Source organism: Nocardia alba NBRC 108234, assembly GCF_001612665.1.
Taxonomy (GTDB): Bacteria; Actinomycetota; Actinomycetes; order Mycobacteriales; family Mycobacteriaceae; genus Nocardia; species Nocardia alba.
The window spans coordinates 1-55,887 of sequence record NZ_BDAX01000037.1; the positions used below are offsets into that span (position 1 = coordinate 1).

The 55,887-nt window shown below is 68.7% G+C and carries 46 protein-coding genes; 24 read left to right on the forward strand and 22 right to left on the reverse strand.

Translation table 11 applies throughout. From position 1 onward, the window contains the following. Positions 1 to 195: 195 nt before the first annotated feature. From bioD to NA12_RS30100, 3 genes are read right to left on the reverse strand one after another with little or no spacing between them, the layout of a single operon-like run. Positions 196 to 876, reverse strand: a complete 681-nt coding sequence (bioD, locus tag NA12_RS30090) for a dethiobiotin synthase (protein WP_067459164.1) — start codon at positions 874 to 876, stop codon at positions 196 to 198. Further along, positions 873 to 2,027 (reverse strand): 8-amino-7-oxononanoate synthase, encoded by a 1,155-nt coding sequence (locus NA12_RS30095; protein ID WP_067459167.1) that lies wholly within the window; start codon positions 2,025 to 2,027, stop codon positions 873 to 875. The genes bioD and NA12_RS30095 overlap by 4 nt, the downstream gene beginning before the upstream one ends. Before the next feature lie 26 nt (positions 2,028 to 2,053). Continuing rightward, positions 2,054 to 3,346 (reverse strand): adenosylmethionine--8-amino-7-oxononanoate transaminase, encoded by a 1,293-nt coding sequence (locus NA12_RS30100; protein ID WP_067459170.1) that lies wholly within the window; start codon positions 3,344 to 3,346, stop codon positions 2,054 to 2,056. A 251-nt stretch (positions 3,347 to 3,597) separates the two neighbouring features. Between NA12_RS30100 and glgX the strand changes: the two genes are divergently transcribed. Then, positions 3,598 to 5,700, forward strand: a complete 2,103-nt coding sequence (gene glgX / locus NA12_RS30105; RefSeq protein WP_067459173.1) for a glycogen debranching protein GlgX — start codon at positions 3,598 to 3,600, stop codon at positions 5,698 to 5,700. A 15-nt stretch (positions 5,701 to 5,715) separates the two neighbouring features. Further along, on the forward strand, positions 5,716 to 8,136 hold the full coding sequence (treY, locus tag NA12_RS30110) for a malto-oligosyltrehalose synthase (protein ID WP_243655128.1): 2,421 nt from the start codon (positions 5,716 to 5,718) through the stop codon (positions 8,134 to 8,136). A gap of 71 nt (positions 8,137 to 8,207) precedes the next feature. Here treY and NA12_RS30115 read toward each other — a convergent pair whose 3' ends face one another. Both NA12_RS30115 and NA12_RS30120 read right to left on the reverse strand, forming a co-directional pair. Continuing rightward, complete coding sequence (locus tag NA12_RS30115; RefSeq protein ID WP_067459175.1) at positions 8,208 to 8,627, reverse strand: hypothetical protein; 420 nt, start codon at positions 8,625 to 8,627, stop codon at positions 8,208 to 8,210. A 26-nt stretch (positions 8,628 to 8,653) separates the two neighbouring features. Further along, entirely contained in the window at positions 8,654 to 9,010 is a 357-nt protein-coding gene (locus NA12_RS30120; RefSeq protein WP_084473225.1) for a nuclear transport factor 2 family protein, read from the reverse strand. Between the two features lie 158 nt (positions 9,011 to 9,168). Here NA12_RS30120 and NA12_RS30125 point away from each other — a divergent pair, with 158 nt between their 5' ends. Continuing rightward, positions 9,169 to 11,928: an ATP-binding protein gene (locus NA12_RS30125; protein WP_067459181.1), complete on the forward strand. Its 2,760-nt coding sequence runs from the start codon at positions 9,169 to 9,171 to the stop codon at positions 11,926 to 11,928. A gap of 12 nt (positions 11,929 to 11,940) precedes the next feature. On the opposite strand, the gene NA12_RS30130 is transcribed toward NA12_RS30125, so the two are convergent. Then, positions 11,941 to 12,156, reverse strand: a complete 216-nt coding sequence (locus NA12_RS30130) for a hypothetical protein (RefSeq protein ID WP_067459184.1) — start codon at positions 12,154 to 12,156, stop codon at positions 11,941 to 11,943. Positions 12,157 to 12,252: 96 nt separating this feature from the next. Between NA12_RS30130 and NA12_RS30135 the strand changes: the two genes are divergently transcribed. Further along, positions 12,253 to 12,687: a nitroreductase family deazaflavin-dependent oxidoreductase gene (locus NA12_RS30135; protein ID WP_067459187.1), complete on the forward strand. Its 435-nt coding sequence runs from the start codon at positions 12,253 to 12,255 to the stop codon at positions 12,685 to 12,687. Positions 12,688 to 12,775: 88 nt separating this feature from the next. Beyond that, a complete protein-coding gene (ilvA, locus tag NA12_RS30140) occupies positions 12,776 to 14,128 on the forward strand; it encodes a threonine ammonia-lyase IlvA (protein WP_067459269.1) in 1,353 nt (450 codons plus the stop codon). Positions 14,129 to 14,144: 16 nt separating this feature from the next. Here ilvA and NA12_RS30145 read toward each other — a convergent pair whose 3' ends face one another. From NA12_RS30145 to NA12_RS30155, 3 genes are all read right to left on the reverse strand, one after another. Beyond that, positions 14,145 to 15,395, reverse strand: coding sequence for a serine hydrolase domain-containing protein (locus NA12_RS30145; protein WP_067459272.1), 1,251 nt, complete (start codon positions 15,393 to 15,395; stop codon positions 14,145 to 14,147). Positions 15,396 to 15,470: 75 nt separating this feature from the next. Further along, positions 15,471 to 17,222 carry a malto-oligosyltrehalose trehalohydrolase gene (gene treZ, locus NA12_RS30150; protein ID WP_067459189.1) on the reverse strand — a complete coding sequence of 584 codons (1,752 nt, stop codon included), beginning with the start codon at positions 17,220 to 17,222 and terminating at the stop codon, positions 15,471 to 15,473. Positions 17,223 to 17,267: 45 nt separating this feature from the next. After that, the gene (locus NA12_RS30155) at positions 17,268 to 19,190 is read right to left on the reverse strand and encodes a hypothetical protein (protein ID WP_243655129.1); all 1,923 of its coding nucleotides are present in this window, start codon (positions 19,188 to 19,190) and stop codon (positions 17,268 to 17,270) included. Between the two features lie 123 nt (positions 19,191 to 19,313). Between NA12_RS30155 and NA12_RS30160 the strand changes: the two genes are divergently transcribed. After that, positions 19,314 to 19,886, forward strand: coding sequence for a TetR/AcrR family transcriptional regulator (locus tag NA12_RS30160; RefSeq protein WP_067459278.1), 573 nt, complete (start codon positions 19,314 to 19,316; stop codon positions 19,884 to 19,886). 82 nt (positions 19,887 to 19,968) lie between these two features. Then, positions 19,969 to 21,165, forward strand: a complete 1,197-nt coding sequence (locus NA12_RS30165) for a Cmx/CmrA family chloramphenicol efflux MFS transporter (RefSeq protein WP_067459192.1) — start codon at positions 19,969 to 19,971, stop codon at positions 21,163 to 21,165. 51 nt (positions 21,166 to 21,216) lie between these two features. On the opposite strand, the gene dnaE is transcribed toward NA12_RS30165, so the two are convergent. Continuing rightward, positions 21,217 to 24,762, reverse strand: a complete 3,546-nt coding sequence (gene dnaE, locus NA12_RS30170; RefSeq protein WP_371856036.1) for a DNA polymerase III subunit alpha — start codon at positions 24,760 to 24,762, stop codon at positions 21,217 to 21,219. A 120-nt stretch (positions 24,763 to 24,882) separates the two neighbouring features. On the opposite strand from dnaE, the gene NA12_RS30175 reads away from it, so the two are divergent. From NA12_RS30175 to NA12_RS30210, 8 genes are all read left to right on the forward strand, one after another. Then, entirely contained in the window at positions 24,883 to 26,061 is a 1,179-nt protein-coding gene (locus tag NA12_RS30175) for a sensor histidine kinase (protein ID WP_067459198.1), read from the forward strand. 59 nt (positions 26,062 to 26,120) lie between these two features. Continuing rightward, positions 26,121 to 26,918: a LytR/AlgR family response regulator transcription factor gene (locus NA12_RS30180; protein WP_067459201.1), complete on the forward strand. Its 798-nt coding sequence runs from the start codon at positions 26,121 to 26,123 to the stop codon at positions 26,916 to 26,918. Further along, a complete protein-coding gene (locus NA12_RS30185; RefSeq protein ID WP_067459204.1) occupies positions 26,915 to 27,280 on the forward strand; it encodes a hypothetical protein in 366 nt (121 codons plus the stop codon). The genes NA12_RS30180 and NA12_RS30185 overlap by 4 nt, the downstream gene beginning before the upstream one ends. Positions 27,281 to 27,348: 68 nt before the next feature. Then, complete coding sequence (locus NA12_RS30190; RefSeq protein WP_067459207.1) at positions 27,349 to 29,103, forward strand: sodium/solute symporter; 1,755 nt, start codon at positions 27,349 to 27,351, stop codon at positions 29,101 to 29,103. A gap of 152 nt (positions 29,104 to 29,255) precedes the next feature. Next, positions 29,256 to 29,609 (forward strand): DUF485 domain-containing protein, encoded by a 354-nt coding sequence (locus NA12_RS30195; RefSeq protein ID WP_067459210.1) that lies wholly within the window; start codon positions 29,256 to 29,258, stop codon positions 29,607 to 29,609. After that, entirely contained in the window at positions 29,606 to 31,243 is a 1,638-nt protein-coding gene (locus NA12_RS30200; RefSeq protein WP_067459213.1) for a monocarboxylic acid transporter, read from the forward strand. The genes NA12_RS30195 and NA12_RS30200 overlap by 4 nt, the downstream gene beginning before the upstream one ends. Positions 31,244 to 31,316: 73 nt before the next feature. Continuing rightward, on the forward strand, positions 31,317 to 33,221 hold the full coding sequence (acs, locus tag NA12_RS30205) for an acetate--CoA ligase (RefSeq protein WP_243655130.1): 1,905 nt from the start codon (positions 31,317 to 31,319) through the stop codon (positions 33,219 to 33,221). A gap of 59 nt (positions 33,222 to 33,280) precedes the next feature. Further along, positions 33,281 to 33,901, forward strand: a complete 621-nt coding sequence (locus NA12_RS30210; protein ID WP_067459216.1) for an LON peptidase substrate-binding domain-containing protein — start codon at positions 33,281 to 33,283, stop codon at positions 33,899 to 33,901. A 2-nt stretch (positions 33,902 to 33,903) separates the two neighbouring features. Here the strand turns inward: NA12_RS30210 and NA12_RS30215 are convergent, their stop codons facing one another. Continuing rightward, positions 33,904 to 34,887 carry an NAD(P)-dependent alcohol dehydrogenase gene (locus NA12_RS30215; RefSeq protein ID WP_067459219.1) on the reverse strand — a complete coding sequence of 328 codons (984 nt, stop codon included), beginning with the start codon at positions 34,885 to 34,887 and terminating at the stop codon, positions 33,904 to 33,906. A gap of 208 nt (positions 34,888 to 35,095) precedes the next feature. On the opposite strand from NA12_RS30215, the gene NA12_RS30220 reads away from it, so the two are divergent. Beyond that, positions 35,096 to 35,518: a QcrA and Rieske domain-containing protein gene (locus tag NA12_RS30220; RefSeq protein WP_067459223.1), complete on the forward strand. Its 423-nt coding sequence runs from the start codon at positions 35,096 to 35,098 to the stop codon at positions 35,516 to 35,518. A gap of 56 nt (positions 35,519 to 35,574) precedes the next feature. Here the strand turns inward: NA12_RS30220 and NA12_RS30225 are convergent, their stop codons facing one another. Then, entirely contained in the window at positions 35,575 to 36,042 is a 468-nt protein-coding gene (locus NA12_RS30225) for a VOC family protein (protein ID WP_067459226.1), read from the reverse strand. 185 nt (positions 36,043 to 36,227) lie between these two features. On the opposite strand from NA12_RS30225, the gene NA12_RS30230 reads away from it, so the two are divergent. Continuing rightward, positions 36,228 to 37,076: a TIGR03619 family F420-dependent LLM class oxidoreductase gene (locus NA12_RS30230; protein ID WP_067459229.1), complete on the forward strand. Its 849-nt coding sequence runs from the start codon at positions 36,228 to 36,230 to the stop codon at positions 37,074 to 37,076. Positions 37,077 to 37,083: 7 nt separating this feature from the next. Here NA12_RS30230 and NA12_RS30235 read toward each other — a convergent pair whose 3' ends face one another. Together NA12_RS30235 and NA12_RS30240 are read right to left on the reverse strand one after the other, a co-directional pair. Next, entirely contained in the window at positions 37,084 to 37,800 is a 717-nt protein-coding gene (locus NA12_RS30235) for a sensor domain-containing protein (protein WP_132370294.1), read from the reverse strand. Then, a complete protein-coding gene (locus NA12_RS30240; RefSeq protein WP_243655131.1) occupies positions 37,797 to 38,750 on the reverse strand; it encodes a hypothetical protein in 954 nt (317 codons plus the stop codon). The genes NA12_RS30235 and NA12_RS30240 overlap by 4 nt, the downstream gene beginning before the upstream one ends. 85 nt (positions 38,751 to 38,835) lie before the next feature. Between NA12_RS30240 and lspA the strand changes: the two genes are divergently transcribed. From lspA to NA12_RS30255, 3 genes are all read left to right on the forward strand, one after another. Next, complete coding sequence (gene lspA / locus NA12_RS30245; protein ID WP_067459235.1) at positions 38,836 to 39,453, forward strand: signal peptidase II; 618 nt, start codon at positions 38,836 to 38,838, stop codon at positions 39,451 to 39,453. Positions 39,454 to 39,603: 150 nt separating this feature from the next. Further along, the gene (locus NA12_RS30250) at positions 39,604 to 40,530 is read left to right on the forward strand and encodes an RluA family pseudouridine synthase (RefSeq protein WP_067459238.1); all 927 of its coding nucleotides are present in this window, start codon (positions 39,604 to 39,606) and stop codon (positions 40,528 to 40,530) included. Positions 40,531 to 40,696: 166 nt separating this feature from the next. Then, positions 40,697 to 41,380: a hypothetical protein gene (locus tag NA12_RS30255; RefSeq protein WP_067459287.1), complete on the forward strand. Its 684-nt coding sequence runs from the start codon at positions 40,697 to 40,699 to the stop codon at positions 41,378 to 41,380. A gap of 34 nt (positions 41,381 to 41,414) precedes the next feature. On the opposite strand, the gene NA12_RS33955 is transcribed toward NA12_RS30255, so the two are convergent. Both NA12_RS33955 and NA12_RS30260 read right to left on the reverse strand, forming a co-directional pair. After that, the gene (locus NA12_RS33955; protein ID WP_157106422.1) at positions 41,415 to 41,588 is read right to left on the reverse strand and encodes a hypothetical protein; all 174 of its coding nucleotides are present in this window, start codon (positions 41,586 to 41,588) and stop codon (positions 41,415 to 41,417) included. A 125-nt stretch (positions 41,589 to 41,713) separates the two neighbouring features. Beyond that, positions 41,714 to 44,137 (reverse strand): HAD-IC family P-type ATPase, encoded by a 2,424-nt coding sequence (locus NA12_RS30260; protein WP_067459241.1) that lies wholly within the window; start codon positions 44,135 to 44,137, stop codon positions 41,714 to 41,716. A gap of 34 nt (positions 44,138 to 44,171) precedes the next feature. Between NA12_RS30260 and rarD the strand changes: the two genes are divergently transcribed. Together rarD and NA12_RS30270 are read left to right on the forward strand one after the other, a co-directional pair. Further along, positions 44,172 to 45,086, forward strand: coding sequence for an EamA family transporter RarD (rarD, locus tag NA12_RS30265; RefSeq protein WP_067459244.1), 915 nt, complete (start codon positions 44,172 to 44,174; stop codon positions 45,084 to 45,086). 124 nt (positions 45,087 to 45,210) lie between these two features. Then, the gene (locus tag NA12_RS30270) at positions 45,211 to 46,140 is read left to right on the forward strand and encodes an ADP-ribosylglycohydrolase family protein (RefSeq protein WP_084473228.1); all 930 of its coding nucleotides are present in this window, start codon (positions 45,211 to 45,213) and stop codon (positions 46,138 to 46,140) included. A gap of 16 nt (positions 46,141 to 46,156) precedes the next feature. Here the strand turns inward: NA12_RS30270 and NA12_RS30275 are convergent, their stop codons facing one another. The 3 genes from NA12_RS30275 to NA12_RS30285 all read right to left on the reverse strand — a co-directional run bounded on the left by NA12_RS30275 (position 46,157) and on the right by NA12_RS30285 (position 51,439). After that, complete coding sequence (locus NA12_RS30275; RefSeq protein WP_165914876.1) at positions 46,157 to 49,420, reverse strand: arabinosyltransferase domain-containing protein; 3,264 nt, start codon at positions 49,418 to 49,420, stop codon at positions 46,157 to 46,159. An 81-nt stretch (positions 49,421 to 49,501) separates the two neighbouring features. After that, positions 49,502 to 49,999: a WKL family lipoprotein gene (locus tag NA12_RS30280; RefSeq protein ID WP_067459247.1), complete on the reverse strand. Its 498-nt coding sequence runs from the start codon at positions 49,997 to 49,999 to the stop codon at positions 49,502 to 49,504. Positions 50,000 to 50,056: 57 nt separating this feature from the next. Beyond that, the gene (locus tag NA12_RS30285) at positions 50,057 to 51,439 is read right to left on the reverse strand and encodes a DNA polymerase IV (protein WP_084473231.1); all 1,383 of its coding nucleotides are present in this window, start codon (positions 51,437 to 51,439) and stop codon (positions 50,057 to 50,059) included. Positions 51,440 to 51,533: 94 nt separating this feature from the next. Between NA12_RS30285 and NA12_RS30290 the strand changes: the two genes are divergently transcribed. Beyond that, entirely contained in the window at positions 51,534 to 52,409 is an 876-nt protein-coding gene (locus NA12_RS30290) for a UTP--glucose-1-phosphate uridylyltransferase (protein ID WP_067459250.1), read from the forward strand. Positions 52,410 to 52,422: 13 nt separating this feature from the next. Here the strand turns inward: NA12_RS30290 and NA12_RS30295 are convergent, their stop codons facing one another. Further along, entirely contained in the window at positions 52,423 to 52,938 is a 516-nt protein-coding gene (locus NA12_RS30295) for an NlpC/P60 family protein (RefSeq protein WP_067459253.1), read from the reverse strand. 272 nt (positions 52,939 to 53,210) lie between these two features. Further along, positions 53,211 to 53,744 (reverse strand): TetR/AcrR family transcriptional regulator, encoded by a 534-nt coding sequence (locus NA12_RS34905; RefSeq protein ID WP_067459256.1) that lies wholly within the window; start codon positions 53,742 to 53,744, stop codon positions 53,211 to 53,213. Between the two features lie 109 nt (positions 53,745 to 53,853). On the opposite strand from NA12_RS34905, the gene NA12_RS30305 reads away from it, so the two are divergent. Beyond that, positions 53,854 to 54,267, forward strand: coding sequence for an organic hydroperoxide resistance protein (locus NA12_RS30305; RefSeq protein WP_067459263.1), 414 nt, complete (start codon positions 53,854 to 53,856; stop codon positions 54,265 to 54,267). A 61-nt stretch (positions 54,268 to 54,328) separates the two neighbouring features. On the opposite strand, the gene NA12_RS30310 is transcribed toward NA12_RS30305, so the two are convergent. Then, the coding region (locus NA12_RS30310) for a class I tRNA ligase family protein (RefSeq protein WP_157106423.1) at positions 54,329 to 55,887 on the reverse strand (1,559 nt) is incomplete at its 5' end.

Here is a 55,887-nt window from a genome sequence, read left to right on the forward strand (position 1 = left end):
ATTCAGTGAGGCAAGGGTTCAAACTTAGCTCAGGCAACCGGTCGGAAGCAAATCCGTACCGAGTTCCTCCGAACACGCAGTCAGTCAGGCGCTCATCGTCCTACCTCGTGTCTCAACCAGGGGCTGAGTCGGTGTCCGTGTCGCTCTGACTCGAATAAAGTTACGTGCCGACCAACACTAAGTCAAATCGACTGGTCAAGGGCGGTTTCCAAGCAACGGGCCGGTGGTGAACCAGCTCGGTGCGGCCGCGGTGAAACGGTGCCGGTCCCACTGCCCCGCGCCTGCCGGGATCACGCCGACCACGGGGGTCTCGGTGACGCGCGGAAGGTCATCGCGATTGCACCGGGAAGCGAGGTCGGGATCGGTCGGCCAGGAGCCGATGACCAGGCCGGCGCAGGGGACGCCCGCCGCGGCGAGGGTGCGGGTGGTGAGCTCGCTGTGGTTGAGGGTGCCCAGTCCCGCCGCGGCGACGACCAGCACCGGTGCGCCGATCTTCTGGGCGAGGTCGAGGAGGGTGAATTCGCCGATCCGCACCAGCAGTCCGCCCGCGCCTTCGACCAGCACCAGGTCGGCATCGGCGAGCGATTCGACGGCGGCGATGGTGTCGCCCAGGGTCAGCAGTGGCATGTCCGCGCGGCGTGCGGCGGTGTCGGGGGCCAGCGGCTCGGGGTAGCGGACGAGCTCGAGGGTGCGGGTCACCCCGGTCAGGCGCGTGATCTCGGCGAGGTCGCCGGGTTCGCCGGGGGCGATGCCGGTCTGGGCGGGTTTGCAGACGGCGACGGTGCGGCCCGCGGCCCGCGCGGCGGCGGCCAGGGCCGCGGTGACCACGGTCTTGCCGACATCGGTCGACGTACCACTGATCAGCAGGATGGTCATGCCGTCACCGATTCCTTGCCGCGAGCCGTCGCGAGAACGTCACCGAGGACCTCGGCGATCGTTTCGAGTTCGGTCGCGGTGAGGTCGGCGCGCGCGGTGAGACGCAGCCGTGAAGTACCCGCGGGGACCGAGGGCGGGCGGAAGCAGCCGACGTCGAGGCCACGGGCACGGCACGCTTGGGCGGCATCGAACGCCACTTGGGCTTCACCGAGGACGACGGAGACCACCGCGGAATCCGGTTCGGCGACCCCGGCGATCCGGGCGATGTCGGCGGCCCGGTCGAGGACGCGGGCGGCCATCGACGGGTCGCGACGCAGCAGCGACAGGGCGGCACGGGCCGCACCGACCGCGGCGGGCGCGAGGCCGGTGTCGAAGATGAAGGTGCGCGCGGCATCGATCAGATGCGCGCGGATTCTGGCATCGCCCAGGACAACGCCGCCTTGGGCGGCGAAGGCCTTCGACAGGGTCGCGGTGATCACGAGGTCCGGCTCGCCGGCCAAGCCGAGTTCGTGCACGAGCCCGCGTCCACCTTCGCCGCGGACCCCGAGTCCGTGAGCTTCGTCGACGATCAGGACGGCGCCGTTCGCGCGGGTGACGCGATGCAGCTCGGCCAGCGGCGCGAGATCGCCGTCGGCGCTGAACACCGAATCGGTCAGCACCACCGCGCGCTCTTCGGCGCGTTCGGCGAGCAGTCGTTCGATCGCGGCGACATCGCGGTGCGCCGCGATGGCGACCCTGGCGCGCGAGAGCCTGCACGCGTCGACCAGGGAGGCGTGCGAGCCCGCGTCGGAGACCACGAGGGTGCCGCGTCCGGCCAGCGCGGTGACCACGCCGAGGTTGGCGGCATACCCGGTGGCGAAGACCAATCCTGTTTCGGCGCCGACGAATTCGGCCAATTCGAGTTCCAGGAGCGCGTGCTCGGTGGTCGTTCCGGTGACCAGGCGCGAGCCCGTGGAGCCCGTCCCCCAGCGACGCACCGCGTCGATCGCGCCCTCGACGACCTCAGGGTGCCGGTGCAGGCCCAGGTAGTCGTTGGAGGCGAGGTCGATCGCGGACGACTCGGACACTCGCTCGCGCAGCTGCCTGCGTAGCCCGGCGTCGACCCGTTCGGCCGCACGCTCGTCCAACCAGCTCAACGGATCCGTACTCACAGTTGAGCAGCATACTTGAACACCGTTCAGGATGGTCGGCCTCCCGCGATCGAGGCCTTCACCGCCGCGCCCACAGCCTCGGTGATGGTGGCGATGTCGGCGCTGGTGCTGATGAACGGGGGCATCGTGTAGACGAGGTTGCGGAATGGGCGCAACCAGGCGCCCGCGTCGACGGCGGCATCGGTGGCGGCGCGCATATCGACGGGCGCTTCGAGTTCGACGACGCCGATCGCGCCGAGCACCCGGACGTCGGCGACGCCGGGCAGCGCGGCCAACGGTGTGAGGCCGGCCCGCAACTGCGACTCGATCCTGGCCACCTCGCCTCGCCAGTCCCGCGAGCGGAGCAATTCGATCGAGGCGACCGCGACGGCGCAGGCCAGTGGATTGCCCATGAAGGTCGGCCCGTGCATCAGCCCACCGTGCGCCGCGCTGATGGTCTCGGCGATCCGCGTGGTGCACAACGCCGCGGCCAAGGTGAGATAGCCGCCGGTCAGCGCTTTGCCGACACACATCACGTCCGGCGCGACGCCCGCGTGGTCGGCCGCGAACAGCTCGCCGGTGCGGCCGAATCCGGTGGCGATCTCGTCGAAGACGAGCAGGACCTCGTTGTCGTCGCAGATCCGGCGCAGTTCGGTGAGGTAGCGCGGATCATGCCAGCGCATGCCGCCCGCACCCTGCACGACCGGCTCGACGATCACCGCGGCCAATTCGTCGCGATGGGCGGCCACCGCGCGTTCGAGTTCGGCGACGTAATCGAGTTCGAACTCTCGCGGCGGCGCGGGGACGAATACCTGCTCGGTGAGAACGTCGGTCCACAGCGAATGCATGCCGCCGTCGGGGTCGCACACGCTCATCGGGGTGAAGGTGTCGCCGTGGTATCCCCCACGCCAGGTGAGCAACCGGTTCTTCGCCGGGCGCCCGACGCCGCGCCAGTACTGCAGGCACATCTTGGTCGCGACCTCGACCGATACCGAGCCGGAGTCACACAGGAAGACCTTGTCGAGACCGTCGGGCGTGAGTTCGACCAGCAATCGGGTCAGCCGGGCGGCCGGTTCGTGGGTGAGCCCGCCGAACATCACGTGACTCATACGCTGGGATTGCGCGAGCAGAGCGGCGTCGAGGACTGGATGGCGATAGCCGTGGACGGCCGCCCACCACGAGCTCATCCCGTCGACGAGTTCACGACCGTCCGCGAGAGCGAGTCGCGTTCCCGCCGCACTCGCCACGACCAGCGGCCGCGTGGTCGCGGGGAATCCGCCGTAGGGATGCCAGACGTGTTCGGCATCGAGGGCGGTGATCTGCTCAGGGGTCAGGTCCACGGGTTTCCTCAGTCATCGCCAGGGGCCGCCGACGAGACAGCCTTGAACGCTGTTCAAGTTATCACTTGACGTCGGCTACGCCACCCGGTCCGCCCGCATTTCCACGGCGGCGGATCTTCGCCGGATGGGCCGGGCTCGCGAAGCCCACGACCGCACGACGGTTGCTCGCGACCACATCGTGCTGAGCGGGGTCGGCGAGCGGCCGGTCACATCGTGCGCGGCGGAGCCCGGGGTTCCATTACTGTCGTAGCATGTCGAGCCCGAACGACCGACCCGAGGTATGGCCGGGCACCGCGTACCCGCTCGGCGCGACCTACGATGGCGCGGGCACCAACTTCTCGGTGTTCTCCGAAGTCGCCACCGCGGTCGAGCTGTGCCTGATCGCCAAGGACGGCTCCGAGACCCGCGTCGACCTCGACGAGGTCGACGGATATGTCTGGCACGCCTATCTACCCTCGATCACGCCGGGGCAGCGCTACGGCTTTCGCATCCACGGACCGTACGATCCGGAACTCGGATTACGTTGCGATCCCAGCAAACTGCTGCTCGACCCGTACGGGAAGGCGTTCGACGGCGAGTTCGTCAACGATCCCTCGCTCTACACCTACGGGCTGGATTCGCTGGGCAACACGATGACCGGTGTGGTGATCAACCCGTTCTTCGACTGGGGGCCCGACCGGCCGCCGAACCGGCCCTACCACGAGACGGTGATCTACGAAGCGCACGTCAAGGGTCTGACGATGACGCACCCCGATATTCCCGAGGACCTGCGCGGCACCTACGCGGGTTTGGCGCATCCGGCGATCCTCGGCCATCTGAAGTCGTTGGGCGTCACCGCGATCGAGCTCATGCCGGTGCACCAGTTCTTCCACGACCACGTGCTCACCGATCAGGGATTGCGAAACTACTGGGGCTACAACAGCATCGGCTATCTCGCGCCGCACAACCAGTATTCGGCCCGACCACGCGGCGACGGCGCGGTCGCGGAGTTCAAGGCGATGGTGCGCGCGATGCACGCCGAGGGCATCGAGGTGATTCTCGACGTCGTCTACAACCACACCGGCGAAGGCAACCACAACGGACCGATACTGAGCCTGCGCGGGATCGACAACGCCGCCTACTACCGGCTCGACGAGACCACCCCCGAGCACTACCGCGACTACACCGGCACCGGCAACAGCCTCAATGTCCGGCATCCGCACACCCTGCAACTGATCATGGATTCGCTGCGGTACTGGATTCTGGATATGCACGTCGACGGCTTCCGGTTCGACCTCGCGGCGACGCTGGCACGCGAATTGCACGATGTGGACCGGCTTTCCGCGTTCTTCGATCTGGTGCACCAGGATCCGGTGGTGAGCCAGGTCAAGCTCATCGCCGAACCGTGGGACGTCGGCGAAGGCGGCTACCAGGTCGGTAATTTCCCCAGCCTGTGGACCGAATGGAACGGCAAATACCGCGATACCGTCCGGGACTACTGGCGTGGGGAGCCCGCGACGCTGGGTGAGTTCGCCTCCCGGCTCACCGGGTCGTCGGATCTGTACGAGTCGACGGGGCGTCGGCCCGGCGCCAGCATCAACTTCGTCACCGCGCACGACGGTTTCACGCTGCGAGACCTGGTGTCCTACAACGAGAAACGCAACGATGCCAACGGCGAGGGCAATCGGGACGGCGAAAGCCACAACCGGTCGTGGAACTGTGGGGTCGAGGGCGAGACCGACGATCCTCGGGTGCTCGCGCTGCGGGCCCGTCAGCAACGCAATCTGCTGGCCACGCTGATCCTGAGTCAGGGCACGCCGATGCTCGCCCATGGCGACGAGATCGGGCGCACGCAGCTGGGCAACAACAATGTGTACTGCCAGGATTCGCCACTGGCATGGATGGACTGGTCACTGGCGCGGGCCAATGCCGACCTGCTCGAATTCACCCGGACGGTGATCGCCTTGCGCACCGCGCATCCGATCTTCCGGCGCAGGCGTTTCCTCGCCGCCGGTCCGAGCGACGATCAGGGGCACCGCCGCGAGATCGCCTGGTTCACACCCGCCGGCGGCGAGATGACCAACGACGACTGGGACAGTGGCTTCGGCAAGTCACTGGCCGTACTCCTCGACGGCGACGGCATCGCCGAACCCGGCCCACGAGGTGAGCGCATCACCGACGACTCGTTCCTGCTGTGCTTCAACGCGCACGACGAAGCGATCGATTTCGTCCTGCCCGGACCGGAGTTCGGTGCGCGATGGGCGCTCGCCCTCGATTGTTCGACCCCGACCGGCGCGGCCGACGCGGAGCACGCCGCGGCGGCGACGCTGCCGGTAGCCGGTCGCTGCCTGCTCGTATTGCGCCGAACCGCCTAGCCGCCGAGCGAGACGATGACCGAGACCTATGTGACCGACCCACAGACCCTGCTGCATCGCGCGCCCGTCCGGGTGAGCACGGTGCGCAGCACCTACCGGTTGCAGTTGCGCCCCGACGCGCTCACCTTCGCCGATGCCCGCGCCATCGCCGAATACCTGCAGCAGCTGGGCATCTCACACCTGTATCTGTCGCCGATCCTGACCGCGACGCACGGATCGACGCACGGGTACGACGTCACCGACCCCACCACCGTCTCGACCGCGCTCGGCGGGCCGAGTGGCCTCAAAGCGCTCTCGGACGAAGTGCGAAGCCGGGGAATGGGATTGATCGTCGACCTGGTGCCCAATCATGTCGGTGTCGCCGATCCACGGCAGAATCGCTGGTGGTGGGATGTGCTGCGCAACGGCCAGAAGTCCCAGTACGCCAAGTACTTCGACATCGACTGGAGCTCGGGCAACGGCGCGGGCGGGCGGCTGGCGCTGCCCGTCCTGCAGAACGAGAACGACCCGGCGGCGCTGACCGTCGACCGGTCCGGCGCGGAACCGATGCTGGCCCTGCACGATCTGCGATTCCCGATCGCGGCGGGCACCGACGGCGACAACGCGCTGCGCATCCACGACCGCCAGCACTACCGGTTGGTGAGCTGGAAAGCCGGCGTGTGCACGTATCGACGATTCTTCGCCGTGAACAGTCTGGCCGCGATCCGGCAGGAAGACCCGGAGGTGTTCGAGGCGACGCACCGGGAGCTGGCGGCCTGGTGCGAACACGATCTGATCGACGGTGTGCGCGTCGACCATCCCGACGGTTTGTCCTATCCGAGCGCGTATCTGACCCGGCTGCGCAGGCTGATCGGACCCCAGCGGCTCCTGCTCGTCGAGAAGATCCTCGCCAATCGCGAGCCGTTGGACGCGACGCTGCCGGTCGACGGCACCACCGGCTACGACGCGCTGGCCGATCTCGGCGGGGTGCTGATCGATCCGGCGGGCGAGACGACGCTGACCGAACTGTCCCAGCATGTCGCAGGGCACGGCAGCGACCGTGCCTGGTTCGGCGAGACCGAGCATCGGATCAAGCGGGCCGTCGCCGAAACCATTCTGGCGCCGGAGATCCGGCGATTGGTCGCCGCGATCAAACGCGACGGCAACGCGGGGAGTTTCGACACTCTCGCGGTGAGCAACGCGACCATCGAGGTGCTGGCTTTCATGCCGGTGTACCGGGTGGACTACGCGCCGCTGGCCGGGATGACGGCCGCGGTCGTGGCGGAGGTGGAGAAGCGCAACGCCGAACTGACGGCGCCGCTGTCGGTCCTGGTGACCGCGCTGTCGGTGGGTGGCGAAGCGGCGACCCGGTTCTCGCAGGTGTGCGGGGCGATCACCGCCAAGTCGGTCGAGGACACCATGTTCTATCAGGGCGCGCGCCTGGTATCGCTCCAGGAGGTGGGCGGTAATCCCGCGCGATTCGGCCACTCCGTCAACGACTTCCACCTGTCCAACAGTGAGCGCGCGCAGCGCTGGCCCGCGACCATGACGACGATCTCGACCCACGACACCAAGCGCGGGGAGGATGTGCGCGCCCGGATCGGCGTGCTGTCGCAGGTCGCCGATGTCTGGTCGCAGCGGGTTCGCGGCTGGCTGGAGACGACCCCGGCGCCCGACGGTGCCACCGCGTTGTTCCTGTTGCAGAACATGTTCGGGGTGTGGCCCGCCGACGGCCGACCGGCGTCGTCGGTGCCGGGACTGCGGGATCGACTGCACATGTTCGCGGAGAAGTCGATTCGCGAGGCAGGCACGAAGACGTCGTGGGAGGAGCCCGACGCGTCGTTCGAAGCGGCGGTGCACGGCTGGCTCGACGCGGTGATCGACGGCCCGGTCGGTACCGGTATCGGCGATCTGGCCCATGAGCTCGCGCCCCACGCGTGGTCGGATGCGGTGGCGCAGAAGCTCTTGCAGCTGGGCGCGCCCGGGATTCCCGATATCTATCAGGGCACCGAGCTGTGGGAGGACTCCCTCGTCGACCCCGACAACCGGCGGCCGGTGAACTTCGCAACCCGGGTGGGGATGCTCCAGTCACTCACCGACACACCAACTTTGGATACCACCGGGGCGGCGAAGATGTGGGTGGTCGCCTACGCGCTGTGGCTGCGCCGGGAGCGACCGGAGTGCTTCGTCGGTGGGATGTACCGTCCGCTCTATGCCATCGGCGAGCACGCGCATCGGTTCATCGCCTATGGGCGGGGACCCGCGGGAGAGGCGCCGGAGGTGATCGTGGCGGCGACCCGGTATTCGGTCGGGCTCGGCTCGACGGGCTGGCTCGACACCACGTTGCCACTGCCGCAGGGCAATTGGACCGATCGACTCACCGGAAACACGTTCGCCGGTAATGCGCGAGTGGACAAACTGTTCGCCCGGCTCCCTGTCGCGCTGCTGGTGCGCTGACAGCACACACCCCGCGGGGTGGGCCACCGGCGAGGGACCGACATTGTGCGCGGCGGTCCCTCGTGTCCGGCTCAGCGACTACGCCGCAGTCCCAGATACTGCAGCGCGGCGAATCCACCGACGGTCACCGACTGCATCACCGCCCATACCGCGCCCACCGTCGTGAGACCGAGTGCACCGGTGCACAGTGCCACGAGACTGGCTACCACCCATGCGGTGTTGCCCACCGCCACCGCCGATGCCGCAGTCCGGTTGATCGGCGCGGATCGGGCGACGACCGCGACGGCCAGTCCGTAGACGGTGAGGAAAGCCCCGATGACGAGGCCGACGCCGGTGTCGAGACCGAGCAGCCGTTCGAGTGGTCGCGCCAACGCGAGGTATGCCAGGCCGTTGACGGTGGTGACGACCGCGTCGAGGCGTAGCGACAGCCGCAGCAGGTCCTCGCCGGTGGCGAACAACGCGGACAGGCGGGACGGGACGGTGGTGGTCATGGTGAATCTCCTTGGCTGCGACAGGGTTAGGTGGTGGCGGGGACCTGGTCGAGGAAGCCGTAGACGCTGTCGATGCGGCCGTCGGTGAGCACGGCGACGTCGAAGCCGATCACGACGGCGGGGGCGTCGGCGGGGCCGAGACCCCAGGTGAACCGGACCTGGTCGTGGTGGGCGTCGACGGGGCCGGCCAGAGAGAATGTCCAGTCGGGGAACTGGGCCTGGACACCGGCGATGGCGGCCTCGAGTTCGGCGTGGCCGGTGACCGCGACCAGTGGGTCGACGTAGCGGGCACCCGGGGTGAACAGACGGGCGACGGCGGAGCGACGGGCGGCGGGCTCGCGGGTGTTCCACGCTTCCAGGTACTGTGCGACGACGGTGTTCATTTCGACCTCCGAAATAGGCTGTGAGCTGGCGTTTCGCGGGTTGTTCCTGCGATGACTCCAACGTTATGGCGCGAGCGGGGTCGGTCGAATCAGTCATCTATAGGTACTTTGCCCCTGGCGACTACTGGCGATGTCGGCACGGCGATACGGTGGAGCCCATGCTGCGCGGACGCGAAACCGAACAGGCCAGGATCGACGACCTGCTCAGTGGGGCGCGCGCGGGCCGCAGCGGTGCCCTGGTACTGCGCGGCGAGGCCGGGATCGGGAAAACCGCGCTGCTGGATTACGCGGCGGCGCAAGGTATTCCGACGGTGCGCAGTGCCGGAATCGAGTCCGAGGCCGAATTGCCCTTCGCGGCACTCCATCTGCTGGTCCGGCCCGGCATGGCGTTGGTACAGCACCTGCCCTCGCGCCAGCGTGACGCACTGGAGGCCGCGTTCGGACTGGGCGACGGCGTGGCCGACGACCGGATGTTGATCGGTCTCGCGGTGCTGACCCTGCTCGCGGAGGAGGCGGCGCGGGGACCGCTGCTGTGCCTGATCGATGACGCGCACTGGCTCGACCGAGCCACCGGCGAAGCGCTGCTGTTCGCGGCCCGTAGGCTCGATGCCGAGGGGGTGGTGATGCTGTTCGCGACCCGTTCCGGTCCGCGGGACTTTCCCGCGCCGGGGCTGGCGGAACTCGCGCTGCCGGGGTTGGGTCCCGAGGCGGCGGCGGCCCTGCTCGACGCCGGTACGACCCGGTTGACACCGGCGACACGCTATCGCCTGCTCGCCGAGTCGCGCGGCAATCCCCTTGCCCTGCTGGAACTTCCGGCCGCAGTCGGCGAGAACGGCGCCGACGACGCGAATCCGCTGCCGTTGACGCAGCGGTTGCAGGTGGCCTTCCACGGCCGGGTCACCCGCCTGCCCGCGCCGACGCGGACCGCGCTCCTGGTCGCGGCGGCGGCCGGTACAGCGGACCTGGCGCCGATACTGCGGGCCGCGGCGCTTCTCGACGCGTCGCTGCGGGATCTGCAACCCGCGCAGGACGCGGGCATGATCGGCACCGACGGCCGGGTGCTGACCTGGCGCCATCCGCTGATGCGGTCCGCGGTGTACCAGGGCGCCGCGCTCACCGACCGCCTCGCGGCTCATCACGCCCTCGCCGAGGCGCTGACCGGTGCCGACTCCGCCGACCTGCGCGCCTGGCATCGCGCCAGTGCCGCAACAGGTCCCGACGAAGACATCGCGACCGAACTGGAACGAACGGCCGACCGTGCCCGGCACCGCCACGGCCTCCACGCCGCCGTGGCAGCCTACGAACGCTCGGCGGCGCTGAGCATCCACGCAACTGCCGGCATTCACGCAACCGCCGACATCCACACGAACGCCGGCGTCGACACGAACGCCCGAGCGCGCAGACTCGTCCTCGCCGCCGAGACCGCGATCGAAGCGGGCCTCACCGACCGAGCGGAACAGCTCGCCGAGCGAGCCGCGGCCCTGATCGGTGATATCCGACTCCGCGGCAGCGGCGAGAGCGGGCTCGAACTCCGGCTGGACCTGGTGCGAGCGCGGGCCGAATTCGCCGGCGGCAAGCCGGGTTCCGCCTATCGACGGCTGATGTCGGCGGCCGTCGCGATGCGCGAGTCCGATCACCGCGGGGCTGCCCGGATCCTGACCGAGGCCGTCCACACCGCGTGGTATCTCGGACCCGATGAAGTCGACGAGGTGGCCACCGTCCTGGCGACGCTGCGGCTGGTGGAGGAAGATCCCACGACGCCGATCGCGCGGTATCTGACCGACTCGGTGGCGGGCAGGCGAAGCATCGACCTGCGGGACGCGGCGGCCGCCGCGCGCGCGGGCGGAACGGACAACCCGGCCGACCTCGTGCAACTGTGTGGCAGCGGTTTGGTCGTCGGACAGGACCGGCAGGTCGAGGAGTTGGCCGACGAGTTGATCACGCAATGCCGGGAGCAGGGGCGGATCGGATCGCTGGCGCCGCTGTTGTTCTTCCGGTCCGAGGGGCTGCTGTTCGGTGGGCGACCGAGGGCGAGCCGGATCGCGGCCGAGGAGGGGTTGCGCATCGCAGGCGATATCGGGCAGGCGCAGTGGGTGAGCCAGATCCACGCCTTTCTGGCATATCTCGCCGCGCTACAAGGTGATTCGGCACTCTGTCACGATCATGCCGATCGTGCGGTGGCCGAGGAATTCGGCGGGTCGGGCGCGGTCGGTGCGTCCTGGGCGCACGCGGCCGTGGCGCTGCTGGCCCTCGGTGAAGGCAAGCTGGAGCAGGCGGGCACCGAACTCGCGCGGATGACGATCGAACCGGCGCGCCACCAGGTGATCGGACTGCGCACCCTCCCGGATCAGATCGAGATATCGGTTCGGCTCGGCGCCACCGACCGCGCGACCGAGGCGCTGTCTCGGCTCACTGCCTGGTCGCAACGGGCCGAGCAGGCGTGGATCGCGGCGCTGGCCGCCCGTGGCCGCGCGTTGCTGGCCGAGGGCCCGGATGCCGAACAACACTTCGTGGCCGCGCTCGCCGCCAACCGACCGTTCGACGAAGCTCGCACGCGGTTGCTGTACGGCGAGTGGCTGCGCCGCGACAAGCGCAAGACCGACGCGCGGGCCCAGCTCGAGCAGGCGACGGCGCTGTTCGATCGGCTCGGCGCGGCACCGTGGAGCGAACGCGCCCGCTCCGAACTGGGTGCGCTCGGTATCGGAACCGGGGCACGCGCGAGCGACGGTCCACTGAGCCTGCTCACCCCGCAGGAAGCACACATCGTGCGGCTGGCGGCGCGAGGATTATCGAATCGGGAGATCGCGGCGCGACTGTTCCTGAGCCATCGCACCGTCGGCCATCACCTGTACAAGGCGTATCCGAAGCTCGGTGTGCTGTCGCGCGGTGAGTTGAGCACGCTGGATCTGAGGGAATGAAGGCGCGCCGGATCAGCTGCGCGAGGCGGCGCGGGCGGCGCCGATGGTCCAGCGAACGGTGGCGACCGCGGCTCCGGCCAGTACCGCGACCTGCGGCGACCCGATGATCAGCAGCAACAGCGCGGCCACCACGAGCGCGGCGACGAGCGCCTCGAGCTTGTAGATCGGCCACGCGCTGCCCGCGATGTCGACGGTCGCGGGCGCTGCCGTTGAGGTGAGCACTGCCATGCAGACCAGGATAGGCGCACATCGAAGTTCGGTCCACCGAACTTATTCGAGTGACCCTATCGGGAACATCACAGAGCGTGGGTTCGTTATGCGGTCATGCCACTCACAGGAGAGTACGCACCGAGCACATCGGACTGGGCACGCGAACAGGCCGAGACCTACGAGAACTCCGGCGGCGCCGAGGGCACCTCGATGCAGGGCAAGCCCGTCATCCTGCTCACCACCAAGGGCGCCAAGACCGGCAAGCTGCGCAAGACGCCGCTGATGCGGGTCGAGCACGACGGCGAGTACGCCGTCGTGGCGTCACTGGGCGGGGCGCCGAAGAACCCTGTCTGGTACCACAACATCAAGGCACATCCGCACGTCGAACTGCGCGACGGCACCACCAGCAAGGATTACACCGCACGCGAGGTTTCCGGCGACGAGCGCGCGCGGTGGTGGGAACGCGCGGTCGCCGCGTGGCCCGACTACGAGGAGTACACGAAGAAGACCGACCGCGTGATTCCGGTCTTCGTCCTCACCCCACGCTGAACCCGCAGGTCGGAGCCACCCGCCGGGACTGCCCCGGCGGGTGGTTCCGCTGAACGAGGGCGGGAGGAGCCTCGGTAGCATTGTCGAGGTGTCCAACATCGCTGACGTCGCCGAAGTGCCCGTAACCCGTCCGCCGCTCACCGCGGACGAGATCGACGCCGCCGCCAAGCGAATTTCCGACATCATCGAGCCGACACCGCTGCAGTACAGCGCGCGACTGTCGGCGAGCACCGGGGCCCAGGTGTACCTCAAGCGCGAGGACCTGACCGCGGTCCGCTCCTACAAACTTCGCGGCGCCTACAACCTGATGGTGCAGCTCACCGCCGGCGAGCGCGCGGCGGGCGTGGTCGCCGCCAGCGCGGGCAACCACGCGCAGGGCGTGGCGTTCGCCTGCCGGGCGATGGGTGTGCGCGGGCGCATCTACGTGCCCACCACCACCCCCAAGCAGAAGCGCGACCGCATCCGCGTGCACGGCGGCGAGTTCGTCGAGCTGATCGCCGTCGGCGAGACCTACGACGCCGCGGCCGCGGCCGCGGCCGACGATGTGGCCCGCACCTGCGCCACGATGGTGCCGCCGTTCGACGACACGCGCACCGCCGCCGGTCAGGGGACCATCGCCGCGGAGTTCCTCGAGCAGCTCGGGGCCGCACCCGACCTGGTGGTCGTCCCGGCGGGCGGCGGCGGCTGCCTGGCGGGCATCGGCACCTACCTGCGTGAACGCGCCCCGCGCACCGGTCTGCTCGCGGTCGAACCCGCGGGCGCGGCCTCGCTGACCGCCGCGCTGGTCGCGGGCGCACCGGTGACGCTGCCCGAGATCGACCCGTTCGTCGACGGCGCCGCTGTGCGCCGGATCGGCGAACTGCCCTACCGAGCGGCGGCCTCGTTCGGCGGCCGGATGGTCTCGCACGCCTCGCTGCCCCTGCTCACCACGCCCGAATCCACTACCGGAACACCGGCTTTCCGGGTGATGCTGGTCGACGAGGGCGCCATCTGCACCGCGATGCTCGATCTCTACCAGAACGAGGGCATCATCGCCGAACCCGCGGGCGCGCTGGCCACCGCCGCCTTGGCCGAGATCGACATCGAGCCCGACAGCACGGTGGTGGTACTGATCTCGGGCGGCAACAACGACGTCTCGCGCTACGGCGAGATCATCGAACGGTCACTGGTACATCGCGGACTCAAGCACTATTTCCTGGTCGACTTCCCACAGGAGCCCGGTGCGCTGCGCCGCTTCCTCGACGATGTCCTCGGCCCCGACGACGACATCACCATGTTCGAGTACGTCAAGCGCAACAACCGGGATACCGGGGCCGCGCTGGTCGGTATCGAGCTCGGCGCCACCGACAATCTCGCCTCGCTCATGCACCGCATCGAGGAGTCCCCGATCCAGGCCGAACGCCTGGAGCCGGGCTCTCCCGCCTACCGCTATCTGACGTAGGTCCACCGCGCGGTGGTCAGGCCGCCGCGCGGTCCTCACGACGTCCGGACGGGCGACCCGTGCGCGCGCCCGACACGACCAGCGGTAGCAGCCAACCCAGGGCGAGCTGGTCGTAGGGCAGCAGGATCTGGTCGAGGCGGTTGTGGACGTAGGCCACCGACAGGCCCGACTGCGGGTCGACCCAGCCGAACGAACCGCCGAGTCCGATATGACCGAAGGCGGACCGCGCACCGGGAACGGGCATCGAGTGGTAACCCAGGTGCCACATCATCGGCAGGTAGAACAGCGCGTGGTCGAGCCGGTAGCTCTGCACCCGGCGGATCGCGGCGTGCGTGCTCGGCCGCAGGTACGGCGTGCCGTCGACGGTGAAACCGTCGGCCAGCGCGGCATACATCTTCGCCAGCCCGGCGGCCGTCGCGACACCGTTGCCCGCGGGCATCTCGGTGTTCAGGATCGGCGGGGCGTCACCGTCGAGAATGCCGTCCAGACCGGGCACGAACAGGCAACGGGCGGCCGCACCGAGCGGGCCGGGCAGCCGGAAACCGACATTCGCGAGCAGACCGGCGCCGATCGGATGCGCGGCGAAACTCAAGTGCGCCCCGGACAGCCGAGCGTATTCGGTCGACGAGTCAGCGGCGGGCCGCCCGAGGTGGATGCCGTCGATCCCGAGCGGATCGGTGACCTCGGTGCGGATCAACTCGCTCATGTTCCGGCCGGTCACAGCCCTGGCCAGGCCCGCGAGCAGCCAACCGTAGGTCAGGGCGTGATAGGTGGGGGTGCCGAGGTGGCGGTCCGGGGCGGCCAGCGCCAGCCGGTCCTCCATCAACTCGTGATCGAGTGCCTCCGCGGCGGTGCCCGCGACCGAGGACAGCGACGACAGGCCCGACCGGTGGGTGAGCACGTCGGCGACGGTGATCGCGCCCTTGCCGCGCGCGGCGAAACGCGGCCAGTATTCGGCGACCGGGGCCTGGTAGTCGATCAGTCCGCGATCGGCGAGCCGGTGGATGACGGTGGCGGTGACGCCCTTGGTCGCGGAGAACACGATCGCGCCGGTATCGGCGTTCCATGGTCGGTCGCCCGCGCTACCGGTCCAGAAGTGGGCGAGCGGTTCACCGTGCCGATAGATCGCCAGTGCCCCACCCGCGTCGCGGCGGTGGCCGATCAAGGCGGCGAAAGCGCGCACCAGTGGACCGAACCCGGCCGGGGCGTAGCCCCCGACTCCGGCCGGGAGGGCAGTGCTGTCCTGCCCGTAAGCGTCGTTGCTCATCATGCAACTATACGGCGTTATGCCTCTTCGGCAACGCCGATTTTCGGACTGTGGCCGACCCGTGGCCGGGCGTCATCACTCGGTGACCACGGTCCCCGCGCCGTCACCCTCCTCCAGTACGGCGAAACTGTGACCCGAAATCAGTATTCCCGCACCGCTTTCGGTAGCCGGTGACCAGGCCAGCAGCACCCGACCGTGCACCGGGATCACCACTTCGTCCTCGGCGAGGTTGCACACCACCGAGATTCGGCCACGCCGCAGGATGAACCAGCGTCGCGCCTCGTCGTAGTCGGCCCACACCCGTTCCAGCCAGGGATCGGCGAATTCGGGCCGTGACCTGCGCAGGGCGAGCAGGCCGCGGTAGCAGGCGAGCAACCGGGCGTGCGGTTCGCGACCGACCTCGGTCCAGTCGAGCTTGGAGCGGGTGAAGGTGGCCGGGTCCTGTGGGTCGGGCACCTCGTCGCCCGACCAGCCGTGCTCGGCGAACTCGGCGCGACGGCCGGTGGCGGTGGCCGCGGCGACGACCGGGTCGGTGTGGGAGGTGAAGAACTGGAACGGGGTGCGCGCGCCCCACTCCTCCCCCATGAAGAGCATCGGCGTACTCGCCGAGAGCAGCACCAGCGCCGCCTTCACCGCGAGCTGACCGGGGGTGAGGTAGGCGCTGGGTCGATCACCGATCGCGCGATTGCCGATCTGATCGTGATTGCAGGTGTACCCGAGCAGCGCGCTGCCGGGCAGCAGATCGCGACGCAGCGGCACGCCGTGGGTGCGGCCGCGAAAGCTGGAATAGGTCCCGGCGTGGAAGAAGCCGTGGGTGAGGGTCTGTGCGAGGCAGGACAGCGAGCCGAAATCGGCGTAGTAGCCCTGTCTTTCACCGGAAACGGCAGTGTGCACGGCGTGGTGCAGGTCGTCGTTCCACTGCCCGGTGAGCCCGTAGCCGCCCGCCGCGCGCGGGGTGATCAGCCGAGGGTCGTTGAGGTCGCTCTCCGCGATCAAGCTGAGCGGTCGGCCCAGATGTGCTGCCAACGCCGTGGTTTCGACGGCGAGCTCGTCGAGCAGGTGGGTGGCGGTACGGTCGACGAGCGCGTGGACGGCGTCGATGCGCAGCGCGTCGAGATGGAATTCGCGCAACCAGCGCAGGGCGTTGTCGATGATGTAGGCGCGGACCGCGTCAGAACCGGGACCGTCGAGGTTGAGGCTGCGACCCCAGGTGTTGCGGCCCTCGGTGAGGTACGGGCCGAAGCGCGGCAGGTAGTTGCCGCACGGGCCGAGGTGGTTGTAGACCACGTCGAGGCAGACCGCCAGACCTCGGGCGTGGCAGGCGTCGACGAAGCGCTGCAGGCCGTCGGGACCGCCGTAGCTCTCCTGGACCGCGTACCATCCGACGCCGTCGTAGCCCCAGTTGTGGGTGCCGTCGAAGGCGTTCACCGGCATGAGTTCGACGGTGGTGACGCCCAGTGTCACCAGATGGTCGAGGCGCTCGATCGCCGCGTCGAAAGTACCGTCGGGAGTGAATGTGCCGAGGTGGAGTTCGTAGAACACCGAGCCGGCCAGGGTCCTGCCGGTCCAGTTCCGGTCGGTCCACACCGCCTGGTCGAGATCGTGGACGGCGGAGGTTTCGTGCACGCCATCGGGTTGGCGGGCCGAGCGCGGGTCGGGCAGGACCGTCGGATCGTCGTCGATCAGGAAGCCGTAGCGGGCACCCTGACCTGCATCGACGCGGACCGACCAGTTGCCGCCACCGTTTCTTCGCATCGGGTGCTCGACCCCGTCCAGTTGCAGTCGCACCGCTGCCGCCGCCGGCGCCCACACCCGAAACTGCCTCATCGGCCCAGCATCGCATGCCCCGCGCCGGTCCGCTCGATCAACGATTCACCGCTCGTAGGCGGCTACCCCGACCGGCCCGGCGCCGACGCACAGCGACTGACCCTCCTCCAGCGACCTGATCCGCAGCGTGTCACCACCGCCGAGCAGCCGGATGTACACGGTGTTCAGGCCCGCGCGCACGTCGGCGATCGTCTCGGTCTCGCCTTCGAAGGACAGGGCGATCCGGCCGTCTCGTGCGGCGTTGTAGTTCACCTGGGCGGTCCAGTCGCGGATCTGCATGGGTCCGTCGAGTGGGAGGTTGGCGCCCGCGGTGCCGGGCACGCGGTATCCGCAGCGGGGTTCGGGGCCCTCGACGATGGCCCGGTTCCACCAGACCCGCGCGTCGACGATGGCGCCGTCGTCGGTGATCATCCGCAGGCGCGGGGTCGAGTGGGCGAAGGTGGTCGACGTCGCGAGGGGGGCGAAGACGCGGTCGGTCATGTTCTCGGGAAAAGCCAACGGGTTCAAGACATTCCAGGGAACCTCTTGCGGCAGCAACGGCGCGTCGGCGGCGCCGGGGAGCGCGGCGCGCACGCCGCTGACGTAGGTGCGGGCCGGGCTCGGTTCCCATGATCTGGTGAAGGTGATCGTCGAGTACACGCTGCTGGCGAGGAACGCGGCGATCGCCGAGATACCGACGATCCGCCGTGCTCGACTCGCCTCGATCGCAGCCGATCCGCCTTCGGTACGCGTATGTGTCGATTCCACGCTCGTCGGTACCTGTTGGCGCGCATGGGCATTCGATCTCGATATCGAACTCGACCGAGCCCGGCGGGGCGCCAGCGCGATCAGCGCGAGCGCCACGGTGGCGACGACAGCGAAGTCGGCGAAATAGCGCACCGACTGCAGAAGCAGACCCGCGGTACTGGGGCCGTCGCGCAGGATGACGACCGGCGCGATGGTCAGGACCCCGTATCCGGCGGCGCACACCCAGATCGCGGCGACTCGGCGGCGGGTGCGCATCGTCCACACCGCGAACAGGATCAGTGCCAGCCAGCTGAGCACAGCCAGCACACTCGGCGCATCCGCCCACGGGGTGGCCGGTTGCCAGCGTTCCCAGCGCCACGGGCCGCCGAACAGCGCGGGCACCAGCCCGTCGGACAGCGCACGGCTCCACAGGGTTCCGGGATGCTCGGGAGCCGAGAGTCCCCTCGGACGTTGGATGACGAACAGGAAACACGCCGACCACGCCAGCAACACCGCACCGGCCGCCGTCCACAGCAGGCCCCCACGCCGAGCGGCCACCCGCGCAGAACCACCCGTCACGTACGCGGTCAGCACCACCGCCGCGAAGGCGACCGGCAGGACGACCACCGATTTCTCGAAGAACATCAACGCCACCGCGAACACCACGGCCCCCGACGCCGCGTACCGTCGCCGCCCCGTTCGCACCAGCAGCACCGCGTCCGCGCTCACCCAGGCCAGCGCGATCTGCAACGGCAACGCGTTCACCGCCGCCGACCACCAGGCGAACGCGGGCACCGTCAACGGGACGAACAGGAAGAACACCAGGGGGCCGAGCAGGCGGGCGCGGACCCCGAGCAGCACGACCAACAGTCGCAGCACCGCCAGCGAAGCGAGCAACTGCAAGCCGGTCAGCACCACGACCGCGGCGGGCCAACTCAACGGCGCCACCTCGGTGACCAGCCAAATCAGCACGAACGCCAACGGCATCACGTGCCCGTCGTGACTGGTGAACAGCAATTCCGTCGAGAGCACCGGCTGACTGCTCACCCGGCCGATCAGCAGGAAATCGTCCCAGTAGAAGAATCCCGACGCGGCCACCCAGCCGCGCAATACCAGCTGCGCCGCGATCAGCGCCGCCGCGATCAGCAGCACCACCCGACCGGATATCGGCGTCGGCGTCGGCGTCGGCCCCGACGGGTCGCGGGAGTGCGGTGGCGAGTCGAGCAGCGGCACGGACGTCACGTCTGTCGACGCTAGCTCGTCGTTCGCGGGGCGGCCATCACGACCCACCCCGGGGGCGTCGCCGATGGTCCGGCTGTGCACATTTTTGGACTGATCTGTACAAAACCTGCTATGGTCATCGACATGGCCAGACCCAAGGAGTTCGACGAGCACCACGCCGTGGACGCCGCCATGCGGGCGTTCTGGTCCGCCGGTTACGAGGCGACTTCCACCCAGGACCTCTGCGCCGCGACGGGTTTGGGCCGCAGCAGCATCTACAACACCTTCACGAGCAAGCGCGATCTGTTCGATCGCGCCCTGCGCCACTACATGACCACGAAGAACGCCCCTCTGTTCGACCTCCTCGACAGCGACGCACCGGCCAGGGACCGGATCGCCGAGGTTCTTCGCCGGACCGCCGACGCGCCCGATACCGAACCCGCGGGTTGCCTGGTGGTCAACTCGATCGTCGAACTCGCCCCGCACGACGACGCCGCCCGCGAACTCCTCAACGCCGACGGTGCGCGCCGTCTCGACGCGCTCACGGCGACTATCGAAAGCGGCCAGCGCGCAGGCGAATTCACCGCCGACCGGGACGCACGCGCTCTCGCCCAGTTCCTGACCGCCACGATCAGCGGCATGCGCGTCGCGGCGCGCGGCGGCGCCGATCACGTCACCCTCACCGCGATCGCCGATACCGCGCTGCGCTGCCTCTGAGAGCTCATGGCTCACGACAGCTCTCGCCATGTCTTCATTTTGAACCGATTGATCTAAAACAATCTTTATACGAGAGGTTGTCATGCCGACCGCTGTCTACATCCTGGGCCTGTCCATCTTCGCCCAGGGCACCTCCGAACTGATGCTGGCCGGGCTCCTCCCCGACCTGGCCGCCGACCTGGGTGTCTCCATTCCCCGTGCGGGACTGCTCATCTCGGCCTTCGCGCTGGGCATGCTGGTCGGCGCGCCACTGCTGGCGGTGGTGACGCTGCGGTGGCCACGCCGAAACGCGCTGCTGGTCTTCCTCGCGATCTTCGTCGCCGCCCACGTCGTGGGTGCGCTGAGCGGTGACTACTGGGTGATCCTCGCTACCCGGGTGGTGAGCGCCTTCGTCTACGCGGGGTTCTGGGCGCTGGCGGCGGCGACCGCGGTGAGTCTGGTGGCACCCTGGTTGCGCGGACGGGCGATGAGCGTCGTCGCGGGTGGACTCACCCTCGCCACGATCATCGGCGTACCCGCCGGCACCGTGATCGGGCAGCACCTGGGCTGGCGCGCGGCCTTCTGGGCGGTCGCCGGACTGTCCGCGCTGTCGATGATCGGGGTGTTCACGAAGATTCCGGGCGGTCGGCCCGCCACGGTCGCTCCCCTGCGTGGCGAACTGCGAGTGATGGCGAACCCTCGGCTGTGGGTGTCCTACGGCGCCACCGCGCTGTCGACGGGTGCGGCGTTCGTCATCTTCGCCTACCTCGGCGCGATGCTGGCCGACACCACCGGCATCGCACCCGCCTGGATTCCAGTCGTGCTCGGGCTGTACGGCGCCGGTGGACTGATCGGGATCACCGTCGGCGGGCGATTCGCCGACGCGCACCCGTTCCGCACCCTGTACGTCGGGGCCGCCGGGATGACGGTGGCCGCGGCGGCGATCGCTGTCACCGCGCACTCCCCCGCGCCGATGATCGCGCTCGTACTGTTGCTCGGCGCGTTCGGTTTCGCCACGAACCCGGCCTTGAACACTCGGGTTTTCGCCCTGGCGGAGGGCGCCCCGACCCTGGCCGCGGCGACCAACTACTCGGCGTTCAACGTCGGGATCACGGTCGGTCCGTGGCTGGGCGGGCTGGCCATCGGCGCCGGACTCGGCTTCACCTCGATCGGCTGGATCGGCGCCGGGCTCGGGCTGGCCATGCTCGTCACCGTCGGGCTGTCCCATCGGCTGGAACGCGAAAACCGCACGGCCGCCGCTACTTCCGAGCCGCCGATGCCCGCGCTCATCCACCCATAGACGTGGAGAGGTCGACACCACCGGCCGGTGGTGTCGACCTCTTCGGCTCGCTCAGCCCAGGCAGCCCGGGCCGAGGAGCGCTTTCAGGTCACCCATCAGCGCCGACGACGGAGACACGCGCCAGGCGTCGTCGAGTTTGAGCATGGTGGTCTTCTCACGGGCGCCGACATGGCGGATGAAGACATCCGAGGTGCCCTGGTGGCGGGTGAGGACCTTCTTCAGCTCACCGAGCTTGTCGGGCGTGCACATCCGGGTCGTCATGACCACCGCCACCGGCTTGGCCACGCCGATGGCCGAGAGGTCGGGGACGACGAGGTCGTTGGCGATCAGGGAGATGCGATCGTCGCGCACGGACACCCGGGCCTTCACCAGCACCACGGCGTCTTCGACCACATCCATGCCGTACACCGAGTACGACTGCGGGAAGAACAGCACCTCCACGCCACCGGTGAGGTCTTCCAATTGCGCCGAGGCCCAGGCCAACCCGTTCTTGTTGATCCGGCGGTTCACCGAGGCGAGAATGCCACCGATGGTCACCTGCGCGCCGTCCTTGACATCGCCTTCCAGGATCGCCGGAATGGGAGTGTCGACCTGGGCGGCGAGCACGTGCTCGACACCGTTGAGCGGGTGGCCGGACACGTAGAGCCCCAGCATCTCCCGTTCGAGGGCGAGTTTGTGCTTGGTCTCCCATTCGTCCTCGGGGACTTTGACATTGAACACCGACGCCATCGATTCGTCGCCGTCGCCGAGCCCGCCGAACAGGTCGAATTGGCCGATCGCCTCGGCCTTCTTGGTCGACATCACCGCGTCGATCGCATCGGAGTGGATCAGCAGCAGGCCCTTGCGCGGATGCCCGAGTGAGTCGAATCCGCCCGCCTTGATGAGGGATTCGGTGACCTTCTTGGAGCAGGCGATCGCGTCGATCTTGTTCAGATAGTCGGAGAAGTCGGTGAACTTCGACTTCTCCCTGCGCGCGGAGATGATCGAGCCGACCACGTTGGTACCGACGTTGCGCACCGCGCCGAGACCGAACCGGATATCGGTGCCGACCGAGGCGAAGTTCAGCTCCGACTCGTTGACATCGGGCGGCAGCACCGTGATGCCCATCTTGCGGCAATCCGACAGGTAGATGGCGGCCTTGTCCTTGTCGTCACCGACGGAGGTGAGCAGACCCGCCATGTACTCGGCCGGATAGTTGGCCTTGAGGTAGGCGGTCCAGAAGGAGACGAGGCCGTAGCCCGCGGCGTGCGATTTGTTGAACGCGTATCCGGCGAACGGGAGAATCGTGTCCCACAGCGCCTTGATGGCGGGCTCGGAGAAATCGTTGGCGAGCATGCCGTCGCGAAAACCGGCGTAGGCCTCTTCCAGGACCGACAGCTTCTTCTTACCCATGGCGCGGCGCAGGATATCGGCTTGGCCGAGCGAGTACCCGGCCACCTTCTGCGCGATCTGCATGATCTGTTCCTGATAGACGATCAGGCCGAAGGTGTCGGCCAGGATCTCCTTCAGTGGCTCTTCGAGTTCGGGGTGGATCGGTTTGACTTCTTGCCGGTTGTTCTTGCGGTCGGCGTAGTCGTTGTGGGCGTTCATGCCCATCGGGCCGGGGCGGTACAGCGCGAGGACGGCGACGATATCGCCGAATCCGGTGGGTTGCATGCGGCGCAGCAGGTCGCGCATGGCGCTGCCGTCGAGCTGGAACACGCCGAGGGTGTCGCCGCGAGCGAGCAGTTCGTAGGTGGCCGGGTCGTCGAGCGGCAGGTGGTCCATGTCGAGATCGATGCCGCGGTTGGCCTTGATGTTCTCCAGGGCGTCACCGATGACGGTGAGGTTGCGCAGACCGAGGAAGTCCATCTTCAACAGGCCGATGGCCTCACACGACGGGTAGTCCCAGCCGGTGATGATCGCGCCGTCCTGGGCGCGCTTCCACACCGGGATCGCGTCGGTGAGCGGTTCCGAGGACATGATGACCGCGCAGGCGTGCACGCCCGCGTTGCGGATCAGGCCCTCCAGGCCACGCGCGGTCTCGTAGATCTTGGCGACATCGGGGTTGGACCCGATGAGTTCGCGGACCTCGGCGGCTTCCTTGTACCGCTCGTGGTCGGGATCGGTGATCCCCGAGACCGAGATGTCCTTGGCCATGATCGGCGGCGGCAGCGCCTTGGTGATCTGGTCGGCGATGGCGAAACCGGGCTGACCGAACAGTACTCGCGCGGAGTCCTTGATCGCGGCCTTGGTCTTGATGGTGCCGAACGTGATCACCTGGGCCACGCGGTCGCTGCCCCACTTCTCGGTGGCGTAGCGGACCATCTCACCGCGGCGGCGATCATCGAAGTCGATATCGATATCGGGCATCGACACACGCTCGGGATTGAGGAACCGCTCGAACAGCAGGCCGTGCGGGATGGGGTCGATATTGGTGATGCCCATCGCGTAGGCCACCAGCGAACCGGCGGCCGAACCTCGACCGGGACCGACGCGGATGCCGACCTCGAGCGCGTGCTTGATCAGGTCACCGACGACGAGGAAGTACGCCGGGAAACCCATTTCGCAGATGACTTTGAGTTCGAAGTCGGCGCGGTCGAGGTATTCGCGCGAGGGACCGTCCGGGAAGCGGCGATCGAGGCCGTCGAGGACCTCCTTGCGCAACCAGCTGGCCTGGTCGTGACCTTCGGGCACCGGGAAGATCGGCATCCGATCACGATGCGCCCACACGTCGTCATAAGACTGAACGCGCTCACCGATGAGCTCGGTGTTGTCGCAGGCGCCTTCGACTTCGGCGTCCCAGATGGCGCGCATCTCCGCGGCGGATTTGAGGTAGTAGCCGTCACCGTCGAACTTGAACCGGGTGGGGTCCGACAGTGTTTTGCCGGTCTGAATGCACAGCAGCGCTTCGTGATTGACCGACTGGTCCTTGGTGACGTAATGGCAGTCGTTGGTGGCGATCGGCGGGATGCCGAGTTGCTTGCTGATATCGACCAGGCCCTCGCGGACCCGGCGCTCGATGGACAGACCGTGGTCCATCACCTCGAGGAAGAAGTTGTCGGCGCCGAAGATCTCCTGCCACTTCGCGGCGGCCTCGAGCGCTTCGCGGTCGTGACCCAGACGCAGGCGGGTCTGTACCTCGCCCGACGGGCAGCCGGTCGTGGCGATGATGCCCTCGGCGTGCTGGGCGATGATCTCCTCGTCCATGCGCGCCCACTTGCCCAGCTGGCCCTCGATGGAGGCCAGGCTCGACAGCTTGAACAGGTTGCGCAGACCGGTCGCGTTCTCGGCGACCATGGTCATGTGGGTGTAGGCACCCGAGCCGGAGACGTCGTCGCCCTTCTGGCCCGGATCGCCCCACTTCACCCGCTTGGTGTCGAAACGCGAGCCCGGCGCGATGTAGGCCTCGATGCCGATGATCGGCTTGATGCCCGCCTTCTTGGCCGAGTTGTAGAACTCCGAGGCCCCGTACATATTGCCGTGGTCGGTCATGCCGACCGCGGTCATACCCAACCGCTCCGCCTCCGCGAACAGCGGCGAGATCTTCGCCGCTCCATCGAGCATCGAGTACTCGGTGTGGTTGTGCAGGTGAACGAACGATCCGGACGGAGCCAAGACGGTCCTTCCTCCCATAGAGTCGGCGGGGGTTGGCCCTGGCATTCTATGCACTGGGGTCTGACACTTTCGGTGCCCACACCGACATAATCGATCGGTGCATACCGATCGGCCGACTCGATGACCCCCGTCATCGTGACCACCGTGGCCGTCGCCCTGCTGGTCGTGGCCCTGCTGGTGTGGCGGCGCACGCAGCGGGTGGTCACCACACCCGCCCAGCGGGCCGTGCATCAGGCGCTGCATACCGCGTCGCTGGCCGCCGTGCCGCTGCGGCGGGGGCTGACCGATGAGTCGGCGAACGAAGCCGCGCCACACCTACGGGCGCTCGCCGGTGCCGATGCGCTGGGCGTGGCCGATGCCGAAGGGACTCTGCTGGCCTGGGACGGTCCGCACACCGCGATGTTCGCCTCGTTCGCCGAGGCCGCGCGGCGGGCTGTCGCCGATGAGCGGCCCGTGCTGGTCACCGGCGACGAGCACTCGTTGATCGCGCAACCGCTGCTGATCGACGCGGGGGCGGCGGTGGGGGTGCTCGGCATGGTGACGACCGGGAAGCCGGGGCCTGGCATGCTCGGGGCGGTCGCGGAGGTGGCGCGCTACGCGTGCGGGCAGTTGGAACTGGCCGAACTGGATGCTTCCAGGGCTCGGGTGGACCGGGCCGAATTGCGGGCGCTGCGAGCCCAGATCAGTCCGCACTTCATCTACAACGCGCTCAACACCATCGCCTCGTTCGTCCGGACCGATCCGGATCGGGCCCGCGAACTGATCCTCGAGTTCGCCGACTTCACCCGCTATTCCTTCCGTGCCGCGGGCGAATTCACCGTCCTCGCCGACGAACTGCGCAATATCGAGCGGTATCTGGCGTTGGAACAGGCCCGCTTCGGTGACGCGCTGGACGTGCGGCTGCGCATCGCACCAGAAGTGCTCGGTGTCGTGCTGCCGTTCCTCGCCCTGCAACCCCTCGTCGAGAACGCGGTCCGGCACGGCCTGGCAGGCGGTGGCCGAGGTGGCCAACTGAGCATCGTCGCCGTCGACGCGGGCACCGACTGCCTGATCAGCGTCGAAGACGACGGCGTCGGCATGGACCCCGACCTGCTGCGCTCCGGGGCCCTCGACGCCGTCGACACCGACACCGGACCGGCCCGGACCGGCGAGGCGGCCCACGTGGGCCTGGCCAATGTCGACGACCGCCTGCGCGCCGCTTTCGGCAACGACTACGGCCTGGTCGTGGAAACCGCGCCCGGTGCGGGCACGAAGGTCAGCATGCGGGTGCCGAAGTTCCGCGCCGGTATCCGCGCCTGATCCCGGTCTCTCACGGTGTTCGCACCGACGCCGACGACGCCGGTTACGATGGATCGGTTGTGACTTGGAACACCGATGAAACCTCGACCGCTCTGCGGGTGCTCGCCGTCGATGATGAGAAACCGGCGCTCGACGAGCTGGTGTATCTGCTGAGCACGCAGGCGGGGGTCGGCGAGATCCACCGGGCGAACGAGGCGACCGGGGCCTTGCGGTTGTTGCGAGCCCATCCCATCGACGCGGTCTTTCTCGATATCGATATGCCGGGGCTCACGGGAATGGAGCTGGCGGGAATCCTGTCGGAATTCGCGGAGCCGCCCGCGGTGGTGTTCGTGACCGCGCACGACGATCACGCGGTGGCCGCCTTCGATCTGGGCGCGGTGGACTATCTGCTCAAACCCTTGCGAGGGGCTCGGTTGGGTGCGGCGGTGCGACGGATTCTGGCGGGACGGACTTCGGCGCCCGCCACGGCGGTGGCGGCCACCGCCCATCCCAGTGAGGTGATCCCGGTGGAGCTCGGCGGGGTGACCACCCTGGTGAATCGGGCCGACGTGGCGTGGGTCGAGGCCGAGGGCGATTACGCGCGGTTACATACCGGCAGCGGGTCGCATTTGGTGCGAATTCCGTTGTCGGCGTTGGAATCACGCTGGGAGGACGCCGGTTTCCTGCGGGTGCACCGCTCGTATCTGGTGGCGTTGCGCTCGGTGACCGGATTGCGGAGCGTGGGCAACGCGACGGTGGTCTGCCTGCGGACCGAGGGGGCGGCGGGCACGGTGGAATTGCCGGTGAGCCGACGACAGGTGCGCGAACTCAAACAGCGGTTGGTGCACGGACCTCGGCAGAACTGGTCGCAACGGTGACAGGTCCGCAGCGACCGCCGCGCGAACGCGTGGTGCTGGCGCGGCGGCGGGGCGCGCGTCAGGTGCGTACCCGCACCGAGGTGGTCGAGCAGACCGATCTCGGCGCGGCGCTGATCGGTGGGCTGATCCGGGCGCAACTGGGCCTGGCGTTGCGTCTCGGGCTGGTGGTGGTGGTCGGGTTCGGCGCGCTGCCGGTGCTGTTCGGCGTCGACGCGATCGCCGAGACCGCGGTGCTCGGCGTGCGGCTGCCGTGGCTGATCCTCGGCATCGTCGCGTTTCCGGCGCTCTACGCGGCGGGGTGGTTGTATGTGCGCCTGGCGCAGCGCAACGAGGACGACTTCCTCGAAGTGGCCGGGGACTGATCCGTGCCCGGCGAAATGACGCGGTCGCCACACGGCGTTCACCGTCTCCGATGCCGTAGGCCGATCGGATGAGCCACGACACCCCCGCGCTGACGGTCGCCGCGCTACTGCTGGCCGCGCTCGCCACAGTCGGTATCGGGTTCTACGGAGTGCGGCTGTCGCGCACGACTTCCGATTTCCTGGTCGCCTCACGCACCGTGGGTTCGCGATGGAACGCCGCGGCGATCTCCGGTGAATACCTTTCCGCCGCGTCCTTTCTCGGTGTCGCCGGGTTGATCGCCAAATACGGCGCCGACGCCCTCTGGTATCCGGTGGGCTTCACCGCGGGTTATCTGGGCCTGTTGATGTTCGTGGCCGCGCCGCTGCGCCGCTCCGGTGCGTATACCGTGCCGGACTTCGCCGAATTCCGGTTGGGGTCGATTCGATTGCGGCGCATGGCCGCCGGTCTCGTCGTACTGGTGTGCGCGGTGTACCTGATCCCGCAATTCCAAGGGGCCGGACTCACCCTGCACATTCTGCTCGGCGTGCCCGACTGGGTGGGCGCGGTGTCGGTGGGCGCGATCGTGCTGGCCAATGTGATCGGCGGCGGCATGCGGTCGGTGACCATGGTGCAGGCATTCCAGTACTGGCTGAAATTGACGGCGGTGGCGGTGCCCGCGCTGGTGCTCGGCCTGCATTTCCTCGCCGACGAACGACCGGTCGCCACCCCGGTGCCCCCCACCGTCGCCGAGCGCACCACCGTCGAGATCTCCACCGATGTCGTCGTGCACCTCGATGTTTCGCAAGAGGTCACGATCACCGGGAACCTCGACGGGCTGCCCACCGCGGGCTCGGTCGTCCTGACACCGGGCGATCACACCCTCGCCGCAGGCACCGAACTGATCCTGGCGCCGGGCTCGGCCGTTCCGGTGGTAGCCGGCGCGCCTGCCGACGGCGCGAGCTGGGTGGCGCCCGGCGGCGGATTCGGTGGGCAACATCCGCAGTACCAGGTGTTCTCCCTGATCGTGGCGACCTTCCTCGGCACCATGGGACTGCCCCATGTGCTCGTCCGCTTCTACACCAATCGCGACGGCCCGTCCGCGCGCCGGACGGCGCTGACAGTGATCGGGCTGGTCGGCGTCTTCTATCTGTTCCCGATTCTGCTCGGCGTCTTCGCCCGCCTCTACGTGCCCCAACTGCTGATCACCGGCGCCTCCGACGCGGCGGTGGTACTACTACCCGGCGCCGTGCTCGGCGGGCTCGGTGGACAGCTGCTGGCCGCGCTGGCGGCGGCCGGGGCGATCGCGGCGTTCCTGTCCACCTCGTCGGGACTGCTGGTCAGCCTGGCCGGTGTGCTCAGTACCGACGTGCTGCGCGGCCGGATCCGGGACTTCCGGCTCGCCGCGCTGGTCGCGGGCCTGGTCCCGTTGACGCTCGCGGTGAGCGTGGCGTCGCTGGATCTGTCGCGCACCGTCGCCCTCGCCTTCTCGGTGGCCGCGTCGACCCTGTGCCCGTTGCTGGTGCTCGGCATCTGGTGGCGCGGACTCACCGCGACCGGCGCGGCCGCGGGAATGCTCACCGGCGGCATCACCGCGGGCGGAGCGACCGTCGTCGCGGTGCTCGGTGGCGTGTCCCCCGCGCTGGCGAACGGCTGGCCCGCCGCGATCGTCGACTATCCGGGTGCGGTCAGCGTGCCACTGGCCTTCGCGGTCACGATCCTGGTCAGCCTCGCGACCACGGGACAGGATCGGCGGGCGGTGGCGGGGGTGTTCGTGCGCATGCACGCGCCCGAGCGGCTCGGGATGAGCGCCGATCGCGACCCCGAAACCGCCACTCACCGGTGATCTCGCGGCGACCGTTCGTCGCGCCACACCGACCGCTCACCGCACGGGCGGCCACCTTCACCGAGTGACCCACACCACACCGTCATGCGCCCGCGTCCGGGGACCTACCGTCATCTCCACGCACGACCCCCCTTCACGCTAGGACGACCGGCATGACCCGAACCGACACCGAGGCGCCGCAACCGCGCACGCCGAGTGCCGACGAATGGCTCGCGGTACAAGCGAGCCCGCAGTTCCAAGAGCTTCGACACCGACTGCGGCGCTTCATCTTCCCGATGACCGCGCTGTTCCTGGTGTGGTATCTGAGCTATGTGTTGCTCGGCGCGTACGCGCACGACTTCATGGCGCGCCAGGTTTTCGGCAACATCAACGTGGGTCTGCTGCTCGGCCTCGGGCAGTTCGTCTCCACCTTCCTCATCACCGGGCTCTACGTCCGTTTCGCCAACCGTGAGCTGGATCCGCGCGCCGCGGCCATCCGTGAAGAACTCGAGGGAACCCAGGCATGAGCGTCACCCTTGCCGCGTCGTCGACGGTGGGCAACCCCGTCGCCAATATCGCCATTTTCCTGCTGTTCGTCGCGGTCACCATGGTCGTGGTGATCCGGGCCAGCCGCAACAACGCCAGTGCCGCGGACTATTTCACCGGTGGGCGTGGCTTCTCCGGCCCGCAGAACGGCATCGCCATCGCCGGTGACTACCTGTCGGCCGCGAGCTTCCTCGGCATCGCGGGCGCGATCGCCGTGTACGGCTACGACGGGTTCCTGTATTCGATCGGGTTCCTCGTCGCCTGGCTGGTCGCGCTGCTGCTGGTGGCCGAGATGCTGCGCAACACCGGCAAATTCACCATGGCCGATGTCCTCAGCTTCCGATTGAAGGAGGGCCCGGTCCGCACCGCGGCCGCGCTGACCACCCTCACCGTCTCGCTGTTCTACCTGCTCGCGCAGATGGCGGGCGCGGGCGGCCTGGTGGCCCTGCTGCTCGATATCTCCAGTCGCACCGGACAATCCATCGTCATCGCGGCCGTCGGCGTGCTGATGATCGTGTATGTGCTGGTCGGCGGCATGAAGGGCACCACGTGGGTGCAGATCATCAAGGCGGTGCTGCTGATCGCGGGCGCCGGGCTGATGACGGTGATGGTGCTGGCGAAGTTCGGCTTCAACTTCTCCGACATCCTCGGTGCCGCACAGGAATCGGTGAGCGAGTCCGCCAACAAGGCGGTGGCCGCCCGCGATGTGCTCGCGCCCGGCGCGCAATACGGCGGCAGCGAGACGTCCAAGCTGAACTTCTTGTCGCTGGGCCTGGCGCTGGTGCTCGGCACCGCGGGTCTGCCGCACGTGCTGATGCGCTTCTACACCGTCCCGACCGCGAAAGAGGCTCGGCGTTCGGTGGTGTGGGCGATCGGTCTGATCGGCGCCTTCTACCTGTTCACGCTTGTGCTCGGGTACGGCGCGGCGGCGATCGTCGGCCCGGACAAGATCCTCGCCGCGGCGGGTGGTCAGAACTCGGCGGCGCCGCTGCTGGCGTTCGAACTCGGCGGAGTGGTCCTGCTCGGGGTGATCTCGGCGGTCGCGTTCGCGACGATCCTCGCGGTCGTGGCCGGACTCACCATCACCGCGTCGGCCTCGTTCGCCCATGACATCTACGCCAGTGTCATCAAGAAGGGCAATGTCGACGAGGTCAAGCAGGTACGGGTCTCGCGGATCACCGCGGTGGTGATCGGTGTGCTCGCGATCGGCCTCGGCATCCTCGCCAACGGCCAGAACATCGCGTTCCTGGTGGCGCTGGCGTTCGCGGTGGCGGCGGCGGCGAACCTGCCGACGATCCTGTTCTCGCTGTTCTGGAAGCGCTTCAACACCACCGGCGCGCTGTGGTCGATGTACGGCGGCCTGATCTCGACCATCGTGCTCATCGTGTTCTCGCCCGCGGTATCGGGCAGCAAGACCGCGATGATCAAGGGCGCGGACTTCGACTACTTCCCGCTGTCCAACCCGGGCATCGTTTCCATTCCTCTGGCGTTCGCACTCGGCGTGCTCGGCACCTTCCTCGGTGGCCGTGGCGAGCAGGTCGATCAGGCCAAGGCCGCGGAGATGGAAGTCCGGTCACTGACCGGCGTGGGTGCGGAGAAGGCTATCTCGCACTGACGCCACCCGCCCGTGCCGGTGGTTCGCCCCACCGGCACGGGTTCCACCCCTGTTCTTCGAAAGAGAGATTCTTGTGACCAGTTACCTGCCCGCCCCGGAGTTCGCCGCGCAGGCCAATGCCGATGCCTCGCTGTCGGAGCGGGCGCGCGCCGATCGCGACGGTTTCTGGGCCGAGCAGGCCAACCGGCTGCACTGGCACACACCCTTCACCGAGGTCCTCGACTGGACCGACGCGCCGGTCGCGCGCTGGTTCGGCGACGGCGAACTCAACGTCGCCTACAACTGCGTCGACCGCCACGTCATCGACGGGCACGGCGACCAGGTCGCCATCCACTGGGAGGGCGAACCCGGTGACTCGCGGGCGATCACCTACGCGCAACTGCTCGACGAGGTGTGCAGGGCCGCGAACACGTTCACCGCGCTGGGGCTGGTGGCCGGTGATCGGGTCGCGATCTACATGCCGATGGTGCCCGAGGCGATCGTGACGATGCTGGCGTGCGCGCGGCTCGGACTCACCCACTCGGTGGTATTCGCCGGGTTCTCCCCCACGGCCCTGCGCCAGCGGGTCGACGACGCCGAAGCCAGGCTGATCGTGACCACCGACGGTCAGTGGCGGCGCGGCAAGCCCGCGGCGCTGAAGTACGCCGTCGACGAGGCGCTGGGTTCTGATCCGTCGAGTGTCGAGCATGTGCTGGTGGTGCGCCGGGTCGGCCTGGACGTGCCGTGGACCGAGGTGCGCGACCTGTGGTGGGACGAAACCGTCTCTGTCGCTTCGCCTTCCCACGAAGCGCAAGCCTTCCCCGCCGAGCATCCGCTGTTCATCCTCTATACCTCCGGCACCACCGGTAAGCCGAAGGGCATCCTGCACACGACCGGTGGCTATCTCACCCAGACTGCCTACACCCACCACAATGTCTTCGACCACAAAGCGGGACACGACATCTACTGGTGCACCGCCGATATCGGCTGGGTCACCGGACACAGCTACATCGTCTACGGTCCACTCGCCAACCGGGCGACTCAGGTTGTGTACGAGGGCACTCCGAATTTCCCCGACGAGCATCGTCATTTCGAGATCATCGAGAAGTACGGCGTCACCATCTATTACACCGCGCCGACGTTGATCCGCACGTTCATGAAGTGGGGCCGCGAGATCCCCGACGCACACGACCTGAGCACCCTGCGGGTACTCGGCTCCGTCGGCGAACCCATCAACCCCGAAGCCTGGCGCTGGTACCGAGACGTGTTCGGCGCCGACAACACACCCATCGTCGACACCTGGTGGCAGACCGAGACCGGCGCCATCATGATCGCACCACTGCCCGGCGTCACCGCGGCCAAACCCGGCGCCGCGATGGGCCCGCTGCCCGGCATCTCCGCGAGGGTCGTCGACGACAACGGCACAACCCTCGGACACGGCGAATCCGGGCTGCTCGTTCTGGATCAGCCGTGGCCGTCGATGCTGCGCGGCATCTGGAACGACATGGATCGCTACCGCGAAACCTATTGGCAGCGTTTCGCTTCCGATGGCTGGTATTTCGCCGGGGACGGCGCCAAGCTCGACGACGACGGCGATCTGTGGATCCTGGGACGCGTCGACGACGTCATGAACGTCTCCGGACACCGCATCTCCACCGCCGAGGTCGAGTCCGCGCTGGTCGGGCATCCGGCCGTCGCCGAGGCCGCCGTCGTCGGCGCGTCCGACGAGACCACCGGGCAGGGCATCGTCGCCTTCGTCATCCTCACCGGATCGGCGACCACGGCCGACGCGCTCGTGTCCGAGTTGAAGGCCGCGGTGTCGCTGGAGATCAGTCCGATCGCGCGGCCGCGCGAGATCCACATCGTGCCGGAGCTGCCCAAGACACGCAGCGGCAAGATCATGCGCAGACTGCTGCGCGATGTCGCCGAGGGCCGCGAACTCGGCGACACCTCGACCCTGGTCGATCCCACGGTGTTCGAGGCGATCGCCACCGCGTGAGCGCGCCGGATGACCGTAGTCCGCACGACACCGGGCATGCTGGGACGGTGGAGATACCAATGTTCCCGCTGGGCGCGGTGCTGTTACCCGGTGAATCGTTGTCGTTGCAGATCTTCGAGCCGCGGTATGTGGCGCTGGTGCGGGACTGCACGGACGGTCGGCGGGAGCCGGAATTCGGTGTCGTGCTGATCGCGCGCGGACACGAGGTGGGCGGCGGCGAGGTGCGCACGCAGGTGGGCACCGTCGCCCGGATCACCGAGGTCATCGAGCTGCCCGGCGAACGATACCGGCTGCGCTGCAAGGGAACCGACCGCATCCGCATCGAGAAGTGGCTCGCCGACGCCCCGTATCCGCAGGCGGAAGCCGAAACATGGCCGGACGACCCCGGCACCGACGACAGCGCGTTGCTGGCAGGCTTGCGCGAACGCGCGGACCGCCTGCACACCCTCACGGCCCAGTTCGCGCGACGCAACGGCATCCGTCGTCCGCCACCGTCGGCATCGCTGGACGATCTGTCCGACGATCCGACCACGCGCTCCTACGAGCTCGCGGCGCGTCTGCCGATCGGCCCGACCGATCGCCAGGCGGCCCTGTCCGCGCCGAACGCGCACGGCCGACTGGCGGCCCTGTCCGCGTCCGTCGACGACGCGATCGCGATGATGGAGTTCCGCCTGCTGTGACGTCAGCTCGCCGGCGCGACGGTGATCACGACCTTCGCGCGGGCGTGTTCGGTCTCCATGTACTCGATGGCGGCGGGCGTGTCGGCCAGTGGATAGGCCCGGTCGATGGCCGGGCGGAGCAGGCCCGACTCGATCAGGTCACGCAGCTCGGTCAGTGCCTGCGGCGTCTGCTCCGCCAGCGGAGCGCGAATGGCCGGTTTCACGAAGGGTCGGGCCAGCTGCCCGCGCGCGAGCAGGCCGACCGGGCCGAACCAGCTGCCGCCGTCGAAGTTGCCGCCGCCGGACAGGACCAGCGTGCCGGTGGGTTCGACCAGGCGCAGCAGTGTCCGCAGAGTCCGTGTTCCGGCCAGGTCGAGCACGGTGTCGTAGCGGCCGGTCACGGTGTCGCGGGTGTAGTCGATGACGTGGTGCGCGCCGAGCGAGCGCGCCGCCTCGACATTGCGGGTACTGCACACCGCGCTCACCCGCGCGCCTCGTGCCCTGGCGATCTGCACCGCGAAGGTGCCGACGCCGCCGGACGCGCCGATGATCAGCACTCGCTCGCCGTCGCCGACATGGCGCAGGCAGGTCAGGGCGGTATTGGCGGCCAACGGCACCGCCGCCGCTTCCTCGAAGCTCAGGTTCGCCGGTTTCCGGTCGAGCAATCCCCGCGCCACCGCGACGTACTCCGCGAACGCCCCGCTGACCGCCTCACCGAAGACCTCGTCACCCACAGCCAGATCCGTGACACCGTCGCCCACTTGCGCGACCGTTCCCGCGAAGTCACCGCCCGGCACCGGGTTCGCCGGTCCCCGACGGCCGAAGACCGACCGATCCATCCATCGTGCGATCTTCGGATCCCCCCGCATCACATGCCAATCCCGCGCGTTCACCGACGCGGCGCGCACCCGAACCAGCACCTGTCCAGCGCCCGGTTGCGGCCGCTCGACCTCGGCAGTCCTCAGCATCGCCGGTGACCCGTATACCTGCTGCACGATCGCCCTCACACCGAGAACGCTAGGCGTCCCGACCGCACCTCCACATCAGGGAATCCCCCGATGTGTCCGGAGATTTCGCGCGACCGCGCGATGCGGCGGTCGAATTCCGCCTCGGAATCGGTCGAACCGGGAGTGGGCGTGGGCCGTTGACAGGGAAGGAGCCGGTCGGCGTGTGGCGCGGACCGGAGTACTCACCAACGGAAGCGGAGAACGACCGATGACCCCCAACGATTTCTCGCTGAACCGTCGCACCGTCGTGGTCGGCGTCGGCGTGGTGGCCGCCGCGGCGACGTTGACCGCGTGCGGTGGCGACGACGACCCCCCACCGGCGGCCGCCGCTCCTCCCACACCGGGGGCGCCGGCGGAGGCGCTGACCAAAGCGGCGGACGTTCCGGTGGGCGGTGGGGTGATCGTCGGCGACACCGTCGTCACCCAACCGACCGCGGGTACTTTCCTCGGGTTGTCATCGACCTGCACGCACGCCGGCTGCAAGGTCGCCACCGTGGCCAGAGGCACGATCAACTGCCCCTGCCACGGCAGCCGCTTCGAGCTCGACGGCGCGGTGCGCGGCGGTCCCGCGACCAAGCCGCTGGCCGCCAAACCCGTTCGCGTCGAAGGTGACTCGATCGTTCCGGCGTAGACACGCGGCACGCCCGCACGGCGGCCTTCGCCGACAGTGCGGGCGTGCCGGTGCGATCAGCCCTGGTTCATCATCTCGGCCATGCGCCGTTCCATTTCCGCCGGCGAGACCTCTTCGATGTGGGTGGCCACGGTCCAGCGGTGACCCCACGGATCCTCGAAGGCGCCGCTGCGATCGCCGTAGAACTGGTCGGTCATCGGGGTGATCGCGGTGGCGCCCGCGGTGAGCGCCGCGGCGAAGGCGGCGTCCGCGTCGGCGACGTAGACCATCAGGTTCACCCCGGAGCCGCCGGCGGCCTTCGGGTCGACGAAACCGATCTCGGGGACCGGGTCGCCGACCATCAGCACCGAGTCGCCGACGAGCAGTTCGCTGTGGACGACGGTGCCGCCGGGGCCGTCCATCTTCATCCGCACGGTCGCGCCGAAGATCGCGGTGTAGAAGTCGATCGCGGCGCCGGCTCCCGCGCACGCCAGTCCGGGACAGATCCGCGGATAGCCGTCGGGGAAGGGGGAAACATCAGACATCGGATACCTCCGTGTCGAGAGTGATGCTCGGACGACCACCAGCGTATTCCCCTCACCGGGTCGGGAAAAGGCCGTCGATCGGCCATTCGACGATCCGGACTAGTAGAACTCGTTCTACTCCTGTAGAACTGGTCTCAGGTTTAGAACCTGTTTCAGTTTTGCTGCCGAAATCGGAGGGCCGGGACGTGCGCTACGGGGTTGTGCTGTTCACCAGTGACCGGGGCATCACGCCCGCCGATGCGGCAAAGGCCGCCGAGGACGCCGGATTCGACGCGTTCTACGTCCCCGAGCACACCCACATCCCGGTCGTGCGGGCCGCGGCACACCCACAGACCGGGGATGCCTCGCTGCCCGACGATCGGTACCTGCGCACGCTCGACCCGTGGGTCGCGCTGGCCACGGCCGCCGCGGTCACCGAGCGGATCACCCTGTCGACAGCGGTGGCGCTGCCCGCCGAACACCACCCGATCACCCTCGCCAAGACCATCGCCTCCCTCGATCACCTGTCCGGTGGCCGGGTGGAACTGGGTGTCGGTTTCGGCTGGAATACCGACGAACTGGCCCATCACGGCGTGCCCGCGAACAAGCGACGCACGGTGTTGCGCGAGAACCTCGACGCCATGCGGGCACTGTGGTCGAACGAGGAAGCCGAATTCGCCGGTGATTTCGTGCGGTTCGGCCCGAGCTGGTCCTGGCCCAAGCCGGTGCGTGCCGGGGTCCCCGTCCTGCTCGGCGCGGGCGGTACCGAGAAGTCGTTCGGCTGGCTGGCGGCCAACGCGGACGGGTGGATCACCACCCCCACCGAAGGTGAGCTCGGCGCCAAAATCGAACTGCTGCACCGAGTGTGGAAGGACGCGGGCCGCGACGGCACCCCGAGGGTGATCGCGCTGGCGGGCCGCCACGATGCCGAGCAACTCATCCGCTGGGCCGATCTCGGCGTCACCGAGGTGGTCTTCGGTCTGCCGGACAAGAGTGCCGACGACGTCCGTGGGTATCTCGGCTACCTCGGCGGGAAACTCGCCGTCGCGGCGTGAACCGGTCTCAGCCGCGCAGTTTGCGTACCTGCGCGGCGGTGAGGTCGGCGAGCACGCCGGGGTCGACGACCTCGGGCGCGGTGACGACGACCTGAACCAGCGTGTTGCCCACCTGGACGAGTGATGTCGCCGATGTGAGGGTGAGCCCCTCACTCGTGGCGGTCAGGGCGAAGGCCGAGCCCGCGTCGCCCGCGGGGGGCTGTGCGAGCGCGCTGGTTCGATACTCGATCCGTACGCCCGCGTCCTCGCCCGAGTAGCCGGTGCAGCGTCGAGGCTGCGCCTGGAGCGCGTCGAACGCCGGACCCAACGCCGCGTCCGGATAGCTCGCGGCGTCGATGTCGATGGTGGCGAAGCTGGGCCCCGCGAACTGCACCGACGCGGCGGCGGCCGACCCCGGCCACTGCTGCGCGATCGGCGAGAGCAGCCGCCCGCAGTCCGGCGGATCCGTCGGTGCCGCCTGCGGTACCGCGGGCTGGTCGGTTTCCTCGCGCGGCGCCACAACCGCGAAATCGCCGGGCAGATCGGTCTCGGCGAGCAGACCCGCCGACAGGCGCGCTGGATCGCGGATCACGGACCCGGTTCCGGGTGCGGCCGTGACGGCGGCGGAGAACGGACCCGATCCCGGCGAGTCCGCCGTGTCGTCGGACCCGCAGCCCACGACGCCGACCAACCCGACACACGCGGAAACGACCGCGCCTACGCGCAGCGAGTCACCCCGCATCATTCCGTCCAGGTAACGCGCGTCGACTGCGTCTGCACCAGGGTGCTCACGCTGCGCATGTCGCGATAGGTCTGCTGTCCACCGATCTCGATGGAACCCGACACCGGCAGCGGCATACCGAGATCGATGGTGATCGAGCCGACGCCTTCCATGACATAACCGGCGATGTCGAGCTCGCCCGCGTCGTTGGGCAACTCCCACACGGTGTCGGTGGGGATCTGGTTCACCTGGAGATCGATGGTGAGCCGGTCGCCCTCGCGGCTGGTGAGAGTGGCGGTGGTGACCTGATCGAGGGTGACCCCGCCGGTGATCTTCTGGTGCACCGTCCATACCGCGCCGACGCCGACGGGCTGGTCCGGGAACGCGATCGACTGGTACACAGCCTGATAGAAGGCCTGTTCCAGCGCGGCCCGCGCGGTGTTCGGGGTGTCCGGCGACGGCGCCATGCGCAGCTCGGTGATCGCGCCGAGGTCGCTCATCCCCAAGCCCGCGTGCGAACCGTCGGCCGAGGTGAAGGCCTTGTTGAGCGCGGGGTCGGGCGTGGTGACCGCACCGACCGTGAGATCGACGCCGTCGGCGCCCGTGCGCGCGGTCATCGGGATGGTCAGCGCGGCGGGCGAGAAATCGCGGGTGGGCTGATCGTTGACCTGCTGCTGGATGCGGTAGTCGGTGCGCAGCGTCACCTCCTGCGTGGTGCCCGCGGCGTAGCGCGGCCGCAGCAGATCGCGCGGCTCCTCGCCGGGCGAGACCATGGTGGTGACCGCGGCCGAGATCGGCACGGTGACTTCCTTGCCGATACCGAGCGGCTCGGTGCCGTCGGCCTCCGCCGCGGGGGCAGAGCGGTCGGCGCACCCCGCGCCGAAGGTCGCGAACCCGAGCACGAGCGCCACCAGTAACACCCCGGGGCGCGCGATGCGGGGTACGCGAGATCTAGACAACACCGTCACAGCCATCAGGGTACGACCGCTTCCTGAGTAACACCTGGGACTCCGCGGCACCGCGGCGCGGGCCGGATCACCACTAGGGAATGATGGACGCGTGAGTGAAGACCGGCCAACCGACAACGCCGCCGTCCCCGAGTCCGGCGACGACGCGGCCACCCCGTCCGCGGCTGCCGTGCCCGAGGCCACCGAGACGGCGAAACCCGCTGGTCGCCGCCGTTTGACGACGCTGCTGATCATCGCCGCCACCCTGTTCGGCCTCGATCTGCTGACCAAGTGCCTCGCGGTCGCCTTCATCGACCCGGGTGAATCGGTCCCGATCATCGGTGATTTCGCGCGGTTCACCCTGGTTCGCAACCCGGGCGCGGCGTTCTCGATGGCGACCGGGATGACCTGGCTGCTCACCTTGATCGCCGCCGCGGTGGTGATCGGCGTGATCCGGATCGGGCGCACCCTGCGATCGGTGTGGTGGGCCATCGGCCTCGGCATGGTTCTCGGTGGCGCGCTGGGCAACCTGGTCGACCGGCTCTTCCGATACCCGGGCCCGCTGCAGGGCCATGTGGTCGACTTCGTCGCCGTCGGCTGGTGGCCGGTCTTCAACGTCGCCGACTCCGCCATCGTGTGCGGGGCGATCCTGCTGGTCGCGCTCACCGTGTTCGGTTTCGAACCGGACGGCACCCGCAGCGGACGCAAACACACCGAGGAGACCGTATGACCGAGTCAGGGCCCGGAGGAGGCAGCGTGCGTAACCACGAAGGGCCCCTCGGGCATACGCCAGAGGACACCGTATGACCGAGTCAGGGCCCGGAGGAGGCAGCGTGCGTAACCACGGAGGGCCCCTCGGGCATACGCCGGAGGACACCGCATGAGAGAAACCAGGACGATGCCTGTGCCCGACGGGCTGGACGGGATGCGGGTGGACGCGGGACTCGCCCGCCTGCTCGGTCTCTCGCGCACCGCGGTCGTAGCGCTGACCGAGGACGGCTCGGTGCAGCTCGACGGCGTCGCCGCCGGAAAGTCCGACCGGCTCACCGCGGGCGCGTGGCTGGAAGTGATCTTCCCCGAACCCAAACGCGAGCTCACCGTCGATCCCGTTCCGGTCGACGGGATGAACATCCTCTACGCCGACGACGACATCGTCGCCGTGGACAAGCCGATCGGCGTCGCCGCGCACTCCGGCGTCGGCTGGACCGGTCCGACCGTGGTCGGCGGCCTGGCGGCGATGGGTTATCGGATCTCCACCTCGGGCGCGCACGAACGGCAGGGCATCGTGCACCGGCTCGACGTGGGCACCTCCGGGGTGATGGTGGTGGCACAATCCGAACACGCTTACACGATGCTCAAGCGCGCCTTCAAGGAACGCACGGTCGACAAGCAATACCATGCGCTCGTGCAGGGACACCCGGATCCGAGCAGCGGCACCATCGACGCGCCGATCGGGCGTGCGCGGGGCAATGCCTGGAAGTTCGCGGTGACCGGTGACGGCAGGCCGAGCGTCACCCATTACGACACCATCGAGGCGTTCCAGGCGGCCAGCCTGCTCGACGTCCACCTCGAGACCGGCCGCACCCACCAGATCCGGGTGCACTTCTCCGCGGTCCGCCACCCCTGCGCGGGCGACCTCACCTACGGCGCCGACCCGACGCTGGCCAAGCGCCTCGGCCTGGAACGGCAGTGGTTGCACGCGCGTCAGCTCGGTTTCCATCACCCGGCGGACGGTCGCTGGCTCGAGATCACCAGCGAGTACCCCGCCGATCTGGCGGGCGCCTTGGACGTACTACGCAATGCCTGACGACCCGCGGTCGTCCGAACCGGCGCCGGATTCGGCGTCGGACGACCGCGGGGATACACCGGCCCGAGCCGACAGCCGTGGACCTGCCGCATTCGGCGGCAAGGATGATTCCGCCGAGCCCCTGGGGAACATGCCCGCGGAATCGCCTGCCGCGGAGCGGAATTCGATGCAACGACGGGCCTCGCTGCGCAATCCGGTGATCTTCGGGATCGCGGCGATCGCCGTGGCGATCCTGCTGGTGATCGCCTTTCGCGAACCGCCGCCCGCGTCGGCGGTGGCCACCGATCGGCTGGGACCCGCGCCCGGCGAGCAGGTCGAGCGCTACCTGCTCGACGCCCGGGCTTCCCTCGACGGTGGCGATACCGATCAGCGTGGCGATACCGATCAGCACTGGGCGCTGGTGTCGTTCACCGAATACGTCACGCCCCAACAGCTTCCGGCCATGGCCGACGGGTTGCGGATCTCCGGGGTGGTCCAGCACGTGCCGCTCGACCGGGTCCAGACGCCGGTGATCACCGTCGCAACGCCCGCCGGTGACGAGCCCGCGGTGAAGTCCGGCGAGGCCGCCGCGGGGTTGGTCGCCGCCCAGCAGTTCCGCGACGCGCGCAGCGCCGCCATCGCCCACGTGACCGAGAGCCGCCTGCGCGCCGGGTGCGCGTGCACGGCGGGCATCGTGGTGCGCGGCACCCTGCCCCAATTGCGCGATCTCGCAAACCGACCCGGCGTCAGGGCGGTGCAGGCGCTACCGGCCGACGCGATCGCGGGACGGTTCGCGGTGAGTCCGCTACTGCCGGGCAGCAGCGATACCGTCACACCGGAACCCGACGACGGTCCGGTTCCCCCCGAGTAGCCCCCCGCGACCGGGCCGATGCGCGGGCAACTATCTACGGCAGCTCCGCGTCGCGACGGGTCTGCGCCATCACCCACAGCTCGCGGGCCCGGTCGACATCCCCGGCCTGGTCGTACGCGGCTGCCAGTAGTTCCAGCGCGTCGATGTCGAGCCGATCGATCTGCGCGATGAGGTCGGCGAACAGATCATCCAATTCGTCGGGGGTCACCGGGTGGTCCCGAGACAGTGCGACAGCGGCAGCAATACCTCCATAACCGGCAAAGGTACTCCAACACCGAATACCCGTCCGGCACAAGGGTTCTCGAAACCACCCGGCCCCGGCTCAGCGGTGGGTCACGCGCCCTGCGCACCCACCGGCGGGAAGAGCTTGCCCGCGCCACCCGCGCGCCGTGCCTGCACCCACCATGCCAGTTCGACCAGCACGATACCGATCACACCGCAGACCACCGCCGCCAGCGTCAGACGCGGGTTGGAGGGGTCGAGCTTGAAGAACTCGCGGGTGAACGGGATCGTGAACAGCGCGACGTAGGCCAGCACGGATACCGCGATCAGCACCACCTTCCACCACACATACGGCCGCGCGACCAGCACCAGCACCCAGACCGCGATCATGATCAGCGTGATCAACGCGGTGGTGCCCGCCTGCACCTTCTGGGTTTCGGTGGCTTCCGGTCCGGCGTAGGCGATGAGATAGGCCACGAACGTCGCCACGCCGATCACCACGCCGGAGGGCACCGCCAACCGCATCACCCGGCCGACGAAGCCGGTGCGGGCGCGCTCGTTGTTGGGCGCGAGCGAGAGCACGAACGCGGGGATGCCGATGGTGAACCAGGCCGCGATGGTGACGTGGCGCGGCAGGAACGGATACCCGATGGGGTCGTAGCCGAAGATCTGCGATCCGACCCCGGCCAGGCCGACGAGGAAGGCCAGCAGTACCGAGTACACGGTCTTGGTGAGGAACAGGTTCGAGACGCGTTCGATATTGCCGATCACCCGGCGACCCTCCCCCACCACGTACGGCAGGGTCGCGAACTTGTTGTCCAGCAACACGATCTGCGCCACCGCACGGGTGGCCGGGCTACCGGCGCCCATCGCGACACCGATATCGGCGTCCTTGAGCGCCAGCACGTCGTTGACGCCGTCACCGGTCATTGCGACGGTGTGCCCGCGCGATTGCAGAGCACCGACCATGGCGCGCTTCTGATCGGGACGCACCCGGCCGAAGGTGGTTTCGTGATCGAGCACCTCGGCGAGCGCGGCCGGGTCATCGGGCAGCGTGCGCGCGTCGACGGCGTGGTCACCGCCGGGCAGATCGAGTGAGGAGGCGACCGCGCCGACGGAGACGGCGTTGTCGCCGGAGATCACCTTGATCGAGACCTGCTGGCTCGCGAAGTACTCCAGCGTCGTCTTGGCGTCGGGACGCACCTTCTGTTCGAGCACCACCAGCGCGGCGGGCTCGACCAGGCCGGGCGCGTCGGCGGCGTCGACCGGGCGGTCACCGCGCGCCAGTAGCAGCACGCGCAGACCCGACGACCCGAGCCGCTCGGCCTCGGCGGCGTCGTCGGAGGCGGGATCGAGCAGCACGTCGGCGGCGCCGAGTAGCCAATCACCATGGGCGCCATAGGAAATGCCGCTCCACTTCTTGGCCGAGGAGAACGGCGCGATGGCGGTCTGCGACCAGCCGGGCGAGTCGGGCAGCGCTTCGGCGATCGCCTGCACACTGGCATTGGGGCGCGGGTCGTCGCTCGCGAGCGCGGCGAGCGCGGTTTTCACCTGCGCCTCGTCGAACGCGCCGAGCGGTTGGACCTGCGCCAGGCGCATGCCGTTCTCGGTGAGCGTGCCAGTCTTGTCGGCGCACACCACATCGACCCGGGCCAGGCCCTCGATCGCGGGCAATTCCTGGACGAGGCACTGACGCTTGCCCAGGCGCACCACGCCCACCGCGAAGGCGATCGAGGTCATCAGAACCAGTCCCTCGGGGACCATCGGCACCAGCGCCGCGACCATCCCCGTGACGGCCGGGCGCCACGATTCCCCGCTGGAGACCAACTGGTTGTAGATGCTGAGCAGGCCGGCCGGGATGAGCAGGTAGGTGATGAACTTCAGGATCTTGTCGATGCCCGACCGCAATTCGGAGTGCACCAGCGTGAACTTGCTGGCCTCGTCGGCCAGTTGCGCCGCGTAGGCGTCCTTGCCGACCTTGGTCGCCCGGTAGGCGCCCGAACCCGACACCACGAAACTGCCCGACATCACCGGTGCGCCGATGATCTTGTCGATCGGATCGGCCTCGCCGGTCAACAGCGATTCGTCGATCTCGAGCGCCGCGGCCTCCTCGACCTCACCGTCGACCACGATCTGGTCGCCGGGGCCGAGCTCGATCAGATCGTCGAGCACGACCTCGCCGGGGGCGACCTGCTGGGCGACGCCGTCGCGGCGCACCGTCGGCTTGGCCTGGCTGACGATCGCGAGCTCGTCCAGGGTCCGCTTCGCCCTGACCTCCTGGATGATGCCGACCGCGCTGTTGGCCACGATGAGCAGGCCGAACATGCCGTCGATGATCGAGCCGGTCGAGAGCACCAGCAGGAACAGCACACCGAGAATGGCATTGATGCGGGTGAACACGTTCGCGCGGACGATCTCGCGGACCGACCGGCTCGCCCTGGCGGGAACGTCGTTGGTGCGCCCGTCGCGGCGGCGCTCGTCGACCTGTGCGGCGGTGAGCCCGGCAGCCGCGGGTTCCTGCACGGAAATGGACATGCTCGCCAGATTAGCCGGTCGTAACATGGGATGAATGCAGCGCAGCTCATCCCCGCCCGGAGTCGTTTTCGGGGCCGGGGCCTACCTCATCTGGGGTTCGTTCGCCGCCTTCTTCGGCCTGCTGTCGTTCGCCTCGCCCGCCGAAGTCGTGGCGCAACGGATCGTGTGGACACTGGTGGTGGTGCTGCTCGTGCTCACGCTGACGGGGCGGCTCGGCGCCGTGCGCGGGATCGATGCCAGGACCTGGCGGATGGCGGCCGCGGCCTCGGCGGCGTTGTCGCTGAACTGGGGCGTCTATGTCCTCGGCGTCACCACCGGGCACATCGTGGAATGCGCGCTCGGCTACTTCATCAACCCGCTGGTCACGGTCGCCATCGGCGTGCTGCTGTTCCGGGAACGACTCACCAGGGCGCAGTGGGCGGCGTTGGGGCTGGGTGCACTGGCCGTGGTGGTGTTGACCGTCGACTACGGCAGGCCGCCGGTGATCGCGTTGATCCTGGCCGGCTCCTTCGCCGCCTACGGGCTGGTGAAGAAGGTGATCCGGCTCGACGCGCTGCCCGGCATCGCCGCCGAGGGCATCGTGGCCGTGCCGTTCGCGCTGGCGTTGCTGCTCGTCCTGATGGCCACCGGCCGCAGCGAGATGACCTCCAGCCCCGCCCATTTCGGTCTCATGCTCGCCACCGGGCCGGTCACCCTGCTGCCGCTGCTGCTGTTCGCCGTCGCGGCCAAACGGGTTCCGCTCTCGACCATGGGCATCCTGCAGTACCTCACCCCCGCGCTCCAGATGGCCTGGGGTGTCGCGGTCATGCACGAACCCATGCCGGCCTCCCGCTGGGCCGGATTCGCGCTGATCTGGACAGCGCTGGCGGTATTCACCACCGACGCCCTGCTGCGGGGTCGCCGCGGCAGGGCACTCTCGGTGGCAGAGGCAGAGGCGGCCGCGCTCTAGGGCGATCCGGTGTCACATCGCAAGCTCGATTCGGTGTCGCACCGGCGTGACTCGCTGGTGGATCACAAGCCGACCGGTAGGCTTGCCCACCGGAGGAATCGGAGAGCGGGCACACCCGAGAGGGGTGGATTCTGTGCACGATGCGGGGTACTCGGATCGGGTCGCCGGAGTGCTGGTCGGTACCGCTGCCGGTGATGCGCTGGGAGCGGGCTACGAGTTCACTCATCCGGGGCCGGACGCGGTGGTCGACATGATCGGCGGCGGCGTCTTCGACTGGGCACCGGGCGAGTGGACCGACGATACGTCGATGGCCGTCGCCGTGGCGGTGGCGGCCGCCAGTGGGCCCGGCATCGATCTCGACGCCGTCGCGGCGGGATTCGTCTCCTGGTACGACTCGAAGCCACCCGACATCGGGAACCAGACTCGAAACGTGTTGTCCGCCAGGCCGGCCTCGGCGCTGGACATGCAGGCCGTGGCGATGTCGCTGACCGGACGAACCGGGGGCAACGGGTCGCTGATGCGGACCGCGCCGGTCGCGCTGGCCTATCTCGACGACGCCGCCGCGTGCGTCGCGGCGGCGGGCCGGGTCGGGCTGCTCACCCACCACGACGAGCAGGCTGTCGAGGCGTGCAAGATCTGGACCTACGCGATCAGGCATGCGGTACTGAACGCCGATTTCGACGGGGTACGCGAATATGTCAGCGGCTCACCGCAATCGGAGTATTGGACCGATCGCCTCGACGAAGCGGAGAAGGGCACGCCCGCCGACTTCCCGAACAACGGCTGGGTGGTCCACGCCCTGCAGACCGCGTGGTGGGCGATCACGACCACCGATCAGTCGACACCCGAACATCTCGCGCTGGCCCTGGCGGCGTGTGTCCGCGCCGGCAACGACACCGACACCACCGCCGCCATCGCGGGTGGCCTGCTCGGCGCCCGCTGGGGCGCCTCGGCCGTTCCCGCCCGCTGGCGCGCCCTCCTGCACGGCTACCCCGGCCTGACCGGCGCCGATCTCCCGGACCTGGCCTTGCGCATCGCCACCAACTCCCGCTAGCGCGGCGGGTTCGCGACTACCAGGCGGTGATGACCGGGCCGGGAGTCCAGGTGCCCCAGCGGTTCCCGGAGTCGACCGTCACCTTCGCCGGGCTCGCGGTGGCGTCTAGAGGGAGGTAGCGCTCGAGCGAGCCCCAGTCCCGGTCCCAGTCGTTGTTCAGGTAGGTCGGCAGGGTGCGGGCGGTGAACAGGAGCTGGGTCCAACCGAGCGGGCCGCCGCCGTCGTGGCCCTGCCAGAGGTTGGTGATGGTGGCGCCGTTGCGGTCGGGCAGGATGCGGTATTCGGGCAGCTCGGCGATGCCGTTGTAGGTAGGCATCTGGTTCTGGCACGGGAAGTGCAGTCCCACAGCCCAATCCAGCAATACCGGCGCCGAACGACCGACCAGATCGTTGAGCGTGGTGGTCTGCGGCATGCGCGGCGGCGTGAGGGCGAGCCACTGGTCGGGACCCAGATCCTTGTCCGCGGCGACCACGCGCACCACATTCGTCTGCGACGGCAGCTGATCCATCGGGATACGCAGATTGCGCCACATCGGGGCCGGGCCGATGTCGATCGGCGCGATCCGACCGGCCACCGCGACGTCGCCGTCGGTCGCGGCGGTGCCGTATTCGACGACCAGTTCCTGACCGGGGTGGACGATTCCGTCGGCGTCGACCGAGCGGATCCGACCGGCCACCGACATCGCGAGCAGCGGACCACGCGGACCGTCCGGCAGCCGGAACCAGCCCGTGGTCAGCGCGGCGGGCTCCTGCGCGCCGGAACGATAGCTACCGAGGACCGGGGTGGTCGCGGGGTCGAGTCCGAACGGGAGTTGCAAGGAACCCTGTCGCGATTCCGAGCCCGCCGAAGTCGAGGCGTCGCGCAGCTTGTCGGGGTCGTCGGACACCGAATTCGCTTGGCCGGTAGTCGATTCCACCTCGTCGGAGGTGAGCACCGGCGCCACGCCGTCGGCCCGGAAGCCGGTCGAGCCGGTGCCGTTCAACGTGGCGGTGAGGTCGCCGGACAGTGGCGCGAGCATCGAGGCGTTCGGGTCGGTTTCGACGAGCACCTCGTCGGCCATCGCACACCCACCGGCGAAGGCCGCGGAGAGATTGGCGCCGGCGAGGGTGTACGCGGGGTACTGGGCGACGGTGGCCTTGGCGAAGGAGGCCACCTCGAACAGCACCATCATCGCGGCGGCGACCGCGAGCACGGGCGCCCCCGCGAACCACCCGACCTTCGCCTTCGGGTTCGGATTCGGGTGCACATGGAACCACCCGGCCGCGGCGAGCGCCAGCACTGTCAGGCCGACGAACAGGGTCGAGACGCCGTAACCGGCGACCGTCGGCGGCTTGTCCCACCAGGGGATCCCCCACGAGGAGACATACCAGTAGCCGTTGGCGCCGACCCAGGTCATGGCGAGTGCGAAGAAGACGCCCGCGGCGAACAGCGCGCGATTGCGCATCGGCCGCAGCACATGCGCGCTCACCGCCACGGCCGTCACCGCGGCGACGCAGGTGGCCAGGCCCGCGAACACACCGAACTGGTGGGTCCACTTGGTGGGCGAGAACATCATCAGCACCATGGCGGCGAGGGTGATCCCGAGCATGCGCCGGACCGGGCCGACCGCGGTGCCGGGAATGTGGCCGCCACGCCGCAGCATGACGACAGTGCACACGACCAGGCCGATCAGCATCACGAAGACACCGAACCGCCTGGTCAGCCAGCCGTCGGCATTGAGCTGCAACAGATACTGGTAGCGCAGGAACTCGAAGAACCAGGACTCCCCCGGCCCGATCACGCTGTGCACGGCGAACATCTCCCGCACACCGGCGAAGGTCCGGTCGGCGAAGACGACGGTGAGCACCACCGCGCCCGCGGCCAGAATCGGCAGCAACTGGGCGAGGTAGCCCACCGACTTCGACCGCGTCACGATCATCGCGGTCACCACACGAGCACCGGCGACCAGCGCGCCGAGGCAGATCAATCCCGACGGTGCGCCGGTGAGGGTGAACGCGGCCACGATCACCGCGACGGCGAAGGGCACGAGTCGCCGCGTCGCGATCGTTCGCTCGACCGAAACCCAGGTGACCAGCACACCGAGCGCGACGACGAATTCCGCGCGCAACCCGTTGTTGTAGGGCAACCAGAAGGCCAGGAAGACGAAGGCCGCGGTCCAGGTGGCGACGCGTTCGCGACGCACCGCGACACCGAGGCGGGGCAGCACTTCGCGGCTGATCAACCACCAGGTCAGCACTCCCGCGCCGAGGGCGGGCAGGCGGACCAGCGGGCTGACCGCGGAGATATGGGTGAGCCAGCCGATGATGTCGACGTAGGGGGTGTAGAACGGACCCTCGTCCACGCTGAACCAGCGGTAGTAGTTGGACATGTTGCCCGAACTGCGCGCACCGCGCGCCATCCCGAGGATGTACCCGTCGTCGGAGGTATTGGCGCCGATGAAATGCCAGACGAGCAGCACCGAGAACACCAGCCAGTCGACCGGGCGTAGCCGCCACCAGCGCTGCGGCAGGAACCGGCGCGCGGAGCGGCCGTCGAGGGCGTCGAGGCGGTGCAGGGCCAGCAGCGACACCGCCGTGGCGAGCAGGCACACCACGATGGCGGCCAGTTTGAGCCAGGTCGGAGACGAGGTGTAGCGGGCGTCGACGTCGACGCGCACCGCGAGATCGGCGGGGGCGGCGCCGGTGAGCTCACTGAACACGCCGACGACCTGGGGACGCAGATCGGCGGCCACGGCGGCGCCGTCACCGAGACCTGTTGTGGTGACGGTGGATTCCTGTGGGGTGATCGCGATGGTCAGCGCGCAGGAACGGTCGAGTACGTCGGCGAGCGGAGCCGTCCAGACCAGGGTCGAACGCGAGACCACATCCACCCGGCCGGGGCGTTCGGCGGTATCGGCGACCACCTTCACGACGAAACCGTACTTCTCCATATCGGCCGATTGCCGCGGCACGGTCGAGACCGCCACACCGCCGGTCGCGGCCAGTGAACTCAACGCGGCACACGGCACCGTGGCCGACAGGGCGGCGGGCGCGTAGGCGACGAGCGGCGATTCGACCGCGGCGGGCGAGCCCTGCTGGGGCCACGACACCGTCGCGGCGTCGACCCGAACGGGCAGGAACGGGATCACGGCGGCACTGAGAATGCCGATCAGTCCCGCGACGATCGCGACGATGCGCGCCCACCCGGGGCGAGCGCGTCGCGCCGGCTCCGACACATCCTTGGGCGGATGCCCCTGCCGCACGATCGTCTCTACCACGGGGCCCGATAGTAGCCGCGCCATCGACAGCAGGCGAAACACCGTCTCGACTCGCACGCGAAAGCCCCGCCCGGAAGTATCCGAACGGGGCCTGAGCGGGAGAGATCAGGGGCAGGCGACCGAGGTCTGACCCAGGTTGGTCATCATGCCGCAGGCCCACGACTTCTGGACCTTCCACTTGCCGTCCTCGGCCACGAACGGCACGTCGACGACATTGGTCTGACCGTTCACCGTGAAGTTGGCCTTCGCGTTGACGCTGTCGCCGAAGGAGGTCACCTCGGTGACCTGTACCTGGACATTGGCGTCCGAGGCGGCCTGGGCCAAGCGGTTGGGCAGCTCGGGATCGGCCTCGCCGCCCTGCACGAAGTCCAGCTTCTGGTCGTTGGGGATCGAGGGATCCAGCGCAGTGGTGAGCTGGGTGTTGAGCTGTTCCACCGTCGGCACGGGGGGCAGGTTCGCCGCGGCCGAAGCCGAGGCCTTCGCGCTGGTGGTGGCCTTGGCGGCGGGCTTGTCACCCTTGTCGTCGCTGCACGCGCTCAGGCCGAGGGCGGCGACCACGGCCAGTCCGGCGATCGCTACACGTCCGGTCGTACGAAGCTTCAACTGCTCGTCCTTTACGTTCGAGGTGGGAGATTCCATCGCGGTAGCCGAGGCTACTCCTCACGCGAGACTGGCAAGCGGGTCGGCCCGTGTCAGCCCCGTGTCGTCGGCTGGAAAGGTACGCGCCGCACCAGGACCTGTCGAACTGGTCTCGAAACGCACGGTCACCACGCCGTAGCCCGCGCCCTGCACCCAGCCGTGCCCGAATTCCCGATGGTGCACATCCATTCCCGGAAACCACGGTCCCACAGCCGGATTCGGCTCATCGGGAGAAGACGGCGGCGCATCTTCGACAGTGCTCGGATCGTCGGGCACCGTCTGATCCAGTTCGGGGAACAGCGATTCCTGGCGCACCAGCGACAATCCCCCGTACCCGACCCCGACGAGCCGGATCGGGCCCAGCTCAGCGGGATCGATCGCCGAACGCTGCGCGGCCGCGGCCAGGGTGGTCAGGTCGGCGGTGGCGTACGGCAGGGTGAAAGACCTGGTCACGATGCCCATATCGGACTTCTTGAGTTTGAGGACCACCGTGCGGGCGGCGCGGCCGTCGCGTTCGAGCCTGCGATGCGCCGACGCGGCCATCGCGGTGACGGCGGCGCGCAGCTCGGCCATGGTGACGATGTCGCGCTCGTAGGTGTTCTCGGCGCTGATCTGTTTGGCCTCGGCACGTTCGGTGACCGGGCGGTCGTCGATCCCGCGCGCGAGCCGGTGCAGGGCGGCGCCCATGCTGGTGCCCAGGACGGAGACCGCCTCCGATTCCGGCAGCGCGGCGAACGCGCCGACCGTCTCGATGCCGAGGCTGCGCAGCCGGGACTCGGCCACCGGGCCGATTCCCCACAGCTTGCGCACCGGCAGCGAGGCGAGCAGCTCGCCCTGCTCGGTCGGCGAGATCACCCGCATCCCATCGGGTTTGGCGAGTCCGGAGCCGATCTTGGCGAGTTGTTTTCCGGTCGCCGCGCCGATCGAGGCGGTGAGCCCGGTCCGCGCCCGGACCAGCGCGCGTAGCTTCGCGCAGCAGTCCTCGACCTGCGCGACACTCGCCCCGGCCAACTCGGCCGGTTCGGCGAAGGCCTCGTCGAACGACAGGGTCTCCAGCACCGGGACGCGGCTACGCAACGCGTCGAACACCTGCGCGCTGAGCACCGAGTACAGCGCGCCACGCGGCGGCACGACCACCGCCGACGCGCCGATCAGGCGCCGGGCCTGGTGCATCGGCATCGCCGAGCGCGCGCCGTAGACGCGAGCCTCGTAGCTGGCGCCGGCGACGACACCGCGCTGACTCGCCCCACCCACGAGGACCGGGCGGCCACGCAGCGTGGGTCTGGTCAATTGTTCCACCGAGGCGAAGAAGGCATCCATATCGATGTGCAGCACCCAGCGACGGGCGGTGACCGCCGCATCGGGCCTGGCCGGAGCCCCGGCGGCAGGGGTGTCGGAGCGCACGAGCGCAATCTACGCCGCGCCACCGACAATTCTTCCTCCCCCGTTGCCAGCCGTCACACACCGAACACACAGCCGAATATGTGATGATCGGGAGATGAAGATCCGCAAGGCTGTCATTCCGGCGGCGGGAATCGGCTCCCGGCTGCTTCCGCTGACCAAGGCGACGCCGAAGGAGATGCTGCCGGTCGGGGACAAACCGGTCATCGAGCACACGGTGCGTGAGCTGGTGGCCTCCGGGATCACCGACATCACGATCGTCGTGAGCAGCGGCAAGTCGTTGATCCAGGATCACTTCCGGCCGAATCCGGCACTGGTCGCGCAGCTGCGCGCCGACGGCAAGTCCGCCTACGCCGACGCCGTGGAAGAGGTCGGTGAGCTCTCCCGCGAGGGCCACATCACCTACCTCGACCAGCACGGCCCGTACGGCAACGGCACGCCGGTGCTCAACGCCGCACGGCATCTGGGCGACGAACCGATGCTGGTGCTGTGGCCCGACGATGTGTTCGTCGCCGAGGTACCGCGCGCCCAGCAGCTGATCACCGCCTACGAATCCACCGGGTGCCCGGTCCTGGCGCTGCTGCCGATGGCGCCGGGTGAATCGCAGCGCTACGGCGTGCCCGTGGTCCGTGAGGACCTCGACGAGGGGCTACTGCGCATCTCCGGCCTGATGGAGAAGCCCAAGCCCGAAGACGCGCCGTCGGCCTTCGCGGCGATCGGCGGCTATGTGGTGACGCCGGGCATCATCGACGAGCTACGCACCCAGACCGAGAACTGGTACACCCACCAGACCGGCGAGGTGTACCTGACCGATGCGATCAACAACTACGCCGCCGAGCACGCGGTGTACGGCCAGGTCATCCAGGGTCGCTGGTACGACACCGGCAACCCGGCCGACTACCTGGTGGCCCAGTTCGCCTCGGCACTGGCCCACCCCGAATACGGCCCGCTGCTGCGTCAACTGGTGGACTGAGCCGCCGACATTCTCAAAACCTTCTGATCGCGTAGATATCGAATTCGCGCAACGGGCGCAGGCCGACCGGGACGCCCCAGTCATGGGCGTCGAGGAGCTGGCCCATGCCCGCGTAGATGCCGACATGGGAGCCGTCACCGTTGAGGATGACGACATCGCCGGGTGCCAGACCGCCGAAGGTCACCGGGAGGCCGACCTTCGCCTGTTCCCAGGTGGTGCGCGGCAGCATCACGCCGACCTGCCGGAACGCCCATTGGACCAGTGCCGAGCAGTCCCAGGAGTACGGGCCCATCGCGCCCCACTCGTAGGGTTTGCCGAGCTGGGTCATGGCTGCGGTGAGCGCACCGATGCCGGTGGCGCTGGGGAACGGGATCATGCCGGAGCCGCTGGAACTACCCGACGATGAGCCCGACTCGCCCGAGCCGGACGAGCTGCCCGGCTGCGACCACACTGGTCCGGCCAGGACGACGATCGTGGTGATGGTGGCGACGAAGCCGAAGGCCAATCGCCCCAAGAGTTTTCGCTTCATGTGCGCGCCCTTCCTCCGGCCGGGAGCTGAGCTGCCGGCTGGTCGGTTATCGGGCGGCGTCGCCTGATCCTCGGGTGAGCCACCCACTGATCCGCTGCCGCGTCGGGATGTCGCCATCATCGGCGCGGCACCATTTCCACAGGACAATCGTCACGAGCAGTCACTGCCGTCTCAGCGGTTCCCTGCGCATCAGCGGCAACATCACAATTCTGCATGAACGATTCCCCGATGCCACCGAGTTCAGCAACTTTCCAGCATCTATTTGCGTACGCTCAGGCGATGAGCGCCATCGCCGCGTCGATGCCCGCGCGCACGGTGTCGTTGTCGCCGACGCCGCCGCTGATGGTGACGCCGTCGCGGGTGAGCAGCAGGACGCGGGCCGTGCTCTCGGGGGCGCGATGACCGTCGGCGCGCAGATGCTCGGCCATGAGTTCACGAAACCAGGTGCGGTAGTCGTCGACGACGCGGCGGACCGGATGTCGCGGGTCGGTGAATTCGACGGCGGCATTGAGAAAGGGACACCCGCGGAAACCGGGGCCACAACTGATGTCGCGGAGCGCGTCGAAGATCGTGGTGATCGCGGCGAGGCCCTCGCCCGGCACCGATTCCAGCACCTCGCGCTGGCGCGCGTATTCGCGCTGCAAATAGGCGACCACCAGGTCGTCTTTGCTTTTGAAGTGCCGGTAGAAGGTGGCTTTGGCGATGGCGGCCTCGGCGATGATCCGGTCGATGCCCACCGCGTGGACCCCTTCGGTGTAGAACAACCGGGTTGCCGTGTCGAGCAGACGTTCACGAGCCGCACTCATCGCCTGACCTGTGTCCTTTCCGGGAATCAACGCTTCCCCTTGACGATATCAGACAGGTCTGTCTACTCTGGATCGCAAGCGAACAGACAAGTCTGTCTAGGAGGACACCATGGCACCGATGTACACCGCAGTAGCCACCTCGGTCGGCCGCGACGGCCGTTCCTACAGCGACGACGGCGTGCTCGATCTGACGCTCGCCCGTCCCAAGGCGATGGGCGGCGACGGCGCGGGCACCAACCCGGAGCAGCTCTTCGCGGCGGGCTATTCGGCGTGTTTCGCCAGCGCGCTGCAGTTGGTCGCCCAGCGGATGAAGCTGGACGCCGATGACGCGTCGGTGACCGCCGAGGTCGGGCTGAACGCGCTGGAGGGTGGCCGGTTCGGACTCTCGGTCGTGCTGCGCGTGGAACTGCCCGAGCACCTGCACAACGAGCAGGGCCGCCAGCTCATCGAAGCGACCCACCAGGTCTGCCCGTATTCCAACGCCACCCGCGGCAACATCCCCGTGGAACTGGTTGTCGAGTAACCGAATTCACGCGAAAAGGGCGGGACCTGCTAGGTCCCGCCCTTTTCGCTGTCCGGAGGTACTAGGCCTTCGTGACCGACACCTTCACGCCGCCCGTGATCTCGGCGGCATCGGCCCCGGCGTCACCGAAAGTCAGTGCGGTGGCGAGGATCTCCCCGGCGATCAGGTCGCGGTGGGTCGCGGCCCACTCCGCCCGCTCGGCGGGCACATCCAGCACCACACTGATCCGGTCGGACACCTCGAGCCCCTGGGACTTGCGGGTCTCCTGCAGGTCGCGGATCAGGTCGCGGGCCCAGCCCTCGGCCTCCAGCTCCTCGGTGACCACCGAGTTCAGCACCACCAGGCCCGCGTTGCCGGGCAGCGCGGCGGTGGACTCGGGTTCGGCGGCCACCAGGCGCTGGGTGTACTCCTCGGGCAGCAGGGTGATCCCGGCGGCGGTGACGACACCGTCGGCGGACTCGCTCCACTCCCCCGCCTTGACTGCCTTGATCACCGTCTGGACCTGCTTGCCGATGCGCGGACCGGCCGCGCGCGCGTTCACGACCAGCTCGAACCGGCCGTGCGCGGAGACATCGGTGGTCAGGTCGACTTTCTTGACGTTGACCTCGTCGGCGATCAGCTCGGTGAACGCCGCGAGCCGCTCGGCATCGGCCGCCGCGATGGTGACCTCGGCCAGCGGCAACCGCACCCGCAGGTTCTGCGCCTTGCGCAGACTCAGCACCGTCGAGCACACGACCCGCACCTCGTCCATGGCGGCGACGAGTTCGGGATCGTGCGGCAACTCGGTCTCGGTCGGCCAGTCGGTGAGGTGCACCGAGCGTTCGCCGGTGAGCCCACGCCAGATCACCTCCGTGATCAGCGGCAGCAGCGGCGCGGCGAGACGGGTGAGGACTTCCAGCACGGTGTGCAGGGTGTCGACCGCATCGCGATCCTCGGACCAGAACCGCGAACGCGACCGGCGCACATACCAATTGGTGAGCGCGTCGGCGAACCCGCGCAGCTCGTCCGCGGCGCCGGCGATGTCGTAGGTTTCCAGTGCGTCGGTGACCAGATCGCGGGTGACCGCGAGCTTGGCGAGGATGTAGCGATCGAGCACGTTCGGCGAATCCGTGCGCCACACACCGGGCTTCGAGGCGTAGAGCTGCAGGAAGGTCCACGCGTTCCACAGCGGCCGCATCGCGTGGCTCACGCCCTCGCGGATGCCACGCTCGGTGACGATGAGGTTGCCACCACGCAGGATGGGCGAGCTCATCAGGAACCAGCGCATGGCGTCGGAGCCGTCGCGGTCGAACACCTCGTTGACGTCGGGATAGTTGCCCTTCGACTTCGACATCTTCAGACCGTCGTCACCGAGCACGATGCCGTGCGCGGCCACGGTCTTGAAAGCCGGCGCGTCGAACAGTGCGGTCGAGAGCACGTGCAGCGTGTAGAACCAGCCGCGGGTCTGCCCGTTGTACTCGACGATGAAATCGCCGGGGAAGTGACTGTCGAACCACTCCTTGTTCTCGAACGGATAGTGCACCTGGGCGTAGGGCATCGAGCCCGACTCGAACCAGCAGTCGAGCACCTCGGGAACCCGGCGCATGGTCGAATTCCCGGTCGGGTCATCGGGGTTGGCGC

What these genes read in the sequence shown, in the direction of transcription:
- glgX (WP_067459173.1), top strand. Translation starts at nt 3,598, where the DNA reads ATGTCGAGCCCGAACGACCGACCCGAGGTATGGCCGGGCACCGCGTAC.
- NA12_RS30255 (WP_067459287.1), top strand. Translation starts at nt 40,697, where the DNA reads ATGCAACGACGGGCCTCGCTGCGCAATCCGGTGATCTTCGGGATCGCG.
- NA12_RS30165 (WP_067459192.1), top strand. Translation starts at nt 19,969, where the DNA reads ATGCCGACCGCTGTCTACATCCTGGGCCTGTCCATCTTCGCCCAGGGC.
- NA12_RS30190 (WP_067459207.1), top strand. Translation starts at nt 27,349, where the DNA reads ATGAGCCACGACACCCCCGCGCTGACGGTCGCCGCGCTACTGCTGGCC.
- treZ (WP_067459189.1), bottom strand. Translation starts at nt 17,222, where the DNA reads ATGAGGCAGTTTCGGGTGTGGGCGCCGGCGGCGGCAGCGGTGCGACTG.
- NA12_RS30220 (WP_067459223.1), top strand. Translation starts at nt 35,096, where the DNA reads ATGACCCCCAACGATTTCTCGCTGAACCGTCGCACCGTCGTGGTCGGC.
- NA12_RS30135 (WP_067459187.1), top strand. Translation starts at nt 12,253, where the DNA reads ATGCCACTCACAGGAGAGTACGCACCGAGCACATCGGACTGGGCACGC.
- NA12_RS30210 (WP_067459216.1), top strand. Translation starts at nt 33,281, where the DNA reads ATGTTCCCGCTGGGCGCGGTGCTGTTACCCGGTGAATCGTTGTCGTTG.
- NA12_RS30240 (WP_243655131.1), bottom strand. Translation starts at nt 38,750, where the DNA reads ATGGCTGTGACGGTGTTGTCTAGATCTCGCGTACCCCGCATCGCGCGC.
- bioD (WP_067459164.1), bottom strand. Translation starts at nt 876, where the DNA reads ATGACCATCCTGCTGATCAGTGGTACGTCGACCGATGTCGGCAAGACC.
- NA12_RS30120 (WP_084473225.1), bottom strand. Translation starts at nt 9,010, where the DNA reads ATGAACACCGTCGTCGCACAGTACCTGGAAGCGTGGAACACCCGCGAG.
- NA12_RS30305 (WP_067459263.1), top strand. Translation starts at nt 53,854, where the DNA reads ATGGCACCGATGTACACCGCAGTAGCCACCTCGGTCGGCCGCGACGGC.
- NA12_RS30295 (WP_067459253.1), bottom strand. Translation starts at nt 52,938, where the DNA reads ATGAAGCGAAAACTCTTGGGGCGATTGGCCTTCGGCTTCGTCGCCACC.
- NA12_RS30195 (WP_067459210.1), top strand. Translation starts at nt 29,256, where the DNA reads ATGACCCGAACCGACACCGAGGCGCCGCAACCGCGCACGCCGAGTGCC.
- NA12_RS30260 (WP_067459241.1), bottom strand. Translation starts at nt 44,137, where the DNA reads ATGTCCATTTCCGTGCAGGAACCCGCGGCTGCCGGGCTCACCGCCGCA.
- NA12_RS30275 (WP_165914876.1), bottom strand. Translation starts at nt 49,420, where the DNA reads ATGGCGCGGCTACTATCGGGCCCCGTGGTAGAGACGATCGTGCGGCAG.
- NA12_RS30235 (WP_132370294.1), bottom strand. Translation starts at nt 37,800, where the DNA reads ATGATGCGGGGTGACTCGCTGCGCGTAGGCGCGGTCGTTTCCGCGTGT.
- NA12_RS30115 (WP_067459175.1), bottom strand. Translation starts at nt 8,627, where the DNA reads ATGACCACCACCGTCCCGTCCCGCCTGTCCGCGTTGTTCGCCACCGGC.
- NA12_RS30250 (WP_067459238.1), top strand. Translation starts at nt 39,604, where the DNA reads ATGAGAGAAACCAGGACGATGCCTGTGCCCGACGGGCTGGACGGGATG.
- NA12_RS30160 (WP_067459278.1), top strand. Translation starts at nt 19,314, where the DNA reads ATGGCCAGACCCAAGGAGTTCGACGAGCACCACGCCGTGGACGCCGCC.
- NA12_RS34905 (WP_067459256.1), bottom strand. Translation starts at nt 53,744, where the DNA reads ATGAGTGCGGCTCGTGAACGTCTGCTCGACACGGCAACCCGGTTGTTC.
- NA12_RS30290 (WP_067459250.1), top strand. Translation starts at nt 51,534, where the DNA reads ATGAAGATCCGCAAGGCTGTCATTCCGGCGGCGGGAATCGGCTCCCGG.
- NA12_RS30130 (WP_067459184.1), bottom strand. Translation starts at nt 12,156, where the DNA reads ATGGCAGTGCTCACCTCAACGGCAGCGCCCGCGACCGTCGACATCGCG.
- NA12_RS30175 (WP_067459198.1), top strand. Translation starts at nt 24,883, where the DNA reads ATGACCCCCGTCATCGTGACCACCGTGGCCGTCGCCCTGCTGGTCGTG.
- NA12_RS30125 (WP_067459181.1), top strand. Translation starts at nt 9,169, where the DNA reads ATGCTGCGCGGACGCGAAACCGAACAGGCCAGGATCGACGACCTGCTC.
- NA12_RS30225 (WP_067459226.1), bottom strand. Translation starts at nt 36,042, where the DNA reads ATGTCTGATGTTTCCCCCTTCCCCGACGGCTATCCGCGGATCTGTCCC.
- NA12_RS30200 (WP_067459213.1), top strand. Translation starts at nt 29,606, where the DNA reads ATGAGCGTCACCCTTGCCGCGTCGTCGACGGTGGGCAACCCCGTCGCC.
- treY (WP_243655128.1), top strand. Translation starts at nt 5,716, where the DNA reads ATGACCGAGACCTATGTGACCGACCCACAGACCCTGCTGCATCGCGCG.
- NA12_RS30145 (WP_067459272.1), bottom strand. Translation starts at nt 15,395, where the DNA reads ATGAGCAACGACGCTTACGGGCAGGACAGCACTGCCCTCCCGGCCGGA.
- rarD (WP_067459244.1), top strand. Translation starts at nt 44,172, where the DNA reads ATGCAGCGCAGCTCATCCCCGCCCGGAGTCGTTTTCGGGGCCGGGGCC.